Source organism: Erythrobacter epiphyticus (assembly GCF_034653295.1).
Taxonomy (GTDB): Bacteria; Pseudomonadota; Alphaproteobacteria; order Sphingomonadales; family Sphingomonadaceae; genus Erythrobacter.
The window spans coordinates 228,999-286,669 of sequence record NZ_JAYEEU010000008.1 but is presented as its reverse complement, the minus strand read 5'-3'; the positions used below and the strand labels follow the sequence as shown (position 1 = coordinate 286,669).

The 57,671-nt window shown below is 64.2% G+C and carries 40 protein-coding genes and 1 tRNA gene (2 of these 41 cut by a window edge); 17 read left to right on the top strand and 24 right to left on the bottom strand.

The features are described 5' to 3' along the window. The 4 genes in view from SOQ14_RS10810 to SOQ14_RS10795 are tightly spaced (at most 15 nt apart) and all read right to left on the bottom strand, a layout consistent with a single transcriptional unit that may run on beyond the window. Positions 1 to 369, bottom strand: partial view of a DUF3526 domain-containing protein gene (locus SOQ14_RS10810; RefSeq protein ID WP_322898112.1) — the 5' end (the start) only. Its footprint begins 990 nt before the window's first position; 369 of the gene's 1,359 nt are visible here — the first part of the coding sequence; it begins with the start codon at positions 367 to 369; its stop codon lies beyond the left edge, outside the window. Between the two features lie 4 nt (positions 370 to 373). Further along, positions 374 to 1,780 carry a DUF3526 domain-containing protein gene (locus tag SOQ14_RS10805; RefSeq protein ID WP_322898111.1) on the bottom strand — a complete coding sequence of 469 codons (1,407 nt, stop codon included), beginning with the start codon at positions 1,778 to 1,780 and terminating at the stop codon, positions 374 to 376. Further along, the gene (locus SOQ14_RS10800; protein ID WP_322898110.1) at positions 1,777 to 2,505 is read right to left on the bottom strand and encodes an ABC transporter ATP-binding protein; all 729 of its coding nucleotides are present in this window, start codon (positions 2,503 to 2,505) and stop codon (positions 1,777 to 1,779) included. The genes SOQ14_RS10805 and SOQ14_RS10800 overlap by 4 nt, the downstream gene beginning before the upstream one ends. Before the next feature lie 15 nt (positions 2,506 to 2,520). Next, positions 2,521 to 4,572 (bottom strand): TonB-dependent siderophore receptor, encoded by a 2,052-nt coding sequence (locus SOQ14_RS10795; protein ID WP_322898109.1) that lies wholly within the window; start codon positions 4,570 to 4,572, stop codon positions 2,521 to 2,523. Positions 4,573 to 4,644: 72 nt separating this feature from the next. Here SOQ14_RS10795 and SOQ14_RS10790 point away from each other — a divergent pair, with 72 nt between their 5' ends. Both SOQ14_RS10790 and SOQ14_RS10785 read left to right on the top strand, forming a co-directional pair. Then, positions 4,645 to 5,652 (top strand): PepSY-associated TM helix domain-containing protein, encoded by a 1,008-nt coding sequence (locus SOQ14_RS10790; RefSeq protein WP_322898108.1) that lies wholly within the window; start codon positions 4,645 to 4,647, stop codon positions 5,650 to 5,652. Between the two features lie 409 nt (positions 5,653 to 6,061). Next, on the top strand, positions 6,062 to 8,269 hold the full coding sequence (locus SOQ14_RS10785) for a putative bifunctional diguanylate cyclase/phosphodiesterase (protein ID WP_322898107.1): 2,208 nt from the start codon (positions 6,062 to 6,064) through the stop codon (positions 8,267 to 8,269). Here the strand turns inward: SOQ14_RS10785 and SOQ14_RS10780 are convergent. Both SOQ14_RS10780 and SOQ14_RS10775 read right to left on the bottom strand, forming a co-directional pair. Continuing rightward, on the bottom strand, positions 8,266 to 9,438 hold the full coding sequence (locus SOQ14_RS10780) for a cyanophycinase (RefSeq protein ID WP_322898106.1): 1,173 nt from the start codon (positions 9,436 to 9,438) through the stop codon (positions 8,266 to 8,268). The genes SOQ14_RS10785 and SOQ14_RS10780 overlap by 4 nt on opposite strands. 55 nt (positions 9,439 to 9,493) lie before the next feature. Continuing rightward, positions 9,494 to 9,976, bottom strand: a complete 483-nt coding sequence (locus SOQ14_RS10775; RefSeq protein WP_322898105.1) for a DUF3429 domain-containing protein — start codon at positions 9,974 to 9,976, stop codon at positions 9,494 to 9,496. Positions 9,977 to 10,054: 78 nt separating this feature from the next. On the opposite strand from SOQ14_RS10775, the gene SOQ14_RS10770 reads away from it, so the two are divergent. The 3 genes from SOQ14_RS10770 (at position 10,055) to SOQ14_RS10760 (ending at position 12,909) form a co-directional block, all read left to right on the top strand. Beyond that, positions 10,055 to 10,828, top strand: a complete 774-nt coding sequence (locus tag SOQ14_RS10770; protein WP_322898104.1) for an SDR family NAD(P)-dependent oxidoreductase — start codon at positions 10,055 to 10,057, stop codon at positions 10,826 to 10,828. A 66-nt stretch (positions 10,829 to 10,894) separates the two neighbouring features. Continuing rightward, on the top strand, positions 10,895 to 12,280 hold the full coding sequence (locus SOQ14_RS10765; RefSeq protein WP_416232754.1) for an ABC1 kinase family protein: 1,386 nt from the start codon (positions 10,895 to 10,897) through the stop codon (positions 12,278 to 12,280). A gap of 101 nt (positions 12,281 to 12,381) precedes the next feature. Continuing rightward, positions 12,382 to 12,909, top strand: coding sequence for a low molecular weight protein-tyrosine-phosphatase (locus SOQ14_RS10760; protein ID WP_322898103.1), 528 nt, complete (start codon positions 12,382 to 12,384; stop codon positions 12,907 to 12,909). On the opposite strand, the gene recG is transcribed toward SOQ14_RS10760, so the two are convergent. Beyond that, complete coding sequence (gene recG, locus SOQ14_RS10755) at positions 12,888 to 14,963, bottom strand: ATP-dependent DNA helicase RecG (protein ID WP_322898102.1); 2,076 nt, start codon at positions 14,961 to 14,963, stop codon at positions 12,888 to 12,890. The genes SOQ14_RS10760 and recG overlap by 22 nt on opposite strands. A gap of 72 nt (positions 14,964 to 15,035) precedes the next feature. Between recG and SOQ14_RS10750 the strand changes: the two genes are divergently transcribed. Together SOQ14_RS10750 and mfd are read left to right on the top strand one after the other, a co-directional pair. Continuing rightward, positions 15,036 to 15,326, top strand: coding sequence for an FAD assembly factor SdhE (locus SOQ14_RS10750; protein ID WP_322898101.1), 291 nt, complete (start codon positions 15,036 to 15,038; stop codon positions 15,324 to 15,326). A 53-nt stretch (positions 15,327 to 15,379) separates the two neighbouring features. Continuing rightward, positions 15,380 to 18,880: a transcription-repair coupling factor gene (gene mfd, locus SOQ14_RS10745; protein ID WP_322898136.1), complete on the top strand. Its 3,501-nt coding sequence runs from the start codon at positions 15,380 to 15,382 to the stop codon at positions 18,878 to 18,880. 84 nt (positions 18,881 to 18,964) lie between these two features. Here the strand turns inward: mfd and SOQ14_RS10740 are convergent, their stop codons facing one another. Next, positions 18,965 to 19,357 carry an energy transducer TonB gene (locus SOQ14_RS10740; RefSeq protein WP_322898100.1) on the bottom strand — a complete coding sequence of 131 codons (393 nt, stop codon included), beginning with the start codon at positions 19,355 to 19,357 and terminating at the stop codon, positions 18,965 to 18,967. Positions 19,358 to 19,754: 397 nt separating this feature from the next. Then, positions 19,755 to 20,591, bottom strand: a complete 837-nt coding sequence (locus SOQ14_RS10735) for an EAL domain-containing protein (RefSeq protein WP_322898099.1) — start codon at positions 20,589 to 20,591, stop codon at positions 19,755 to 19,757. Between the two features lie 148 nt (positions 20,592 to 20,739). Between SOQ14_RS10735 and SOQ14_RS10730 the strand changes: the two genes are divergently transcribed. Both SOQ14_RS10730 and SOQ14_RS10725 read left to right on the top strand, forming a co-directional pair. Then, the gene (locus SOQ14_RS10730; protein WP_322898098.1) at positions 20,740 to 21,546 is read left to right on the top strand and encodes an NAD kinase; all 807 of its coding nucleotides are present in this window, start codon (positions 20,740 to 20,742) and stop codon (positions 21,544 to 21,546) included. A gap of 112 nt (positions 21,547 to 21,658) precedes the next feature. Further along, positions 21,659 to 21,733 (top strand) — tRNA-Asn (locus tag SOQ14_RS10725). A gap of 24 nt (positions 21,734 to 21,757) precedes the next feature. On the opposite strand, the gene SOQ14_RS10720 is transcribed toward SOQ14_RS10725, so the two are convergent. Genes SOQ14_RS10720 through SOQ14_RS10710 form a run of 3 tightly spaced genes read right to left on the bottom strand, consistent with a single transcriptional unit; the run spans position 21,758 to position 26,836 of the window. Next, entirely contained in the window at positions 21,758 to 23,827 is a 2,070-nt protein-coding gene (locus tag SOQ14_RS10720; protein WP_322898097.1) for a glycoside hydrolase family 97 protein, read from the bottom strand. Between the two features lie 34 nt (positions 23,828 to 23,861). Next, positions 23,862 to 25,232, bottom strand: coding sequence for an alpha-amylase family glycosyl hydrolase (locus SOQ14_RS10715; RefSeq protein ID WP_322898096.1), 1,371 nt, complete (start codon positions 25,230 to 25,232; stop codon positions 23,862 to 23,864). Beyond that, positions 25,229 to 26,836 carry an MFS transporter gene (locus SOQ14_RS10710; protein WP_322898095.1) on the bottom strand — a complete coding sequence of 536 codons (1,608 nt, stop codon included), beginning with the start codon at positions 26,834 to 26,836 and terminating at the stop codon, positions 25,229 to 25,231. Before SOQ14_RS10710 ends, SOQ14_RS10715 begins: the two co-directional genes overlap by 4 nt. A gap of 263 nt (positions 26,837 to 27,099) precedes the next feature. Here SOQ14_RS10710 and SOQ14_RS10705 point away from each other — a divergent pair, with 263 nt between their 5' ends. The 4 genes from SOQ14_RS10705 to SOQ14_RS10690 are packed head-to-tail and all read left to right on the top strand — an operon-like array spanning position 27,100 to position 33,174. After that, on the top strand, positions 27,100 to 28,956 hold the full coding sequence (locus SOQ14_RS10705) for an alpha-amylase family glycosyl hydrolase (RefSeq protein WP_322898094.1): 1,857 nt from the start codon (positions 27,100 to 27,102) through the stop codon (positions 28,954 to 28,956). Further along, positions 28,953 to 30,620: an alpha-amylase family glycosyl hydrolase gene (locus SOQ14_RS10700; RefSeq protein ID WP_322898093.1), complete on the top strand. Its 1,668-nt coding sequence runs from the start codon at positions 28,953 to 28,955 to the stop codon at positions 30,618 to 30,620. The genes SOQ14_RS10705 and SOQ14_RS10700 overlap by 4 nt, the downstream gene beginning before the upstream one ends. Positions 30,621 to 30,625: 5 nt before the next feature. Next, positions 30,626 to 31,654 (top strand): LacI family DNA-binding transcriptional regulator, encoded by a 1,029-nt coding sequence (locus SOQ14_RS10695; RefSeq protein ID WP_322898092.1) that lies wholly within the window; start codon positions 30,626 to 30,628, stop codon positions 31,652 to 31,654. A gap of 2 nt (positions 31,655 to 31,656) precedes the next feature. Next, the gene (locus SOQ14_RS10690; RefSeq protein ID WP_416232756.1) at positions 31,657 to 33,174 is read left to right on the top strand and encodes a tryptophan halogenase family protein; all 1,518 of its coding nucleotides are present in this window, start codon (positions 31,657 to 31,659) and stop codon (positions 33,172 to 33,174) included. A 144-nt stretch (positions 33,175 to 33,318) separates the two neighbouring features. On the opposite strand, the gene SOQ14_RS10685 is transcribed toward SOQ14_RS10690, so the two are convergent. Then, a complete protein-coding gene (locus SOQ14_RS10685; RefSeq protein ID WP_322898091.1) occupies positions 33,319 to 36,090 on the bottom strand; it encodes a TonB-dependent receptor in 2,772 nt (923 codons plus the stop codon). A gap of 353 nt (positions 36,091 to 36,443) precedes the next feature. Between SOQ14_RS10685 and SOQ14_RS10680 the strand changes: the two genes are divergently transcribed. Continuing rightward, on the top strand, positions 36,444 to 37,154 hold the full coding sequence (locus tag SOQ14_RS10680) for a DUF6445 family protein (protein WP_322898090.1): 711 nt from the start codon (positions 36,444 to 36,446) through the stop codon (positions 37,152 to 37,154). 30 nt (positions 37,155 to 37,184) lie between these two features. Further along, complete coding sequence (locus SOQ14_RS10675) at positions 37,185 to 38,687, top strand: tryptophan halogenase family protein (protein ID WP_322898089.1); 1,503 nt, start codon at positions 37,185 to 37,187, stop codon at positions 38,685 to 38,687. Here the strand turns inward: SOQ14_RS10675 and SOQ14_RS10670 are convergent. From SOQ14_RS10670 to SOQ14_RS10660, 3 genes are all read right to left on the bottom strand, one after another. After that, positions 38,684 to 39,433 carry a sulfite exporter TauE/SafE family protein gene (locus SOQ14_RS10670; protein ID WP_322898088.1) on the bottom strand — a complete coding sequence of 250 codons (750 nt, stop codon included), beginning with the start codon at positions 39,431 to 39,433 and terminating at the stop codon, positions 38,684 to 38,686. The two genes, SOQ14_RS10675 and SOQ14_RS10670, sit on opposite strands and share 4 nt — an antisense overlap. A 31-nt stretch (positions 39,434 to 39,464) precedes the next feature. Further along, the gene (gene secA, locus SOQ14_RS10665; RefSeq protein WP_322898087.1) at positions 39,465 to 42,227 is read right to left on the bottom strand and encodes a preprotein translocase subunit SecA; all 2,763 of its coding nucleotides are present in this window, start codon (positions 42,225 to 42,227) and stop codon (positions 39,465 to 39,467) included. A 117-nt stretch (positions 42,228 to 42,344) separates the two neighbouring features. Further along, positions 42,345 to 42,629 (bottom strand): hypothetical protein, encoded by a 285-nt coding sequence (locus SOQ14_RS10660; protein WP_322898086.1) that lies wholly within the window; start codon positions 42,627 to 42,629, stop codon positions 42,345 to 42,347. Between the two features lie 89 nt (positions 42,630 to 42,718). Here SOQ14_RS10660 and argJ point away from each other — a divergent pair, with 89 nt between their 5' ends. Further along, positions 42,719 to 43,945 (top strand): bifunctional glutamate N-acetyltransferase/amino-acid acetyltransferase ArgJ, encoded by a 1,227-nt coding sequence (argJ, locus tag SOQ14_RS10655; RefSeq protein ID WP_322898085.1) that lies wholly within the window; start codon positions 42,719 to 42,721, stop codon positions 43,943 to 43,945. Positions 43,946 to 44,010: 65 nt separating this feature from the next. Next, a complete protein-coding gene (locus tag SOQ14_RS10650; RefSeq protein WP_322898134.1) occupies positions 44,011 to 44,748 on the top strand; it encodes an inositol monophosphatase family protein in 738 nt (245 codons plus the stop codon). A 36-nt stretch (positions 44,749 to 44,784) separates the two neighbouring features. Here SOQ14_RS10650 and trxA read toward each other — a convergent pair whose 3' ends face one another. The 8 genes from trxA to ahcY all read right to left on the bottom strand — a co-directional run. Then, on the bottom strand, positions 44,785 to 45,105 hold the full coding sequence (trxA, locus tag SOQ14_RS10645) for a thioredoxin (RefSeq protein WP_322898084.1): 321 nt from the start codon (positions 45,103 to 45,105) through the stop codon (positions 44,785 to 44,787). A 62-nt stretch (positions 45,106 to 45,167) separates the two neighbouring features. Further along, the gene (gene addA / locus SOQ14_RS10640) at positions 45,168 to 48,686 is read right to left on the bottom strand and encodes a double-strand break repair helicase AddA (protein WP_322898083.1); all 3,519 of its coding nucleotides are present in this window, start codon (positions 48,684 to 48,686) and stop codon (positions 45,168 to 45,170) included. Next, the gene (gene addB / locus SOQ14_RS10635; RefSeq protein WP_322898082.1) at positions 48,683 to 51,730 is read right to left on the bottom strand and encodes a double-strand break repair protein AddB; all 3,048 of its coding nucleotides are present in this window, start codon (positions 51,728 to 51,730) and stop codon (positions 48,683 to 48,685) included. The genes addA and addB overlap by 4 nt, the downstream gene beginning before the upstream one ends. Beyond that, entirely contained in the window at positions 51,723 to 52,445 is a 723-nt protein-coding gene (locus SOQ14_RS10630; protein WP_322898081.1) for a nucleotidyltransferase family protein, read from the bottom strand. Before SOQ14_RS10630 ends, addB begins: the two co-directional genes overlap by 8 nt. Next, positions 52,442 to 53,431 (bottom strand): aminoglycoside phosphotransferase family protein, encoded by a 990-nt coding sequence (locus tag SOQ14_RS10625; RefSeq protein WP_322898080.1) that lies wholly within the window; start codon positions 53,429 to 53,431, stop codon positions 52,442 to 52,444. The genes SOQ14_RS10630 and SOQ14_RS10625 overlap by 4 nt, the downstream gene beginning before the upstream one ends. Next, a complete protein-coding gene (gene tsaE, locus SOQ14_RS10620) occupies positions 53,428 to 53,892 on the bottom strand; it encodes a tRNA (adenosine(37)-N6)-threonylcarbamoyltransferase complex ATPase subunit type 1 TsaE (RefSeq protein ID WP_322898079.1) in 465 nt (154 codons plus the stop codon). The genes SOQ14_RS10625 and tsaE overlap by 4 nt, the downstream gene beginning before the upstream one ends. A gap of 8 nt (positions 53,893 to 53,900) precedes the next feature. After that, the gene (locus SOQ14_RS10615; RefSeq protein WP_322898078.1) at positions 53,901 to 56,267 is read right to left on the bottom strand and encodes a PAS domain-containing sensor histidine kinase; all 2,367 of its coding nucleotides are present in this window, start codon (positions 56,265 to 56,267) and stop codon (positions 53,901 to 53,903) included. 107 nt (positions 56,268 to 56,374) lie between these two features. Continuing rightward, positions 56,375 to 57,671, bottom strand: the 3' portion of a protein-coding gene (ahcY, locus tag SOQ14_RS10610; RefSeq protein WP_322898077.1) for an adenosylhomocysteinase. The gene runs 134 nt beyond the window's last position; the window shows 1,297 of its 1,431 coding nt (coding positions 135-1,431); the start codon falls outside the window, past its right edge; the stop codon is at positions 56,375 to 56,377.

Genomic DNA, 57,671 nt, shown 5'->3' with positions numbered 1-57,671 from the left:
GCTGCGCTGGAACAGCGTGTTCCGGCTCGCGCGCATGGTGACAGTGGTTGTGTAAGGATCAACCGGCGCGCGCCCGGCACTGAAATCAGCGAGAACCGGCAGTGGTGCGATCAGGACCTGGCGCAAGCGGTAGGGGCTAAGAATCGCCTCTTCAGGTGGAAGTTCAGCATCGGCAAGCCGCTTGCGCCATTGCTGGACCGCTTCGCTTTGCAGAGTCTTGGCCTCTTCGCGGCCTTCGATCTGGGTCTGCATCAGCGCTGCCCCTGAGAGGCAGGCGAGCGCTAAAGCGCCCACCAGCACCGCCAGCAGCGACAGCGCGGCGCGGTCGCGCAGCACGATCCGCAGTTCGAGCGCGATCAGCCTTAGCACGCCGTTACCCTGCCTCGTTCAGACGCCGCGCCGAGCGGAGCGCGAGCACCATCGCGCCGGCCAGCCAAGCCAGCAGGATCAGCGCATCGGCCCAAAGGCTAGCTAGCGTCTCGCCCAGCGAGGGCGGTTCGAAAGCGAAATCCTCCACTTCGGCCCAGAGCCCCGGCTTGGCGAGATAGTCGAAATCGGCTCCAGCGCCGTTCCGGATCAGGTCGGTATTGAGCTGCGTCACCACGGCGCGGCGGCGGCGCTCGGCTTGTTGCTGGAAGGCGATTTGATGCGGCATGTCGGTGCCGCTCAGCGCCATCGAGATGTTCTGCAAGGCGGGCAGGGGCGAGGCGAGATTGGCCCATCTCAAGGCTGCGCGTTGCTGCTCGTAGATGGCGAAAAGCGCGCTGAACTGCCGGTCATAGACCAGATTGCCGAGCCGCTCGTCCTCTTCGAGTTGCAAGCCACCGAAGCTCACCGGCAGGTCTTCAAGCCGGTTGACGCCATATTGCGCCATCACCTTGGCCCCGAAGGCTTCCATGCCGTCAGCAAAGGGGCTGGGGTATGCGGCTTTTGCAGCAGCGACATCGGCCCAGAACCGTTCAGCTGTGGGCGTTGGCGCAGCCGCCTCCGCCACCGAGGCTGCGGCGCGCGGGGTCAGGACAACGGCAAACAACCAAAGTCCTGCGAGGATCATCAACGCCTGTCCTGATGATCGTGCGCGCAGCGACACGGCCACGGCGACAGCGGCCACGACCGACAAAAATCCGCCATATGCCAGCATCCAGAGGCCGAGGCGCACCGGATCGAACGGCCCGGCGCCTGCCGCAGCCACCGCGCCGATCACGCTTACGGCGCCTCCGAGCGCCAGCGTCACCACGCCAACCGAGGCGAGCTTGGCCTTCACAAGCGCTTCCGACCTTGCCCCGCTCGCCAGCATCAGCCGCAGCGTTCCCCTCTCCCGCTCGCGCGCCACCGAACTTGCAGCAATCACCGCAACGAGCAGGGGCATCAGCACTTGCAGCACCCAGGCGAGGCTGAAATCGCCGCTCGGCAAAATCACCGTCTGATCGTCGATGGGACGTGCGACTGCCGGGTTGCGGTTGTGCGCCTCCATCCACACCGCGCTGCCGGCAAAGGCGGTGATGCCGGGATCGAGCACGGCTTGCGCCGTCAGCGGCTTGAACGCCCATTTGGAAAAATGCGCAGCGCTGTGCGGGTTGCGTTCGCCCTGACCTTCCCATGTCACGCGGTCGGCGACGATGGTGGCGGCGCGGTCGGCTTCATAGGCGCTGATGCGGGCATAGGCGGTCACAAGTGCGGTCAAGGCCAGGGCAAGCACCAGCAATGCCATGACAACGACCCGCCGATCCCGCCGCAGCTCGCGCAGATCCTTGGCAATGATCGCAGCGGTGATGCTCATACCGCGCGCTCAGCCATGTGGGTGAGGTAGATCGCCTCCAACTCGCTAGCAGAAAGGGTCGCGGGGTCGATCATCGCGAGAAGCCGGCCGTGCCGCATGATGCCAATGCGGGTGGAGACGTCCTTGGCGCGGAAGATATCGTGGGTGGAGATCAGCAGCGCGGTCCCGCCTGCCGCCGTCTCGCGCAGCACCGCGACCAAATCATTAGCGGCTGCCGGATCGAGGCCGGACAGCGGCTCGTCGAGCAGGATCGCCTTGGCCTGCTTCATCAGCGCGATGGCAAGCCCGAGCTTCTGGCGCATTCCCTTGGAATAGGTGCCCGCTGGCTTGTCGATCGCACGTTCGGGGAACCGCAGCCTCGTCAGAATCGCGTCACGGGACGCGACGTCGACACGTTCGCTCGCAAGCTGCGCGAAGAAATCGAGGTTTTCTGCTCCGGTCAAGGTGGGGTAGAGCGCAACGACCTCCGCCACATAGCCGAGTTTGCGCCGTGCGGCGGCCGGGTCGCGGGCCACTTCCACCCCGTCGACCAGCGCAGCCCCAGCCGACGGTTCCAGAAAGCCGAGGAACAGGTTGATGGTTGTTGTCTTGCCCGCCCCGTTGGCCCCCAGAAGGCACACAGTCTCCCCCGGCGCGACCTCAAGATCGAGGCTATCGAGCGCCACTGCTGCGCCGAACCGCTTGGTGAGCCCTGTGGTCTGGAGCACGGGAGGTTGTGTGTTCATGATCCTGTAACTCGCTCAGAAGCCTGCGCGCAAGGTCAGCTGCACTTGACGCCGCTCACCAAAGAAGACCGCGCGGAAATCGCCCCCGGTAAAATAGGTCTCGTTAAACAGGTTCTTCACATTGAGCGCGGCTTCGAAAGGCCCGAAATCATGGCGCACCGCCGCGTCGAACACGGTGAAGGCGGGGAGGATGTCGAGCGCATCATTTGCGCGGCGCTCGCCGACATGGCGCACCCCGATGCTGCCTTCGCTGCCTACCAGCCCCACGGCATCGCCCAGCAGCGTCACAAACATGCTCGGCGAATTTTCGGGCACATTGAGCGAGGTCAGGCCGACATCGCCATTGTTGCTGGCCCGCACCTTGGCATCGAGATAGGTGTAGCCCGCCTGCAGGATCAGCGCCTCGCCGATCCGGCCGCTAAGCTCGATCTCCGCCCCTTTGTGCCGCTGCGCGCCGATCAGCACGCTGAAGCCGGGATTGGCGGGATCGCCATTGACGATGTTGGTTTGGTCGATCTGGAAGATGGCTGCCTGCGCCGACAGCCGCTGATCGGGCGATTGCCAGCGCAGACCTGCCTCGATCTGCTCGCCCTGTGAAGGCGGCGGGGTCTCGCCGCTGGTGAGCGGATCGAACCCGAACTGCGGCTCGAACGACTGGCTGTAGCTGAGATAAGGCGAGAACCCCGCGTCGCTGACATACATCACCGCCGCGTTGAAGCTGGTATCGCTGTCGTCCTGTGTGCGGGTTGTTCCTGGGAGCACATCGGTGCTGCTGGTGTCCGAATCCGATTGCCGCACCCCGGCAACGATGATGAACCGCTCCGCGATCTTAGCCCGATATTGGGCGTAGATACCGACCTGTTCCAGCGCGACGTCAGCCGAGAAGAACGGCCCCAACGGCACGGGAGCGATGCCATAGACGGGCGCGTTAGGGTTGATCGGCGCAAGGGCGAACAATTCGCCCGAATTGCGATCGGTGAAGTCCTGATAGTCGATCCCGATCATCATCCGGTGTTCGATATTGCCAGTGCCAAACACGGCTTCCAGCTGGTTGTCGGTCGAAAGCATCTTGCGATCGCCCGTATAGTCGAACCCGCGCCGGGTAATGCTGGTCGGTGTCGAGCCCCAGCGCGGTGCCTGGACGATCGGGCCTTCAATGTTGAAATTGCTATATCTGAGGCGCGAGCGGAACTGGATCGCATCGCTGAACCGGTGCGAAAACTGATACCCGATCTGAATCTGCTCCGACGTCAGCCGATCAAGATCGGGCTCGCCCAGAAACAGCGAACGCCGGATCGGTCCGGCGGGGCTCGGCTGCAAGGTGCCCAACAGAGGCACACCGATGGTGCGGTCGTAATCATCGCGTTGATAAAGCGCGAGCAGTGTCAGCTTGGTCGCATCGCTCGGCTGCCACGTGACGCTGGGCGCCACGAAGATCCGCTCGGCCCCGACGAAGTCCTGCGTGTCCCCGCGCGAGGCATAGACAATCGGCGCGCGCGCGGACAACGTGCCGCTTTCGTTGAGCGCCCCGCCAATATCAGCTGTGAGGCGATAAAAGTCGTCGGTGCCGATGGTCGCGGTGAAATCGGCGACCCGCTCAGGTGAAGCGACGCGGCTCGTCATGTTGACCACACCGCCCGGCGCAATCTGTCCGAACAGCACGGATGCCGGCCCCTTCACAACCTCGATCGACGCCAGTCCGCCCGGCTCCTGCTGCTGAAGATAGCCCGGATCAAGCCGCAGACCATCGCGGAACTGGTAACGGGACTGATTGAACCCTCGCACGAGGAATTCATCGAAGCCTGATCGTCCCGCAAGCTCGGCTTGGACAGAAGGCACGTAACGCAGGATTTCCTCGACGCTGGTAGCGTTCTGGCGCTCGAAGGCGTCTTGCGTGATGACGGTGATGTTCTGCGGGGTTTCGGCCAGCGGCACGTCCAGCTTGGCGATGGCTGTGGCCGTCACAACGATATCGGCCGCCTTGCCCTCGTCTGCTGCGCCCACTTCCTGGGCTTGCAGCGCGGTCGGCAGCATGGAAATCGCTGCAGCCAAAACAATGTTCTTCATGTCTTTCGAAATGCCCAAATGCGCCCCTAGTTCTTCGGTTGATATGTAACAACATTACATTTAGCAACGCTCATGTTCAGAATCCTGCAGATTCATCGTTGGCTCTCCCTTGTCCTGGGACTGCCCGTCGCTCTTGTCGCGCTCAGCGGCTTGCCGCTGGCGCTGTGGGCGGAGACCGATGCCATTGCCGCGCCCGCGTTTTACCCGACCAAGGGCGCGCATGATAACGCCGCCATCAACCGAGCCATTCTTGCGGTCACAACCCCTCACCCGGATATGTCACTGGACTTTATCTATTTCCCGCGCGCGTCAGCCGTGATGCATGTTGGTGCCACGATGCCGTCTGGCGAGCATATCGAAGTGGCAGTTGATGGAATGGGCGAGCAAATCCTGGGCACGCGAAGTCACCAAGGCAGCGTGATCGGCCAGATCCATGTCTTCCATTCGCGTTTCTTTGCCGGCGATGTCGGCCGATGGTTGATGTTCGCTCTTTCTTGGGCGTTGCTCGTTTCGACTGGCTCGGGTGTTTGGCTGTGGCTGGCGCAGCCCACGCGCAAGTTGAAAACCGCGCCGCGCAAACCGCAAGCGAAAGTCGGTGCTCGGATCCTGCACAATCTGGTCGGCATCTGGTCGTCAGGTCTTCTGTTGACGATGGCACTTACGACAATCGTGCTGACGTGGCCGGGCCGATTGGAAACAGCGATGCATAATCACGCGCACCTTCCCTCAGCCGCGCCGCCTGCCGGAAAGATCGCGCGCATCGTCAAGGCTCATGACGGCACAGCCAAACTGCGCAGCATTTCGCTCGGGGGGCAGCCCGACGAACCCGTCCGCGCCATTGTCGAAAACCAGGCCGGGATGATGCGGATCATCATGATCGATACCAAAGCAGATGCGGTTATCAGCGACAGGTTAGACATCCTGACATCCACAAATGCATTCGCCCGCGGATTGCATGGCGGGTCCGCCATTGGGCACGCAGGGCGCTGGCTTATGGCCGGAGCGAGCCTCATGCCCATGATGATGTGGCTGACCGGCGTTTGGATGTTTACGAGGGCAAGGCGGCAGATCAAGCAATGAAGGCCTAGCGATCGCCGAACTCGGGCTGGATCAGTTCCACGATGACCACTTCGGGGTCGACAACCGAACGGCATGTTTTTTCTTCCGTCGCTTCGTAGCTGCCGGTCTCTTGCTCTCGCTCAGAAAAAAGCAGGCATCAGGCCTCCAATCGCTCCAGCACCCCCGCTTCACCCCTGAAGGATGCCAGCTGCCACCTATCGGGGCCTCGATGTGCCTCTCGTTAAGCCGCTGCGCGATCTCCCCTAAACTACCCCCCCGCCCCCCACGGCGACTAACCTGCGGCATATAGCCACCTCCAAATTTCAATCATTTTTCAACCCTTTGCAGATAATCCCGCAAGCGAACGGATTGATCCGTCCGTTGGGCCGCTGCCGCAAGCGGTGGCCTGGCCGCCGCTGAAGGATACACCATGCCGATCGGTTTTCTGAGATCGAGCCGCAGCCCTGACTCTCGCCCGCACGCGAGCCGCGAGAGCCGTCCTGTCCGCGCGGGCAAGGCCGCGAGCCTGAGTGGCAGCATTCTCGCTGACGTTGAACGGCTCGGCGTGGGCCTGTTCTGGGCCACCGATGCGCAGGACACGCTGATCTTCCTCTCCTCGCGGGCACTACACCATTTCGAGAGCGCGGGGGAAAGCCCGCTCGGGCAGCCACTCACCGCCTTTTTCCACGACACCGAAGCCCTGCCCGGCAGCGGCTCGCAGCGGGCGCTGGGGTTCAAGTGCAGATCGCGCGCGCGGATCGATGATCATGTGGTCGAGGTTCGCATACCCAAGCCCGGCAGCACCGACACCCAATCGCGCTGGTGGCGCCTCGCTGGCCGCCCGCTGCATGACAGCAAGGGCCGGTTTCTCGGCTATCGCGGCAGCGCGGTCGATATCACCGCGCAATATCTTCAGGAGATGGAGGCCGCGCTCCAATCGCAGGTCGATGAATTGACCGGCCTTGCCAACCGCCGCCGGATTGGCGAGCGGCTTGGCACCATTCTCGCCGCCTTCCGGCAGGCACAGCGCAGCTGCGCGCTGATGATGCTTGATCTCGACCGCTTCAAGCAGATCAACGACACGATGGGGCACCACGCCGGGGATGACCTGCTCCAGCAGGTCGCGCGGCGGCTGGTGGCGATCCTTGGGGAACGCTGCGAGATCGGGCGGCTAGGCGGGGATGAATTCCAGATCCTGCTGCCCGATATGGATGATCGCGGCGCCTTGTCCGATCTTGCCCAGCGGATCGTGCACGAATTGTCGCAGCCCTATCAGATCAGCGGCAAGCGCGCGAATATCGGGGCCTCGATCGGAATTGCGATTGCGCCTTATGATGGCCTTGATGCGGGCGAACTCACCCACGCCGCCGATATGGCGCTTTATGCCGCCAAGGAAACGCGCGGCAGTTTCCGCTTCTTCACCAGCGGTCTCAACGCCGCAGCCCGGCAAGCCGCGCAGCTGGTTGCCGACCTGCGGGAAGCGGCCGAAACCGGCAAGATCGAGGTCGTCTATCAGCCGGTGGTTGATCCCGTGACCACCGAGGTCAAGGTGTTCGAGGCGTTGCTGCGCTGGGATCATCCGGAGCATGGCCCGATCTCGCCCGCGATCTTCATTCCGCTGGCCGAAGAGCATGATCTGATCCTGATGCTGGGCGAAATGGCGCTCAATCAGGCCTGCCGCGATGCGCTGCGCTGGCCGGAAAGCATCAGCGTGGCGGTGAATGTGTCGGCCAAGCAATTCATGAAGCCCGATTTCCACCGCAAGGTGGCGACAGCGCTGGAAATCTCGGGCCTGTCACCGCCGCGGCTCGAACTGGAAATCACCGAGAACATCTTTGCCGGCGATCATGGCAACATCACCGGGATGATCGAGGCGCTGCACAAACTGGGCGTGCGGCTGGTGCTTGATGATTTCGGCACCGGCTATTCCTCGCTCGGCTATCTCAAGCATGGCCATTTCGACAAGATCAAGATCGACCAGAGCTTTGTGCATGGCTGCACCGCAAGCGGCGATACCAACCCGGCCATCATCACCGCGATCGTGGCGCTGGCCAAAGCGCTCGGCATCACCACCGTCGCCGAAGGGGTCGAGGCGATGGACGAGTTGGCGCTGGTGCGCGAGCGCGGGGCCGATCTGGTGCAGGGCTTCATTTACGCCAGCGCCATGACCCAAGCCGAGGTGCTCGCGCGGTTTGCCGAGGGCGGCATCCATTGCCCGCCCGCAGGCCCGCCGCGCTATCGCTCGGAACGGATCACCATTTTGCGCAAGGTCGGGCTGATCCATGAGGATCATTACTATGATGTGCTGCTGCGCAATCTTTCCAAAACCGGAGCGCGGATCGCCGGTCTTGCCGGGGTGCCGGTTGGCACCGAAGTGGTGCTGGATCTCGGCCATGGGCAATTGGTGGTGAGCACGGTCGTCAATTCGACTGAAAGCAGCCAGGGGCTGAAGTTTGAAACCCCGCTGATCAGCGATGGTTCAGGCGGGTTCATGACCCGGCACCGGATTTCGCCCTATGCTTTGGCCGAAGCCGGGATTCCGCTGGCAGCGCTTGGCGCGGGCAGCGCGGCTCTCGCCCAGTGGCGCGAAAGCCAGCGCGGTGCGCCCAAATTCGTCCAGCTTGAGCTGGGCAGCTAGCGTTCCGCAGGTTCAAGCCGCACTGTCACCGGGGTGGCGTCGAGCCGCAGCCACGGATCGGATGCATCGGCCGCGCGCGAGAACTTCAGCGCGAGGCCTGCTTGCCCCGCGCTCACCAGACAGGTCGTCTCGCCGCCAGCCGCCAAAGCATCGCTGATGGCGGCGATCAGCTCTGATTGGCTCGCAGGCAGACCGGCAGCGCTTGTCGCCGAGAGGCATGGCGCAGGGGTGGACAGGGGCGCAGGCGTGGGCGCGGCTTGGGCCGAACGTTGCAAGCTAGTGAGATCAAGGCTCTCTCCGTTGCCAAGCAGGCCCACCTTCGTGCCGCGCGCCGCCCATGTCGGCCCGGCGGGATAGGCAGTGGTCCGCGCATCGACGACAGTGACCCGCCCGCGCCCGACAACCCGCGCCGTGCGTTGATCGGGCGCGACCACCAGCGCGGTGTCTTCATCAATCCCCAGCCCGATGCGCCTATCCGCCGCGCGCACCTGCAGCGCGGCAATCAGCCGGATCAGCCGTGCGCGCTCGCCGAAATGTTGATCGACAAGCGCGTGGCGCAGGAAACCCAGCCCTTGCCCGGTCTCGATCGGCTCGCGATCCGGCCCCGCGCCGGGCACAAGGCTTAGCGGGTCGCCCTGCACAAGCATCGGGTCGCTCATGATCGCGGCCCCGGCGCTGGTGCCACCGATCACCGCGCCTGCGGCCAAGCGGCGGCGGATCAGCGCGAGCATCGTGGTGTCTGTTCCATCGGCACGCACCAGCGTGGCCAGAATGCGCGCCTGATCGCCGCCGGTGAACCAGATCGCGCCCACATCGGCGAGCCGCGCGATCTCGCCTGCGTCCTCGCCATGGCCGCGCCACAGGCTCTCATCTTCGGGCGTGTCGGGATCATCCTCAACGGCAAGCCGGATGATGCGGATGCGTTCGGGCGCGACCCCGCGCCGGGTGAGCTGCGCGGCGAAGGCGGCAGCAGACTGGGCGGGTACGCCCGAAGCCGCCGGAATGATCGCAATCAGCGCATCCGGTGCAGGCAAGGCTTCGAGAAACGCCGCGAACACCGTGTCATTATCATCGGCGAGCCCGCCGCCGACGATCACCAGCTGGCCCTGCGCCCGAAGCGGTGCGGCACAGGCCAGCAGTGCCACAAGCATGATCATGATGTATCGCATCGCGTCCCCTTTTCCGCGCGCCAGAGTGGCGGCGGGGGCGCAGCAAGGCAAGCGGTTAGATGATGCTGCCTGCGGTAAAGCCGAGCACGATCGTCAAGCCCCCCAGCCCGAGCGACAAGTGCCAGCGCAGCCGCAGGAAATCAGGCGCGGCAAAGCCCAGCGCCCGGTCAACGAAGGGCGACAGTGCGATAAGCGTGCCGAGATAGAACAGCGCCGGACCCGGCCATTCCCATCCGAAGGTCCACGGCAGGAACAGCGCCACCGCCAGCAGGCTCGGCATGACAGCGAGGAGATAGGCGCCGGTGGTTGCGGGTTGCCCGTCTTTGGCGCTTTGCACCGCCTGCCCCCACCACACGCCGCCCAGAAAGCTGAAGATGGCCGCCGCATAGGCAAAGCCGCCGGCCAGCGCCGAATAGCGCCATTCATGGCCGATCAGCACGAGGCCGAGACAGATGATCTGGGGCAGGAGCCCGGCATAGCCGAGCGCGCGGGCAGCCCCTGACAGCGCAGGGGTCGAAAGCGAGGTGTGTCCGTCCATGAAGCCCCAAAAGCGCGCCTGCGCGGGTGGTTCCCGGATGCCTTGCGGCCAGCGCGCGATTGCGCCACAGATTGCGCCATGGCGTTATTCGACCTTGCGGGCCGCACGGCCCTTATCACGGGCGGCAATGGCGGGCTTGGCCTTGCGATGGCGCGCGGTCTGGCCAAGGCGGGCGCGCATGTCGCGATCCTCGCGCGCAGTGTGGACAAGAACGCCGCCGCGGTCGAGGAATTGCGTGGGCTTGGGGATGGCGATGTCATCGCCCTCACCTGCGATGTGACCGAGGATGATGCTATCGCCGCCGCGATCGAGCGCACGCTTGGCGCGTTCGGGCGGATTGATGCCTGCTTTGCCAATGCCGGGATTTCGGGTGCGGGCACCGCTATTCCCGACATCACGGCGCAAGGCTGGGACCATACCATGGCGGTGAACACGCGGGGCGCGGCGCTGGTTTACAAGCACGTCACCCGTCATATGATCGAACGCGCGGGGCGCGCCGATCCGGGTGGTAAGCTGATCGCGACCTCATCGGGCCAGTCGATCATGGGGGTCAACCGCTCGTCCGATTATGCCGCCTCCAAGGCGGCGCTCAACGGGCTGACGCGCGCCGCCGCCTTTGAACTGGCGCGCTATCAGATCACCGCCAATGCCCTGCTGTTCGGCTTCTACGAAACCGATATCACAGCCAAGGCCGATCCCAAATTCGCGGCATGGATGGCCAAGCGCATCCCGCTGCGGCGTCCGGGGGATCACGCCGGGCTTGAAGGCCTCGCCGTGTTCTTCGCCTCGCCCCATTCCGATTACATCACCGGGCAATGCCTGCCGGTTGATGGCGGCCTGAGCATTTCCTGACCTGCGGAACACCGCCCCGCCCCGACCGTTAGCCCCCTACCCTCCCCAAACCGGAAACCCCGCCCCGTGTCCGACGACGACAGCATTCCCGATTTCGACAAGCTCCCGCATGATCGCAGCCGCCAGCGAGCGGTGCCGGCCGGCCGGATGGCGCGCATCGGCACCTTCGGGCGGCTGGTGGGCGGGGTCGCGGGCGGCATGGTGGCCGAAGGGGCGCGGCGGCTCGCCAGCGGCGAAGGGATTTCGGCGCGCGATCTGATCCTCACCCCCGGCAATGTCCAGCGTCTGACCGATCGCCTCTCGCACCTGCGCGGCGCGGCGATGAAGATGGGGCAGATGATCAGCCTTGATGCCGGCGATTTCCTGCCGGACGAGCTTTCCAGGATCCTTGCGACCTTGCGCGATCAGGCCAATTTCATGCCGACCAAGCAGCTCGATCAGGTGCTCAAATCCGAATGGGGCCCCGATTGGCGCAAGCAGTTCCGCTGGTTCAATCCGCGCCCGATCGCAGCCGCCAGCATTGGCCAGGTGCACAAGGCCCTGACCCGCGATGGCGAAGAGCTGGCGATCAAGGTGCAATATCCCGGCGTGGCCAAAAGCATCGAAAGCGATGTCGATAACGTGATGACCTTGCTCAAGGTGGCGGGCTTTGCCCCGCCCGAGCTGGAGGTCGAAAAGCTGATGGCCGCTGCCAAGAAGCAGCTCCACGAAGAAGCCGATTACCAGCGTGAAGGCGAGCAGATGAAGCTCTACCGCGAACAGCTGGCGGATGTACCGGGCTTTGTCGTCCCGCGCCTCCACGAAGGGCTGACACGCGGCGCGATCCTCGCGATGAGCTTTGAAGAAGGCGTCTCGATCGAAGAGCTCGGCAACGAGCCGCCCGCCCGCCGCGATGAAGTCTTCGCCCGGCTGATCCGCCTGGTGGCGCGCGAATTGTTCGATTTCGGCGTGATGCAGACCGATCCCAACTTCGCCAACTTCCGCTACCGACGGGAGACGGGAGAGATCATCTTGCTCGATTTCGGAGCCTGCCGTCCGGTCGATCCCGATGTCGCCAAGGGCTATCGCCGCATGCTCGAAGCAGGGCTCAAGGGCAATGCCGAGGAAGTGCTGCAAGCCACGCTCGATGCGGGGTTCATGATGCCGATTGTCGCGGAAAAGCACCCCGAACGGGTTGGCCGCATGATCGATATTGTCATCAATGAAATGCGCGCCGATGCGCCCTTCGATTTCGGCGACCGCGCCTTTATCCCGCTGCTGCGCGATGAAGGCTATGCCATCGCGCAGGACAAGGACACCTGGGCCTTCCCGCCGATCGAAACGCTCTTCGTGCAGCGCAAGGTAAGCGGCACCGCGCTGCTGGGTGCGCGGTTGAAAGCCAAGGTCAATATCCGCCGGATCACCGAGGAAGTTCTCGCAAGCACCGCACCGGCCCCCGCATCAGTGGCCTGACAACCGGCGAAAAGGCTGGGCCTTGGGTGAAATTTTGCGCAGAATTCACCTAAACTTCTTCTATTGGACAAGCATTTCCTGCGCTGGTAGTCTTGCTACCCATGCATGGAAGGCCCCAACATCACATGGCAGTCCTGTTTGTCTGCCTTGGGAATATTTGCCGCTCCCCGATGGCCGAGGGTGCATTCCGCGCGGCTGTGGCACGCCATCGGATCGATTGCTTCATCGACTCAGCCGGAACCGCGGCCTATCATATTGGCAATGCACCCGATCCGCGCGCGATCGCCACAGCGGCAGCGCATGGTATTGCCATCGGGGATCAGGTCGCCCGGCAAATCGAAGCCCGGGATTTCCAGCGCTTTTCGCACATCATCGCGCTCGACAGCGCCAATCTGGCCGGGATCAACGCGCGCCGCCCGCGCGATTCCCATGCCGAAGTCATGCTGCTGCTCGATTGGCTCGACGGGCATCAGGGACGCGGTGTGCCCGATCCCTATCACGGCAATGAAGCCGATTTTCTCGCCGCGTGGCAGCTGATTTCGCGGGCGACCGAGGCCATGGCAAGCCGATTGGCCTATCTCGCCAGCGCGAGCGCATCGCCGTTCGATTATCCGCCGCGCAGCAACTGAACGCCCCAGTCGCGTTCGAACAGATAAAGCAGGATGCGTGCCGCCTCGCCGCGCGCGCTGGTCAGCCCGCCATCACGCTCCATCAGCAGCCGGGCATCGGCATGGGCGATCGGCAGCAAGCGCTGCACGTGATCGAGGCTGGCAAGCCGAAACGCCGCGTCGCCCGATTGCCGTGTGCCGAGCAATTCGCCGCCACCGCGCAATTCGAGATCTTCCTCGGCAATGCGGAACCCATCCTGCGTCTCGCGCATCAGCGCCAGCCGGGCGCGTGCCGTTTCCGAAAGCGCCGCGCCGCGCAGCAGCAGGCAGGTCGATTTCTCCGCGCCGCGCCCCACCCGGCCACGCAATTGGTGCAACTGGGCAAGGCCGAAGCGTTCGGCCTGCTCGATCACCATCAGCGTCGCGGCGGGCACATCAACGCCAACTTCGATCACGGTCGTTGCCACCAGCAGCCGCGCCTTGCCACTGGCGAAGTGCTCCATCGCGGCATCCTTGGCCTCGGGGCGAAGCTGCCCGTGCACCAGCACGACCTGATCGCCGAACCGCTCCTTGAGCGCCGCATAGCGCGCCTCGGCTGCCGCAATATCGGCCATGTCGGGCACGCCATCGATCTCGCGCACCATCGGGCAGACCCAATAGGCCTGCTGGCCGGTCGCAAGGTGCCGCTCCAGACCGGCGACGACTTCCTCCATCCGCTCCTGCGGCACGACGCGGGTATCGATCGCCTGCCGACCCGGCGGCAGTTCATCGAGGCGGCTGACATCCATCTCGCCATATTGCGCCAGCGTGAGCGAACGCGGGATCGGGGTCGCGGTCATGGCCAGCGTATGCGGCGCCCGCCTGCCCTTGGCCGCCAGCGCAAGCCGCTGGGCAACCCCGAAGCGATGCTGTTCATCAATCACCACCAGAGCGAGATCGCGATATTGCACCGCGTCCTGAAAGATCGCGTGGGTGCCGACAACCAGTTGGATCGAACCATCGATCAGCCCCATCAGGATGCTTTCGCGCGCACGGCCCTTGTCGCGCCCGGTGAAGAGCGCAATCTCCACGCCGGTGGGCGCGGCCATTTTCCGCAGGGTCTCGAAATGCTGGCGGGCGAGCAATTCGGTCGGTGCGAGCAGCGCCGCCTGTTTGCCCGCTTCGGCCGCGATCAGCATGGCGTTGAGCGCCACCACCGTCTTGCCCGCACCGACATCGCCTTGCAGCAAGCGCAGCATCGGCGCTTCCTGCGCCATGTCGCCGGCAATCTCCCGTATCGAGCGATCCTGCGCCCCTGTCAGCGCAAAGGGCAAGGCCAGCTTGGCGCGCAAGCTCCCATCGCCGACCAGCGCCTGCCCCTTGCGGCGGCGGCCCTCGGCCTTGACCAGCAGCAGCGCCAGCGAGTTTGCCAGCAGTTCATCATAGGCGAGCCGCTCGCGCGCTTCGGGATGTTCGTGATGATGCGCGAGCTGGATCGCGTCGCGCCAACTGGGCCACGAACTGCGCGACAATTGCCCCGGCTCGATCCATTCGGGCAGGTCGGGCAGCCGCGCCAAGGCTTGCGCCACCAATCCGGCGATACGCGGCTGGGTAAGACCTTCGGAAAGGCGATAGACCGGCTCGTTCAGCCGCGCGAGATGCGCAGCGCTTGTTTCCTCGATGTGATCGGGATGCACCATCTGGAGCATGTCGCCATAACGATCGAGCCTGCCCGCAACCCAGCGCGTTTCACCCACGGGCAGCAGCTTTTTGGCGGTGTAGGCCGCCTTGCCGAACCATGTCAGTGCGCAGACATTGCCCTTGGCATCCTGCGCCAGCACCCGATAAGGCCCGCGGCTGCCCGCCCGCGGCGCGCGATGCTCGATCGGGGTGAGCGCAAGGATCACCTGCTCGCCTTCTGCGCCCTCATCGAGATCGGCGAGCGCCCGGCGGCTGACAAAGCGTTCGGGCAGGTGATAGGCGAGATCGCGGATGCGCGTCAGCCCGAGCCGTTCGAGCGGCTTCAGCAGCTTCGGCCCGACACCATCAAGGCTGGCGGTTTCGGCAAACAGCGGGTTGAGGATCTCGGGGCGCATCGCGGCTTCGCTACCATCCCTGTCCGCCTATTGCGAGTTGTGCCTGTGACAAGCTGTGGCTAGGTGGGGCCCATGACTGACACCCTCTCCGCTGGCCCCTCTCTCGAACAACGTCTCGCCCGCGCGAAGTTCCGCGCATGGCACCGCGGCACGCGCGAGGCCGATTACATGATCGGCGGCTTCTTCGATCGCTATGCTGCCACATGGAGCGAGCCGGAACTGGCGTGGTTCGAAGCGCTGCTGGATGCCGATGATGTCGATGTGATGGCCTGGGCGCTTGGCACGCAGCCTGCGCCCGATCATCTCGCCGGCAGCTTGCTCACCGCGATGCAGCGGCTCGATTACGTCGATATTCCCCGTTAGCGAAGATGGCCGCGCGGGAACCCTTTGGCCCCGCGCTGCTTGACTGGAAACCCATGCCCGATCTCGCCCGCATCCTCGCGGCCAAAGCGCCGCTCACCCTGTCCTCGCTGCCCCGTGGCAGCGTGCCGCTGGTGCTGGGCGATCTGGCGCGCGCGGCCAAGCAACGCGCGGTCTTCATCGCGCCCGATGATGCCGCGATGCGCGCGGCGGCTGAAGCCGCGCGGTTCTTCGCACCTGAAATCGAAGTGGTCGAATTTCCGGCATGGGATTGCCTGCCCTACGACCGCGCCAGCCCCGCCTTGTCGATCAGCGCACAGCGCCTCGCAGCGCTGCACCGCCTGCAAAAGCCGGGCGCGGCGCGGCAATTGCTCGTCACCACGGTCAACGCCGTGTTGCAACGTGTGCTCACCCCGTTCCGGGTGCGCGAGAGCGTGCGCGAATTTCGCGCCGGCGTGCAGATCGGGCACGAGAGCCTTGCCGCGCTGCTGACCCGGCAAGGCTATTCGCGCACCGACACCGTGATCGATCACGGCGAATTTGCGGTGCGCGGCTCGATTGTCGATATCTTCCCCTCCTCACTCGATGCCGGGCTGCGGCTCGATTTCTTCGGGGATGAGCTGGAAAGCCTGCGCCTGTTCGATCCCGCCACGCAATTGACGGTCGAGCGGCTGGACTCGCACCTGCTGCTGCCCGCTTCCGAAGCGCTGGTTGACGACGAGAGCATCAAGCGCTTCCGCACCCGTTATCGCGAGCTGTTCGGTGCCAGCGCCACGCAGGACCCGCTTTACGAAGCGGTCTCCGATGGGCGGCGGCTGGCCGGGATGGAACATTGGCTCCCACTGTTCGAAGACAAGCTGGCGAGCCTGTTCGATCACCTCAGCGCCGATGATGTCGTAGTGATTGATCAGGGCGCGCTGGCTGCGGCTGATGAACGGCTCAATGATATTGCCGATTACCACACGCAGCGGCAGCGGATCGCGAGCGAGAAAGCGGGGAGCTACCGCCCGCTTGCGCCCGATGCGCTCTATCTGTCGCGCGGGGAGTTCGAAGCCGCGCTTGCCAAGGCTCCGGCCCACCGCGCCACCGGCTTTGCCGCCGAGAGTGGTAACGGCGTGCTTGATTTCGGCTTCACCTCGGCGCGCGATTTCGCGCCCGAGCGCGGCCGATCAGAAAACATCTACGAAGCCGCCGCCAAGCATTTTGCCGCGCTTGCCAAATCCGGCCGCCGGGCGCTGATGGCCGCCTATTCGCTAGGCTCGGCCAAGCGGATTGCAGCGATTCTGGAAGAAGCGGGCTGCCCCAGCGCGCTGGCGGGTTCGTGGCAGGAAGCGCTCGGCCTGTCCGCCAAGGGCCGCCTCGCGCTGATGGTGCTGCCGCTGGAGACCGGCTTTGCCAATGCCGATCTCGAACTGCTCACCGAAGCCGATGTACTGGGTGATCGGCTTGTCCGCCGCAAGAAAAAACGCAAGGATTCCGATGCTTTCCTTGCTGAACTTCAGGCGCTGTCACGCGGCGATCTGGTGGTGCATGTCGAACACGGCATCGGGCGCTATCTCGGGCTGGAGCCGATTCCGGTCGGCAAGAGTCAGCATGACTGCGTCGCGCTCGAATATGCGGGCGGAGACAAGCTGTTCATCCCGGTCGAGAACCTTGATGTTCTCACCCGCTATGGCTCGTCCGAACAGGCGGTGGCGCTCGACAAGCTCGGCGGTGAAGCCTGGCAGCGCCGCCGTGCGCGGCTGAAGGAACGCATCACCGCGATTGCGGGCGAATTGATGCAAGTCGCTGCAGCGCGCGCCTTGCGGCAGGCACCGGCCCTGCCCGCCGATCCGGCCAGCCTCAACCAGTTCGTCGATCGTTTCCCGTGGTCGGAAACCGAGGATCAGGAACGCGCCATTGCCGATGTGCTCGGCGATCTCGAAAGCGGCCGCCCGATGGATCGCTTGGTGTGCGGTGATGTCGGCTTCGGCAAGACCGAAGTGGCGCTGCGCGCGGCCTTTGTCGCAGCGATGAACGGCCAGCAAGTTGCAGTCGTCGCGCCCACGACCTTGCTTGCGCGCCAGCATTATCAGAACTTTGCCAGCCGTTTTGAAGGCTTCCCCTTGAAAGTCGGTCGCCTGTCGCGGCTGGTCACCGCCAAGGAAGCCGCCGAGACCCGCGAAGGGCTGGAAAGCGGTCAGATCGATCTGGTGGTCGGCACCCATGCGATCCTTTCGAAATCGACCAAGTTCAAGAACCTCGGCCTCGTCATCGTCGACGAAGAACAGCGCTTCGGCGTCACCCACAAGGAGAAGCTGAAGCAGCTGCGCGCCGACGTTCATGTCCTCACCCTTACCGCCACCCCGATCCCGCGCACGCTGCAAATGGCGATGAGCGGTTTGCGCGAACTTTCGACCATCCAGACCCCGCCGGTCGATCGCCTCGCGGTGCGTACCTATGTGATGGAATGGGACGACATGGTGATGCGCGAGGCGCTGCTGCGCGAACATCACCGCGGCGGGCAGAGCTTCATCGTGGTGCCGCGCATTTCCGACATGGCAGACGTGGAGGAATGGCTGCGCGCGCACACCCCGGAGATCAAGGCGGTCTCGGCGCACGGCCAGATGGCACCCGGCGAGATCGAAGAACGCATGGGCGCCTTCTATGATCGCAATTATGATGTGCTGCTGTCGACCACGATTGTCGAAAGCGGTTTGGACATTCCCAGCGCCAATACGATCATCATCCACCGCGCCGATCGTTTTGGCCTGGCCCAGCTTTACCAGCTGCGCGGGCGGGTTGGCCGGGCCAAGCTGCGCGCCTATGCCTATCTGACGCATGAGAAAGACGTGGCGCTGTCGGAAGTCGCACAGAAGCGGCTGAAGGTGCTCGGCGATCTCGACAGCCTCGGCGCCGGGTTCCAGCTGGCCAGCCACGATCTCGACATCCGCGGCGCGGGCAACCTGCTGGGCGACGAGCAATCGGGCCATATCCGCGAAGTCGGGTTCGAGCTGTATCAGGCGATGCTCGAAGAAGCGATCCTTGCCGCCAAGGCGGGCGAGATGGGCCTTGAGCGTGCGCGCGACAAGGTGACGCCGCAGATCACGGTCGATGCGCCGATCATGATCCCGGATGATTACGTGCCTGATCTCGCGGTGCGCATGGCGCTTTATCGCCGTCTCAACCAGGCCGAAGGACAGGCCGAGATCGAAGGTCTCGCAGCCGAAATGATCGACCGCTTCGGCGATCTGCCGCAGGCGACCAAGAACCTCATTCGCCTTATCGAGATCAAGCATCAGGCGATTGCCGCGAATATCGCCAAGATCGATGTCGGCGCGCGCGGCACGCTGGTCGCCTTCCACAAGGATGATTTCCCTGATCCGGCGGGCCTCATCGCCTATGTCGAGCGGCTCAATCAGGGCAAGGCCGACACCGCCAAGCTGCGCCCCGATATGAAGCTGGTGATCAACCGCGCTTGGGGCGATCCGCTCAGTCGCTTGAACGGTTTGTTCCAGCTTACCAAGGGCCTGTCAGCCATTGTGAAGAAAGCGACCAAGGTGAAAAAGGCGGCCTAGCGATCCGTCGCACAAGATTGACGCCGACAACAATCCCCCCGCAGACGGGATCGCGTCGGCGCCAATGCTTTCCACCTCCTGATATCAGGATGCGGAATGCGCCTTGACGGTGAACGCCAGCACCGGGTGCCCGCCTGAACGCGCGGCCTGATTGATCCGGGCCGCTTCCAGCTTGTCGAGCTGCCGGTTCAGCCGGTTCAGATCCCGCTCGCTGGTAGCGAGGATGATATTGGCCTGCATGATCTGATCGTCAGGATAGCCGACCGGCACAGGCCCGAGATTATCAAGACGCCGGACCGCTGCCAGCGCAACGCGATTGACCGTGAAGTCCCCTGACCGATGGTGCAGCTTGACGTCGGTCGCGCGGCCTTGGTCATCAATGCGGAAATGCACCATGGCAAGGCCACTCGCATGGTCCCGCGGTGAGAGGTAGACATGGCCAAGCTCGCGATTGAGATTGCTGGATACCTTTGCCACGAAGGCCTGCTCGCCGCGAGGGCCGGGCGTTACGGTAATATCCTGAGATGCAAGGGGTACTGCCAAGGCAGTGGACAGAACGAGAGCTGCCATGATGGCGATAAGTCTTCTTTGCATGGGATCATCCTTTCAACACAAAAAGATGATCGGCCGACGAGAGTACCGCGTAATATGCGACCCTTATTGTTCCGCGATAACGGTCACTGGTCGATCCGGGCCACGAACGCCTGCGGGCACATGCGAAGTCCGCGTGAAAAGCTACGCCTCTCGATGCGGCTGTCAACGCCAATCACGAAAGGCCTTGTGATTCCGCGAAACTCCCCGGCCCTGGCCCAGTAAGGCGTGCAATCTTACGACAGGCCACGCTTGCAATTGAACCAGCGCGAGGTTGGAAATATCAAACCTTGGCCCGACTCGCCGCACCTGCCTGTGCCAGCGCCATCACCCCATCACTCGGCATCGGCTCGGCGCGCAGGAATCCCTGCCAGTAATTGCCGCCCTCGGCTGCCACGGCTGCGCGCTGCGCCTCGTTCTCGATGCCTTCGGCATAGATCGCGAGATCAAGCGCCTGGCTCAACCGGATGATCGCTTGCAGCACTGCGAGCGCTTTGGGATCATCGGGCACGCCTTCAAGCATTGCGCGGTCGAGCTTGAGCGCGTCGAGCGGCAATTCGCGCAGGTACCGGAAATTGCAGAACCCCGCGCCGAAATCATCAAGTGCGATGCGGAAGCCCAGCGCCCGCAGCGCCTGCAAGGCGGCGGCGGCTTGCGGGAGATTATTGAGCAGCAGATCCTCGGTGATTTCCAGCATCAGCCGCGCCGGTGCCACCGCGGACCGGGCAATCAGCGCGGCGAAATCGGCAGCAAAGCAGGGGTCGCCAAGCTCTTCGGGAGTGATGTTGAGCGAGAGCGTGAGATGATCGGGCCAACGCGCCGCCTCATCCAGCGCGCGCGCCACCACATGGCGCGACAGCGGCGCGACCAGGGCCGCCCCTTCGGCAATCGCGAACAGATCGCGTGCGCCGATTTCGCCAAGCGTCGGATGCCGCCAGCGCGCCAGCGCCTCGGCCCCGGTCATCGCATCGCCGTGGCAGGTGAATTGCGGCTGGAACAGCACCTCGATCTCGCCGCGATGCAGCGCATGGAGCAGATCGGCTTGCAGCACCCCGGCGGGCACGTTTTTCAGATGGCCCAGAGGGGTACGGCGTAGCGACAGGGATAATGATTCGATCAAGGACAGGCTCCTTGCCCTGCCCTATCCGCAAATCGCGGGCCCCGCGCAGACGATTTGCAATCCGCCTTATTTTGGAACATCACCCACGCGCAGTGGCATTGGGCGCAGTCGGCGCATGGCCAGACGCGCGCCGCTGAGGGAGGACATCATGGCCAGCGGGCCAGAACATAATGGCAAGCCCTTCGCGCGCATCGCCCTGATCGCCAGCGATACCAAGCGCGCGCAGGAAGCCTGCGAAGCCCTTGCGGCGCAGGGAGAATTCGTGCCCCTTGCAGACGCCGACGTAGCCGTCGTGCTCGGCGGGGATGGCTTCATGCTGCAAACGCTCCACGCCATGCTCGATAGCGGGCATATCGTCCCGGCTTACGGGATGAACCTCGGGACTGTCGGCTTTTTGATGAACCGCTATGACAAGCGCGGCGCGCTCACCGCGCGGCTCGCGCGGGCGCGGCACTGGACGATCGCACCGCTGCGGGTCGAGGCCATCACCCAGAGCGGCGAGGTGCATCATTTCTGCGCGATCAATGAATTGTCGATCCTGCGCGAAACCCGCCAGACCGCCAAGATCGAGGTCACGGTCGGGGATCGGGTGCGTATCCGCGAGCTGGTGTGCGACGGGGTGCTGGTGGCAACGCCCGCGGGGTCGACCGCCTATAACCTTTCGGCCAATGGCCCGATCCTGCCGCTCGACAGCAAGCTGCTCGCCCTTACCCCGATCAGCCCGTTCCGCCCGCGGCGCTGGCGCGGCGCGATCCTGCCGGACCGGATGAAAATCGGGCTCAAGGTGCTCGATCCGGTCAAGCGTCCGGTGGCCGCCGTGGCCGATCAGAAAGAACTGCGCGACATTGCCGAAGTACGGCTCGAGATTGCCAATGACACCGCGCTGACATTGCTGTTCGATCCCGGCCAGTCGCTTGAAGAGCGGATCGTGGCGGAACAGTTCATTACTGACTAAGCCGCGCCCGTGCGCGGGTGAAGAAGTGGGCCTTGCGTGCAAAAGGCTCTTGCAATGCGTAGTCCTGCCCCATATAGGCGCGCCTCTGCCCCGGGCCTTGGTTCGGGGTTGCTCCCCGATAGCTCAGCGGTAGAGCATTCGACTGTTAATCGAATGGCCGTAGGTTCGAATCCTACTCGGGGAGCCATTTTCCTTCCATCACCGGAACGCTTCACCGCTGCGGTACAAACCGCACCGCGGCGCCGCCTGACGCCGCCAGTTGCAGCGCCAGCGTATCGCCCTTGCGCAGCGGGCGCTGGCTGATGGTAAGGGCATAGGGATTGGTCTCCCAATGCGCATCCGGGCCATCGGCATAGATTTCGGCGGTGTAGGTGACGCCCTCGGCGAGGAAATCGAGCGGCACCGCCACAGTGCGCGCGGTGCCATCGCTCACCGCGCCGAGGAACCAGGTATCGGTTCCCCGCGCCTGCCGCGCCATCACCACGAATTCGCCGATCTCGCCCGCCACGGCGACTGATTCCTCCCAGTCCGCCGCAACATCCTTGATGAACTGGAAGGCGTCCATCCGCGCCGCGTAATTCTCGGGCAAGTCTGCCGCCATCTGGAGCGGCGAATAGAGCACCACATAGAGCGCCAATTGCTTGGCCAGCGTCGTCTGCGGGCGGATCGCCGGATCGCTGCGCGGCATATCGGGGCGCAGCGGCGGGCGGGAATTGGGATGCAGATCGAAAATGCCGGGCGTGAAATCCATCGGCCCTGACAGCATCCGCGTGAAGGCCAAGGTCGCCTCGTGCTCGGGCGGATTGGGCGGCGAGCCCCAGGCGTTGTATTCCATGCCGCGCGCGCCTTCGCGGGTCATCCAGTTGGGATAGGTCCGGCGCAGCCCGGTATCCTTGACGGGTTCATGCGCATTGATCGCGATACGCCGCTTTGCGGCCGCCTTGACCACCCGCAGATGATGCCCGACCATGAATTGGCTGTCGTGCCATTCGCGCCGCAGGATGCCCTTGTCGTCAAAGCGCACGATATCGCCCGCATCGGCGACATAGCCGGTCTTCACCGCAGGCACGCCGTGCTTCTCGTAGAGATCGAACGCCGCCTCCATCTGCGCTTCGTAATTGGCGACATGGCCCGAGGTTTCGTGGTGACCGATCAGGCTGACACCCTTGCGCGCCGCATATTGGCTGAGCATCGGCAGATCGAAATCGGGATAGCTTTCGGTGAAGCGGAACACGTCGCCGTTGTTGAACCAGTCGCCATCCCAGCCGATGTTCCAGCCTTCCACCAGCACCCCGGCAAAGCCATGCTCGGCGGCGAAATCGATATGGCGGATCACATCGGCATTGTTGGCGCCGTGGATGCCATCATTGCCCCAGCTGCGATCGCGGATATGCATTTCCCACCAGACGCCGAGATATTTGCCGGGTTTGACCCAGGACACATCGCCCAGCGCACTGGGTTCGTTGAGATTCAGGATGATGTCCGAATTGATGAGGCCCACCGCATCGGGCGCGATCTGGATGGTGCGCCACGGGGTCTGGAACGGGGTCTGCCCATGGACCTTGATCCCGTCAGCCCCGGCGCGCGGCAGGGCTTCGAAAATGCCGGGACGCAGCGCCAAGAGGGACATGGAGGAATAATCCACCAGCGCTGCCTCGTGGATGCTGAGATGCAGCCCATCGGCCTTGCGGAAGGTGATCGGGGTGTGGGCATCTTCCACATCCCCCGCGCGCCCCTTGCGGTAGAGATATTCGTAGCGGTTGAACTGGCGGCTCGGGATCCACCATGCCTCGGTCTGCTCGCCGACCGCAAACTGGGTCAGCTCCTCGATCAGCTTGAGCGGCCCGGTGAAGGCAGGCTGCGCGGGCAGTTCATAGCGGAAACCCACGCCCGTATCGAACACGCGGAAGCGCACGGTAACCTGCCGCTGCGGGCCTGTGGTGGCGGCGAAGGTTACCGCCAGTTCGTTGTGATGATCGCGCACCAGCCGCCGCTCCCCCCACGGCTGTTCCCAGGTTGCATCATGCGATGTACGGGTCGTGGCGGTGATCGCGAGATCGCGGTCAAACCCGTGGTGATCGAGGAACATCAGCCCCAGCTTGGAAGGCGCAATCGCCTCGCGCCCGGCAAAGCTCGCGGCATAACGCGCGGTGCCGCCGTCATCGCTGACGGTGACCACGATCCGCCCATCGGGCGAAGCGACGCTGACGCTTTCCGCCGCCAGCGGCCCGCATGCCCCGATGAGCGCGGCCAGGCCTGCCAGTCTGCTCCACAAATTCATCGCTTCCCCTCCCCTTGCGCTGGCGTGCAGCGCCTCATGGTATTTGTGTGAAAATCCGGTAGCCCCATGCGGGCAGATCGAGCGTCTCGCCCCCGCTGAAACCGATCGGCGCGCCGCCCGCCATGGCATCGACATAGGTGCCATGGTGGCGGGCAAGCGTGAAAGTGACGTGCCGGGGTTCCGGGCTGAGGTTGAACACCGCAAACACCAGGCTTGCGCCCTGTTGCCGCACAAAGCTCAGCACGGATCGGGGCGCGGAGTTAGGCACATCGACGAGCACGCCGCCATGCCGCCCGTTGTGCAGCGCAGCCTCACGGGTCTTGAGCCCGATCAGTGTGCGGAACAGCGGATCATAACGGCCCTGCTGCCAGACAATCGCGTCTTTCTCGAAGAACGCGAGCTGGTGATCGAGATCCGCTTCCTGCCCATTGTGGATCAACGGCATGCCCGGCCCTGTGAAGCTGAGTGCGATCGCCGCTTCATAGGCCGGGCCATAAATCGCCGACGCCACCCCGTCCCATGCGTTCTGATCGTGGTTATCGGTGTAGACCATGCGATAGGCCGCGCGCGGCCAGGTGACATTCTGCCCCGCGTAATAGCCACGCATGGCACCGGCATCGGCCTCACCCCGCGCGATCCGCTGCATCACCTGCTTCCATTCCCACGCATAGGTCGCATCGAAAGCGCGGGCATGCAGATCGCGCTGCTCCCATTCGGCCAGCATGAAGGCGGGCTTGATTGCATCAAGCTGGCGGCGCGCCGCTTCCCAAAAATCGAGCGGGACATAGCCCGCCACGTCAGCGCGGTAGCCATCAATCCCGAACTCACGCACCCAGTAAGCCAAGCTATCCGCCATATAGGCGCGCAGGGCCGGGTTGGCATAGTCAAAGGCCACGACATCCGACCAGTCCGTGCCTTCGGGCGGCATGAACGTGCCTTCGGGACTGCGCTTATACCAATCGGGATGGCGCGCCGTGAGCGGGTTGTCCCACGCCGAATGATTCGCCACCCAATCGAGGATCACTTTCATCCCCAGCGCATGGGCCTGATCGATAAAGGCGCGCAGCTCCGCCTCGCTCCCCAGATCGGGATTGACCGCGCGATAATCCTTCACGGCGTAAGGGCTGCCGAGCGCGCCCTTGCGATTCACCGCGCCAATCGGATGGATCGGCATCAGCCAGACGATGTCGACCCCCATCGCCGCCAGCCGCGGCAGATGGTCCTGCGCGGCGCGAAAGGTGCCTTCGCGGGTGAATTGGCGGGTGTTGATCTGGTAGATGACCGCATCGCGGGTCCATGCCGCATTCTCAAAGGTGACATAGGGGCGCGGCTCATGGGCCGCTTGGGCCGCTGCACTGGTGGCGAGCATGCCCGCCGCGATCGCCAGGGCGAGCCGCGCGATCATGCCGCCTCTCCCACAGGCGCAGGCATGGCCTTGGCCACGCTGCCAGCATCCTCGACAAACAGGGTCGCCAGCGCCGCCAGTGCAAAGGATGCCCCGCCAATCGCCATCGCATAGATCGGCGCGCCGTCGAAAAACACCGTCAGCATGAAGCCGAGCAAGGTCGCCGCGACAAGCTGCGGCACCACGATGAAGATATTGAAAATCCCCATGTAAATGCCCATCTTGCGCGCCGGGACAGAGCCTGCAAGGATCGCATAGGGCAGTGATACGATCGAGGCCCAGGCAATGCCCAGCCCGATCTGCGGCAGCCACAGCAGCGCCGGATCGCGCACCAGCAGCATCCCGGCAAAGCCCGCCGCGCCCAAAGCGAGGTTGAGCCCGTGCAGCCTACGGCGATCAATCCGCGCCGCGATCACGACAAAGCCGAGCGCCGCGGCAGCGGCGAGCCCGTTTCGCACCGCGCTCATCAGGCCCCACCAGTCACCGGCATCCTGATAGCCGCGCGTTGCGGGATCGCTGGCCCCGAAGTGATAATCGGCAATCGCGGGCACGCCATAGATCCACAGCGCGAACATCGCGAACCAACTGAAGAATTGCACCACCGCCAATTGCCGCATCGTGGCGGGCATGGCGAAGAGATCATTGACGACTTCCATGAAGCCGCTCTCCCCGCGCCCCTTGGCGCGCAGCATGCCTGCGGCCAGTTGCACCGCGCCAAAGCCCGCGATCAGTCCGGCAAGGACATACAGCTCCTGCGCGATGTCGATATCGCCGAGCCAGTCGGGACGCATGGCGCTGCGTCCGACCGCGATCGCCGCCGCAAGGATAGCTCCCGCCAGGACCCAGCCCAGCCCGCCTGCGAAAAACTGCCCGGCCGAACGTTGCACGCTGGCAGCAGCGCGCGGCGCAAGGCCCAGCGCCTTATGCCGCGCAGCCTCGAAGGCGGCGAGCTGCTCGGGGCTGTATTCCTTGGTCGTGAGCACCGTCCACACCACGGCAGACAACAGCGCGGCGCCGCCGATGTAGAACGCCCAGCGCACCGTTTCGGGGATCTCCCCCGCTGGCGCGACATTGCTGAGGCCCAGCCAATTCGTCATCACCCATGGCAGCGCGCCTGCGATCACCGCGCCGATCCCGATGAAGAAGCTTTGCATCGCATAGCCGCGCGTGCGCTGGCGATCGGGGAGGTTATCGCCGACAAAGGCGCGGAACGGCTCCATCGTGATGTTGAGCGAGGCATCCATCACCCACAGCATGCCCGCGGCGACCCACAGCGCGGGCGAATGCGGCATGATGAACAGAGCCAGGCTCGCCAGCAGCGCGCCCGCGAGAAAATAGGGACGCCGGCGGCCGAACCGGCTCCACGTCTTGTCCGAGAGGTGCCCGATAATCGGCTGGATCAGCAGCCCGGTCATCGGGGCGGCGATCCACAGGATCGCGAGCTCGTGAACCTCGGCACCCAAGGTCTGGAAGATCCGGCTGACATTGCCGTTCTGCAATTCGAACCCGATCTGGATGCCGAGAAAGCCGAAGCTCATGTTCCAGATCTGGCCAGCGCTCATCGCAGGCTTGCGCCCGGCCGTGCTGGTATGCGGCCCCTCCATGCCTATCCCCTCGCCTCACGCGCTGCGACGGATAACCCCGCCCGAACGCTTGTGTTCTTGATGCAGCAGTGTGCCGTTTTTGCAAAGTTTTGCAAGATTGGGTGAAATTTTTCGTAGAAAAATCCTGCAGCCCGCCGCATTCACGAGGTCATTTTCCTCATATTTGCTAACTTTTTTGCATCATTCGCTCGCCATTTGCCGCAATACAAAGAATTGCAAAAAGTGATGTTCAATGGCACAAGGCTTCGCGGAGGGGATACTTCATGACACTTTACCGAGCGATCACGCGCGCGGCAATTGGCACCGCTATCAGCGCCCTTGCGTGCAGCGCTGTTGCGACCGCACAGCCCCAGCCGCCGGCCGCGCCCGAATCGCTGCGCGATCGCCCGCCTGAAGACGAAGTGGTCTATTTCGTGCTGCCCGATCGCTTCGCCAATGGCGATCCGCGCAATGATCGCGGCGGCTTGAAGGGCGATCGGCTCACCCACGGGTTTGATCCGACGCACAAGGGCTTCTTCCACGGCGGCGATCTGGCGGGCCTGACCGCCAAGCTCGATTACCTGCAAGGCATGGGCATCACCGCGATCTGGTTTGCTCCGATCTTCCAGAACAAGCCGGTGCAAGGCCCCAAAGGCGATGAAAGCGCAGGCTATCACGGCTACTGGGTGACGGATTTCACCCGGCCCGACAGCCACTTCGGCACCATGGATGAATTCAAGGCCTTCGTCGCCGCTGCCCATGGGCGCGGGATGAAGGTCTATATGGACATCATCACCAATCACACGGCCGATGTGATCCGCTACCGCGAAGGTGACGCGGCGGCCTATGCCTATCGCAGCATCGCTGATTACCCCTATTCGCGCCGCGGCGGGGTGGATGGCGCCCCGATCAATCCGGGCTTTCTTGGCCATGAGGTGCGCACCGAAGAGAACTTCGCGCGGCTTACCGATCCGACCTATGCCTACACGCCCGAAATTCCGCCCGCCGAAGCCAAGGTGAAGGTGCCGGCATGGCTCAATGATCCGATCTATTATCACAACCGCGGCGATACGACCTTCAGCGGCGAGAACAGCCGCCACGGCGATTTTGTCGGGCTGGATGATCTGTTTACCGAACATCCCCGCGTGCTCGCCGGGATGATCGCAATCTATGGCGACTGGATCAGGAACACCGGGATCGACGGCTTCCGGGTGGACACCGCGCGCCATGTGAACCCCGAATTCTGGCAGAGCTTTGTGCCCGCGATGCGCCGGATCGCTGCCGAGCAGGGCATCCCGCATTTCCACATTTTCGGCGAAGTCTACCGCGACACGCCCGATAGCGGTTATATTGCGCAATATACCCGCCGCGATGGCTTTCCGGCGGTGCTTGATTTCGCGTTCCAGATGGCCGTGATGGAAGCGCTGAGCGGCACCAAATCGCCGCAGGTGATCGTCGAAATGTTCGATGGCGATGTGCTCTATGAAGGCGGCGAGGCGGCGGCACGCACCCTGCCGACGTTCCTCGGCAATCATGATATGGGCCGCTTTGCCACCCTGCTGCGCCAGCGCGTTCCGGGCATTTCGCCGGATGATCTGCTGGCGCGGGTCAAGCTTGGTCATGCCATGATGATGAGCCTGCGCGGCAGCCCGGTGGTCTATTACGGCGATGAACAGGGCTTTGTCGGGGATGGCAATGATCAGGACGCGCGCGAGGATATGTTCGCAAGCCAGGTCGCCAGCTATAATGATAACGCGCTGATCGGTACCGATGCCACCACCGCCACCGCCAATTTCGATGTGCGCCATCCGCTCTACCGGCTGATCGGCGAGCTTGCTGCCGTGCGCAAGGATCACCCCGCGCTGCGGCGCGGACTCCAAGTGGTGCGCTCTTATGCCGATACCGCGCCGGGCCTCATCAGCTTTTCGCGCTTTGATCCCGAAACGGGCGCGGAATATCTCCTCGCCTTCAACACTTCCCCCCAAGCGGTGACGGCGCGCTCGGCCATCGGCTACGCAGCACAAGCCCTCAGCCCGCTCCATGGCACCTGCCCTGACCGCGTTGCCGCGCCGGGTAGTGTCACGCTGAGCCTGCCGGCCTTCAGCTGGTGCATCGCGCGCGTTGAAGGGCTCCAGGAATGAACACGACCACGTCGATGCGTATCGTCCCCAATCCGCACACCCGAACCGAAGAAGCCCCATGGTGGCGCGGCGCGGTGATCTACCAGATCTATCCGCGCAGTTTCCGCGACACCAATGGCGATGGGATCGGCGATCTTGCCGGTATCGTTGAAGGTCTTGATTACATTGCCTCGCTCGGGGTGGATGGCATCTGGATTTCGCCCTTCTTCACCTCGCCGATGAAGGATTTCGGCTATGATGTGGCGGACTATTGCGGGATCGATCCGACCTTCGGCACCTTCGCCGATTTCGACGCGATCATCGCCAAGGCGCACCGGCTGGGCCTGAAGGTCATCATCGATCAGGTCTATTCGCACACCTCGGATGAACACGCGTGGTTTCAGGAAAGCCGCGCGGATCGCACGAACCCCAAGGCCGATTGGTATGTCTGGGCTGATCCCAAGCCCGACGGCGCACCGCCTTCGAACTGGCAATCGGTTTTCGGGGGATCGGCGTGGCAATGGGATGGGCCGCGCAAGCAATATTACCTGCACAATTTCCTGATCAGCCAGCCTGATCTCAATGTGCATAACCGCGCGGTGCAGGATGCCCTGCTCGAAGTGACGCGGTTCTGGTTGAACCGGGGCGTCGATGGTTTCCGGCTCGATGCGCTCAATTTCACGATGCATGATCCGCAGTTGCGCGACAATCCGCCCTCGGGCCTGCCGATCGAGCAAGTCACCCGCCCGTTTGACATGCAGATCCGGCGCTACAACCAGTCGCACGCGGATATTCCGGCATTCCTCGAACGGATCCGCAGCGTGATCAATGAATTCCCGGCGCGCTTCACCGTCGCCGAAGTTGGCGGGCCGGAGCCGCTGGCCGAAATGAAGGCCTTTACCCACGACGGCAAACGGCTTGATTCCGCGTATAATTTCGATTTCCTCTATGCACCCAAGCTGACGGCTGATCTGGTGCGCGCCTCGCTGCTGCAATGGGATGGTTCGCCCGAAGAAGGCTGGCCGTCATGGGCCTTTTCCAACCATGATGCGCCGCGCGCGATCACCCGCTGGGCCGATGGCTTTGATCAGGAGCAGATTGCGCGGCTCAACCTCCTCCTGCTGCTGGCGCTGCGCGGCAATCCGATCATCTATCAGGGCGAGGAATTGGGCCTGCCGCAGGGCCATGTCGCCTTTGAGGATCTGCAAGACCCCGAAGCCATCGCCAACTGGCCGCACACGCTGGGCCGCGATGGCGCGCGCACCCCGCTGCCCTGGGCCCACAACGCCCCGCAAGCGGGCTTTTCCCATGCCAACCGCACCTGGCTCAAGCTCGATGCGGAGCACACCAGCCATGCGATTGACCGGCAGTTGCCCGATCCCGCCTCGCTGGTCAGCTACACCCGCCGCCTGCTGACCACCCGCCGCGCCCAGCCCGCGCTGGTGCAGGGCACGAGCCTTGTGCTCGACACCCCGGCGCAGATCGTCGCCTTCATCCGCGAGGCGGACGGCGCGGAGGTGCTGTGCGCCTTCAACCTTGGCGATCAGGCGATGGCATGGCAGCCCCCTGCCCGCTTTGCCGGGGGGACTGTTCTCGCGGATACCGCCGCGCTAGAGCCTGCACGCACAGTGCCCGAAATTCTCGCCCCACGGTCGGGCTATTGGGTCACAACGGGGGACGGTTAGCGATCATGGGTGCAAGCGAGACGAAAGCCAAACGCAACGCGCGCCTTGAAGACATCGCGCGCGAGGCCGGCGTTTCGATCTCCACCGTCTCGCGCGCCCTGAATGACAGTCCGGCGGTCAAGCGGCGCACCAAGCAGGAAATCTGGAAGATCGCCCGCGCGCATGATTATGATTTCGCGCAGCATATGCCGCAGGGCCCGGTGGGGGCCGAAGCCACCATCGCGGTGATTGTGCCCGCCCCGCAAGCGCGCGAGACGCGGGTGGCAGACCCGTTCTTCCTCGAACTGCTGGCCGGGATTGCCGAGGCCGCGCGCGAACGCAACGCCGATCTGCTGATCAGCCATCTCTATCCGCGTTCAGCCGAAGATCTCGAATTTGCGATGGCGACGAGCCGGGCGACCGGGATGATCTTCATCGGGCAAAGCTCGCTCCACAACGCCTTCAACCAGATGGCGAGCCGCGATGATCGCTTTGTGGTGTGGGGTGCGGAATTGCCTGATGCGGCCTATTGCGCGGTGGGTTCCGACAATATCGCAGGCGGGCGCAAGGCCACCGCTCACCTCGCCCGGCTGGGCCGGCAGCGGGTGCTGTTTCTTGGTGACACCGAAGCGCCCGAGGCCGAGCAGCGCTTTCGCGGCTATCGTCAGGCGCTGGAGGACGCGGGGCTGCCGTGGGACGAAAGCCTGGCTGTCAGTGCGCATTTTGATGTGCATTCGGGTGAAGCGGCCACGCTTGCGGCGATTGATCGCGGCGTGAAATTTGACGCGGTCTTTGCCGCCAGCGACCTGATCGCGATTGGCGCGATCCGCGCGCTCACCCGCTCAGGTCGCAAGGTGCCGGTGGATGTTTCGGTGGTGGGCTATGACAATATTCCCGCCGCGCGGCTCGTCACCCCGCGCCTCACGACGATTGATCAAAGCACGGCGCTTGCCGGACGGATGCTGGTGTCCAAGCTGATTGATTCGCAAGGCGGCAAGGCTGCTTCGGAACGGCTCGAAACCAGCCTGCTGATCCGCGAATCCTGCGGGGGATGATGATGGAACAAACCGGCCCGTTGCAGCACATCGTGATTGTCGGCGGCGGCAGCGCCGGATGGATGACAGCCGCTGCGCTGGCGCAGGCCGTTGGCCCGGCCTGCCGTATCACGCTGATCGAGTCCGAGGTGATCGGAACAGTCGGCGTGGGCGAGGCAACGATTCCCCCGATCCGCAATTTCAACCAGCGGCTTGGCATCGACGAGGCGACCTTCGTGCGCGAGACGCAGGGGAGCTACAAGCTCGGCATCCAGTTCGTCGACTGGCACCACAAGGGCGCGAGCTATTTCCACCCCTTTGGCCAGTATGGCGCGGAGTTCGACAGCGTCCCCTTCTACCATCACTGGATGGCGGGCCATCTCGCGGGCGAGATTGCTGGCCCGATCGATGATTTTTCGATGTGCTGGGCGATGGCCAAGGCAGGCAAGTTTGCCCACCCCTCGCCCGATCGGCGGCTGATCCAGTCGACGTTTGATTACGCCTACCACTTCGATGCCGGGCTCTATGCCGCCTTCCTGCGGCGCTATGCCGAACACCGCGGCGTCACCCGTGTGGAAGGGCGGGTGGTGGATGTTGCGCTGCGCGGCGAGGATGGGTTCATCACCGCCGTCGCTCTTGATGATGGCGCGCAGATCGAAGGCGATTTCTTCGTCGATTGTTCGGGCTTTCGCGGTCTGCTGATCGAGGAGGCCCTGCACGCAGGCTACGACAATTGGCAGCACTGGCTCCCTTGCGACCGCGCTGTTGCCGTGCCCTGCAAACGCGGCACCTTCACGCCTTACACGCGTTCAACCGCGCGCGCAGCCGGGTGGCAGTGGCGCATCCCGCTGCAACACCGCACCGGCAATGGCTATGTCCATTGCAGCCAGTTCATCTCCGAAGACGCAGCCGCCGAGACCTTGCTCGCCAACCTTGATGGCAAGCCGCTCGCCGATCCGCGGCCCTTGCGCTTTGTCACCGGCAAACGCCGCAAGTTCTGGGAGAAGAACTGTGTCGCCATCGGGCTGTCGGCGGGCTTCATGGAGCCGCTCGAATCCACCAGCCTGCACCTGATCCAGTATGGCATCCTGCGGCTGATCGCGCTGCTGCCCGACCAGCGCATGTCCCCGCTGCTGGCACGCGAATACAACGCGCAGACTGCGATCGAATATGAACGCATCCGCGATTTCCTGATCCTGCATTACAAGGCGACGGCGCGCGATGATGGCGAGCTGTGGCGCTACACCGCCGACATGGCGATCCCCGACAGCCTGCAATACAAGATCGATCATTTCCGCGAATACGGGCTGTTGGTGGCCGATGAGCGCGAGCTGTTCGCCAATCCGAGCTGGATCGCGGTCTATTTCGGCCAGGGCATCACCCCGCGCCGGGCGCCCGCGCTTGCTGCGATGCGCAGCTTTGTGCCGGTGGCTGAACGGATGGGCGCCATTGCCCGCGCGATGGATGAAGCCGTCGCTGCCATGCCCAGCCATGGCGATTTCATCGCCCGGCATTGCGCGGCACCGCCTCTCGCCGCCTGATTTCCTCCAGGTTTTTCCCGGCATTCTGCCCTGCTGCGTCTGCGGGCGTGGGACACCCGCCGCGAGCCTTTAGCTACACAAAAAAGGGCCCGCCATTGCTGGCGAGCCCCCTTCCCCCCTTGGGTGCGACCCTCAGGGCAAGCTTCAGAAATTCTTGCGGATCGTGAAGTTGAAGGTGCGGCCATACTGATCGAACTGGCTCGGGAAAGTCCCCACCAGCGCGCCCGCACCATTGAACAGATCATTCTCGGTCACGAACGGCGCGTTGGTAAGGTTAGCCCCCTCGACCAGCACGGTCAGCCCCTTGAGCGGCCCGCTTTGGTTCTGGAAGGTATAGCCGATCTGGGCATCGATCTGCGTTTCGGGCTGCGCCTGCGCGCCAAACAACGAACCGTCAAAGCTTTGCACTTCGGCAAGGAAGCCCGACCGGTAGCGCGCGTTGACGCGGGAGCGCCAGCCGTTCTTTTCATAGAAGACGTCGGCCGACCAGGTGACATCGGAATAGCCCGGAATGTTGATCGTGCCGCCCGGCCGCGTCACCTGCGCATCGACATAGGTGACGCTGAACAGGCCGCCAAAGCCATCAAGCGTGCGCGTAAAGTCCCCGAAATTGGCGCGGACCGTGCCTTCAATGCCGGTAATTTTGCCATCGGCAAAGTTCACTGGCCCGCCAAAGGTCCCGGTCGAAAGCTGCGGGTTGTTGGTCAGTATGCCGCCAAAACCCGCATTGTTGATCGGCTGGGTGAGGTCGCGCACCTCGTTGAAATCGATGATCCAGTCGTCCAGCTGTTTGTGGAAACCGGCGATGATGATCGCCGAAGCCGGGCCGAAATATTTCTCGAAGCTGATATCGAACGACGTCGAGATGTAAGGCTGCAAGAACGGGTTGCCACCGCCAAGGGTGAAGCACACCAGCTGCGGCGGATTGAACCCGACGACCGTGTCCGGGCGCTGATCGCCATTGGTATCGACACAGCTTTGCGGATTGAACCCGATATTCTGGTTCGCGGCCATCTGATCAAGCCGGGCGCGGGTCACCGTCTGCGCAGCGGCGATGCGGATGAAGGTGTCGGGTGCGACCTCGAAAGCGAGGTTCGCACTCGGCAGCCAGTTGCCATAGCTAAAATCAACCGTGTTCACCCCGCCGGCAATCGTCCCGGTCGAGCTTTGGCTGGTATCGGCATAGCGCAGGCCGATATTGCCGCGCACCGGCACCGAGCCAAGATCACCATCGATGTTGGCTTGCAGATAGAAATTGTGGATCTGCTCACTGACCACCCATTGGGTGTCAAAAGTGCCTTTCTCCACCAGATAGGTCCCATCGGTGAGAAAGCTCGAAGGATCATAGGCGAGGATGTTCTGGCCAAGCGAACGGGTATTGGTGCGCCCGATGATCGCGCTCGCCGGGATCGCCAGCGAACCATTCACGAAGCGGTTCGAGGGGCGCAGGAAGCTTTCGTTGGAGTCGAAGGACTTGGTGCGGTCGGTGTAAAGCCAGCCAGCCCGGATATCCTTGAGGATGCCGCCATCAAATTCCCAGCGGGCTTCGGCCCGCAGCTGATGGAGCTCATCTTCGATCTGCGGCTGCTTGATGAAGCCGACCTGGCCCCAGCCACCCGGATCGGTCAGCAGCACATTGGCCGGATTGGTGTAATCGAGCTGCCCAGCAATCGAATACTCACCGCTGCGGGGCATGGTGAAGGTCAGGCGATCTTGCGCGCCCGACCGCGCACGGCCGGTGCCGGCATAGGATTCATAATCAATGTCGTCGCGATTCAGGGTCGAATAGCCATAATCGACCATGAAACCGAGATTGTCAGTCACCATGAAATCGAGATTGGATCCGATCGCGAAAATCTGCGATTCGGTGCCCTCGGTATCGGTGCGCAGGATCGGCACCACGCCCGAATAGGTAGCAGTATCCGCAAAGGGGCCAGCCCCGGTCGCGCCTTCGAACTGCGCGCCGCTCCACGACGCGATCGGGGTTTCCGTGCCGCGGAACACGCCCGAATCCTTGGTGTCGGTGTAGAAGGCATCGATGTTGAGCGCGACCTTGTCGCTCGGCTCGAACTGGAGCGCCCCTGCCACCGAGAGGCGCTGGAAATCACGGCTCACCGCACCCTGACGGGGATTGTCTGCCGGATAGATCAGACCGGCGGGCGTGCGCGCGGTCTGGAACTGGTTGGATTTCAATTCGCGGGTGACAAACTGTGTCGGGTTGGATTGCAGTGTCGCCCCGAGCGACCAGCCGAGCGTGCCATCCTTGTTCTGGTCGATGTAGGACGCGAAGAAGCGATAGCCATCAGCCGGGAAATCGGGATTGAGCGTGCCCTGATCATTGCGCGAATAGGTCGCCGAAACGCTGATCTGGCGATCCTTGTAATCCAGCGGCTTGACGGTGCGCAGATCAACTGCCCCGGCAATCCCGATCGAGGCCAATTGGGCATCGCCGGTCTTGTAGACAATCGCCGAGCCGACCAATTCAGAGGGGAACTGGTCAAATTCGATCCCGCGGTTGTTACCCGCCGAGACCACTTCGCGGCCATTCAAGAGCGCGAGGCTGAAATCCGGGCCGAGCCCGCGGATCGAGATCTGCTGCGAGCGGCCACGCACGCGCTGCGCGGTTACCCCCGGCAGGCGGGCAAGCGAGTCAGCAATCGAGAGATCGGGCAGCAGGCCGAGATCTTCCGACGCGATCACTTCAACAATGCTGGTCGCGTTGCGCTTGGCACCAAGGGCTGATTCGATCGAGCTGCGGATCCCGGTGACAGTGATGTCAGTACCCTGCTCGTCGACCTGCGCTTCCGGCTCGCTCGTGCTTTGCGCCGCAGCGGGCATCGCCGATGCCATCAGCGCGATCCCGGTGGCGGCACCGCACAGCAGGCGCGCGTTGGCGGAAATTGCCCTCAAACCCATCACTACTCTCCCCCTTCTCGCCACTCTTGGCGAGTGTCTTTTCATTTTTTTTCATAGCTCACTTCACGCGCCGCGTAAATGTCGAATTTTTGACCGTGCGGAAACGAGGGAAAATCGCCGTTTTCTCTCATAAATTCCGATTTTTGCGGAAAAGAAGCGCAATCGAAACCCAATAATATCCACAACCCGAGGCGCGCCGAACCAGCTGCGACCGATCCAATAGAGCCATCACCCTCCCTGGAGGACCGATGCCAATTGATGCGTGTCTTATCACCCTCATTTCAGGCGATTCTTCTGAGAGATTGGCAATCCGTGCGCAGTTTGATAGCCTTTGTTTCGGAGAGAGGCAGAACATGGCAAGCGCGACAATCGGGCCGGACTGGGCAATTTCGCTGGCGCAACTCTCCCGCGAGCAGTTTTCGCCTTCCAATCATGATCTTGTGGCCGTGGACAGCTTTCTCGCGGAGCCGGAAATCATCCGCGAGCACGCAAATTTGCAAAAATTTGCAAAAATCACACCACAATATCCCGGCATCCGTGCCGCGCTTGATTCTCACGTATGTGAGGCCTGGCTTACCCAGCTTGCACCATTGCTCAGTGCCCACTTCGGCCCACCGGACAGCCGCTGGACGATGCAGGCCTGGTATTCACTCGTCACGACACCGCCCGGCCACTTGCTGCCGATCCAGTGCTTCCCGCATGTTGATGGCACTGATCCGGCGCAGATCGCGATGATGCTGTACCTGCATGACAGCCCGCATGGCGGCACAGCCTTCTTCCGCCACCGGTCTTCGGGTCTCAGCGCGCTGACTGATGCGACCTTCCCCGCCTATCGCTCCGCGCTTGAGGCCGACGTCGCCCGCACCGGCCTGCCGAAACCCGCCTATCCCACCGATGGCGCCCCGCATTTCGAGCGGCTGCACGCCACCACCGGCACGTTCAATTCCGCGGTGTTCTACCGCGGCAATATTCTTCATTCCGGGGTGATTGATAACACCGCCCCGCTCTCCGCCGATCCGCGCACCGGGCGGCTGACGATCAACGCCTTCTTCCGTCCCATCTGAGCGCGCCCCACGCCCGTAACTGAGACCGCCATGACCGACACACCAAAGCGCAAACTCGTTATCGTAGGCGGCGGCACAGCCGGCTGGATCACGGCCGCAGCCTTTGTCCGCCTGCTCGGGCGCAGCCTCGACATCACACTGGTGGAATCCGAAGCCATCGGCACGGTGGGGGTCGGCGAAGCAACGATCCCGCAGATCATCCGTCTCAATGCGATCCTCGGGCTCGACGAGATGGAATTCGTGCGCGAGACCAAGGGCACCTTCAAGCTCGGGATCGAATTTGTCGATTGGGGACGCAAGGGCACAAGCTATCTCCACACCTTCGGCGATGCCGGTTTGAGCCTCGCCGGAGCCGCCTTCCACCACTACTGGCGCCGTGCCGCCGCCAGCGGCCACACATCCGATCTGTGGCACTATTCGCTGCACCGGCTCGCTGCCGATCACGCGCGCTTTGGCAAGCTTGACCGGGTCGGCAACACAGCGATGACCGGCCTTGCCTATGCCTATCACTTCGATGCCGGGCTCTACGCGGCCTACCTGCGGCGCTATGCCGAAGGCCAGGGCGTCGTCCGCCACGAAGGCATTGTCCAGCACGTCACCCGCGACGGCGAAAACGGCGACATCACTGCCATCACGCTCGACAAGGGCACGCGGGTCGAAGGCGATTTCTTCATCGATTGCACCGGCTTTCGCGCCATGCTGCTCGGTGAGGAACTGGGCGTGGGCTATGAAGACTGGTCGCGCTGGCTGCCGTGTGATCGCGCGCTCGCCGTGCCGAGCGAGCGCCTGCCGACCCTCGTGCCCTATACCCGTGCAACGGCCAAGCAGGCGGGCTGGCAGTGGCGCATCCCGCTGCAACACCGCACCGGCAATGGCCATGTCTATTCGAGCGGCTTCATCTCGGATCAGGACGCAGCGGATACCTTGCTGGCCGGGCTTGATACCAAGGCGCTCGGCGATCCGCGCCCCCTGCGTTTCACCACCGGGCGGCGCGAAGCCTTCTGGGCGCATAATTGCGCGGCAATCGGGCTTTCGAGCGGGTTTCTCGAGCCGCTCGAATCAACCTCGATTCACCTCATCCAGTCGCATGTGAACCGGCTGATCCAGCTCTTCCCGGCGCAGGGTGACGGAGCGGCGGAGCGCGCCGAGTATAACCGGCGCTGCGCGGCCGAGTTCGAGCAGATCCGCGATTTCCTGATCTTGCATTACAAGCAGACGGCGCGCGATGATTCCGCGTTCTGGAATTATTGCCGCACCATGGCCGTGCCCGATAGCCTTGCCCACAAGCAGGCGCTCTTCGCCTCGTCAGGCCGGATCGGGCGCGATATCGATGATCTGTTCCGCGAAGCAAGCTGGGTGCAGGTGATGCTGGGACAAGGCGTCACGCCGCAAGCTCATGATCCGATGGCCGATGCCTTGTCCGATGCGCAGTTGGGTGAGTTTCTCGGCAATGTGCGCACCCTGATCGAACGCGCGGTGAGCGGGTTGCCGACGCATGAAGACTTCATCGCGCGGCACTGCGCGGCGGGCTAGATCAGCAGCCTGACGCCCACCACCAGCACCAGCAGCGCGGTCAGCCAGCGGATCCATTGCACCGGCAGGATACGCAGCGCGAGCAGGCTGCCGATCTGTCCGCCGATCACCACCGCGATCAGCAAGGGCAGGCTTGCGCTGATCGCCGCGCCGAAGGCAGCGGGGCCGTTCTTTACCAACTGCCCCGCCAACCCGAACAGCGAATTGACGAGAATGAACAGGCTCGCCGTCGCCGCGATCTGCCGGGCGCCATGCCAGCGCGTGAGGTGGAGAAACGGCGCGAGGAATATCCCCCCGCCAATCCCCACCAGTCCGGCGAGATAGCCGAGCGGTGCGGCAAGCAGCGGCATGGCCTTGGCAAACCGCCCCGCTCCCCCTTCATGCGCCTCGCGCACCGGGATCAGCATCGCGCAGCTGGTCAGCACCAGACTGATGCCGAGCAGCGTGAGAAAGGTGGTCTCCTTGATCGGGGTCAGCCCGCCAAGAAAAGCCGCAGGTGCCCCCAGCCCCACCTGCCACGCCGCCCGCCGCCACGGGGTGATGCCAGCGCGGGCAAAGCGGATGCTCCCGCCCGCCACCACCACGATATTGCAGGCGAGCGCCACCAACGGCAGCAAGCGATAGTCGAGGCCCGACAGCGCGAGCAGCGCGGCATAGGTCGATCCACCGCCAAAGCCGACGCTGGCATAAAGCAGCGCGGTGAGCAGGAACGCGAGCGCGAGGCCGGCCGGAACCGCTCCGATCATCGCCCTCGCCCTGCTCTGCCGCGCGTGCCGATCAGGTCAGCGAACGCGCCGCAACCGCGCCATGGCAATGCTTGTACTTGTTGCCGCTCCCGCAGGGGCACGGCGCATTGCGGCTGATGTCGAGATTGGCGAAGGGGTTTTCGGGGTTCACGCCGCCCGGCCCGAAGGCCGCACGCGGGCTGCCCGCCAGCGAACCGAACAGTTCGGGCCGCAGTTCCGAACCATCACCATCGCCCGAATTCTCAAGCCCGGTCAGCGGATCAATATGCCCGGTGAGGAAATCGGGCAGTTCGGGAAGCGCCTGCGGCTCGGGCGGCGCCATCCGCAATTCGGCGCGGAACAGGATCTTGGTGACTTCCTCGCGCAGGGTATCGAGCATCGTCTCGAACAGACCGAAGGCTTCCTGCTTGTATTCGTTGATCGGCTGCTTTTGCGCGATGCCGCGCATCCAGATCACCTGCCGCAGCGCATCAAGCGTGGCGAGGTGTTCCTTCCAGTGGAAATCGAGCTGGCGCAGCAGCACGTCCTTTTCGACCATGCGCCAGATCGCGGGATCGCTGGCCGCGACCTTGTCCGCAACCATCCGATCGGTCATCTCGCGCAGGCGCTCCTCGATGATATCGGGTTCGACCTGATCTTCCTGCAACCATTCATCAATCGGCGGGGTGAGCCCGAAGACCTCTTCAAGCTTGGTCTTGAGACCGGCAATGTCCCACTGTTCGGGATAGGAATCAGGCGGACAGGCCGTGCCGACAATCACGTTGAGCGTGTCGTGCCGCATGTTTTCGACGACATCATCCACCGTTTCGGAATCCATGATCTCGGCGCGCTGTTCGTAGATCACCTTGCGCTGATCATTCATCACGTCATCATATTGCACGACCTGCTTGCGCATGTCGTAATTGCGCGCCTCGACCTTTTTCTGTGCGGTCTCGATGGCTTTCGAAAGCCACTTCGAACCAATCGCCTCGCCATCGGCGAGGTTCGATTTCATCATCTTGGAAAACAGGGTGTCGGGGCCGAAGATGCGCAGGAGATCATCTTCGAGGCACAGGTAGAAGCGCGACAGGCCGGGATCGCCCTGACGGCCCGAACGGCCGCGCAGCTGGTTATCGATACGGCGGCTTTCGTGGCGTTCGGTGCCGAGCACGAACAACCCGCCGGCCGCCTTCACCTTTTCCTTTTCCTCGGCGACTTCGGCCTTGATCCGGGCAATCGCGGCATCGCGCTCGGGCCCTTCGGGCATGTCGGCCAATTCGTCATGGATGCGGAATTCGACATTGCCGCCAAGCTGGATGTCGGTGCCGCGCCCAGCCATGTTGGTGGCGATGGTCACCGCACCAAGACGGCCCGCCTGCGCGACGATCCCGGCTTCCTGTTCGTGGAAGCGCGCGTTCAGGACGCTGTGCTTGACCCCTTCCTTGTCGAGGAACTGGCTCAGCAATTCGGACTTCTCGATCGACACCGTGCCCACGAGCACCGGCTGGCCGATCTCGTTCTTTTCCTTGATCGCCTTGGCAATGGCCGAGAATTTATCGAGCGTGTTCTTGTAGAACTCGTCTTCCTCGTCGATCCGCTGGACCGGCAGATTGGTCGGGATTTCGACCACCCCGACCTTGTAGATATCCCAGAATTCCGCCGCTTCGGTGGCGGCCGTCCCGGTCATGCCCGAAAGCTTGGGATACATGCGGAAGTAATTCTGGAAGGTAATCGAGGCCATCGTCTGGTTTTCGGGCTCGATCTTGACGCCTTCCTTGGCCTCGACCGCCTGGTGCAACCCGTTCGACCAGCGGCGGCCATCCATCATGCGCCCGGTGAATTCATCGATGATGATGACCTTGTCATCCTTGACGATGTAATCGGTGTCGCGCTTGCGGGTGAAATTGGCTGCCAGCGCCTGATCGAGGTGGTGGACGACCTGCGTGTTTTCGACATCGTAGAGATTGGTGGTCGCGAGCAGACCCTTTTCGATCAGCAATTGCTCGACCTGCTCCAGCCCGTCTTCGGTCAGCTGGACGCGCTTCACCTTTTCATCAATGTCGAGCCATTCGAGCGGGATCTCGCGTGCGATGGCATCCAGCGACACGTAAAGATCGGACTTGTCCTCGGTCGGCCCGGAAATGATCAGCGGAGTGCGCGCCTCGTCGATGAGAATCGAGTCCACTTCGTCGACAATCGCGAAATTGAACGGACGCTGCACCATCTGGGTGCGCTCGTGCTTCATGTTGTCGCGCAGGTAATCAAAGCCGAATTCGTTGTTGGTGCCGTAGGTGATGTCAGCGTTGTAGCTGTCGCGCTTGGTGTATTCATCCATGCCGGGCACGACGACGCCCACCGTCAGGCCGAGCCATTGGTAGAGCCGCCCCATCTCCACCGCATCGCGACGGGCAAGGTAATCATTGACGGTCACAACGTGAACGCCCTTGCCTTCGATCGCGTTGAGATAGACCGCGAGCGTTGCCATCAGGGTCTTGCCCTCGCCGGTGCGCATTTCCGCGATCTCGCCGCGGTGGAGCACGATGCCGCCGATAAGCTGTACATCGAAATGCCGCATGCCGAGCACGCGCTTGGATGCCTCGCGCACCGTGGCGAAGGCTTCGGGCAGGATATCATCAAGGCTCTTGCCGTCATCAACCAGGCCGCGCAGCTTGGCAGTCTGCGCTTGCAGCTCTTCGTCCGAAAGGGCGCTGATCTGCGGCTCCAGCGCGTTGATTTGATTGACAATCTTGCCAAGCGATTTGACATAGCGATCGTTCGAAGAACCGAACACGGACTTCAGGAGAGCATCAAACATGGGTGTACCTTTGATCAGGTGCGGCCCGGAATGGGGGGCCTTGAATTCGGGAAATCATGCGCGCGATGCCGCAAGGGCTGCGCAGGGAGCAAGCGGGGCAAGAATGGCGCAGGCGGCCTATTCGTAGGCGCGCTCGATCCCCATCAGGACTGGCAGGCGCAGGCTGGCAGGAGCCGCCGGAACGCTGGGCGCAGGCTTGCTTGCGCGGGCCGCGCGGGCATTGGCAGACAGGCTTTCGCCCAAGGCAAAATGCCCAGTCTCGCTCCGCGCCGCCTGGTCAGCCGTGCTGGCCGCAATGCTCGCATCGCAGGCCAGCGCCTCGGCAAGAGATGCCTGCGCGGGGCTGCCAAAGGCGGCAAGCCCGGTCAGCAAAGCCAGCAATGCGAAAAAATGCCGCGTCATGGTCTCGCCCAGATAGTGCCTGAAGCCGCCCGCGTCCACTCACTTTGCCTGATTTACTGTGCGCGCCTGCGCGCCTAAAGGCCTCGCCCATGGATCTGAAGCCCTCGCCCCTTGCCCGCCCCTTCCCGCACATGCCCGCCATTGCCGGGTTGACGCTGCGTGTCGCGCGCGCCGGTTACAAGGCGTGGGAACGCTGCGATCTCACATATGTCGAGCTGGCTGAGGGCACCGCTGCAGCCGGCGTGTTCACGCAAAGCGCTTGCGCATCCTCCGAAGTCGAACTGGGCCGCGCCAATATCGCGCGGGGCGCGGCGCGCGCGCTGATTGTCAATGCGGGCAATTCCAACGCCTTTACCGGCTATCGCGGGCGCGAGGCGGTGGAGCAGATCATGGATCAGGTCGCCGCGCACCTCGGCTGCGCGCGCGAGGACGTGTTTGTCTCGTCCACCGGGGTCATCGGCGTGCCCTTGCCCAAGGACAAGGCGCGCGCAGGCGTCGCCGCTGCGCTGGTGGCAGCGCCCTGCACGTGGGAGGATGCCGCGCGCGCCATCGGCACCACCGACACCTTTACCAAAGGCGCGCATGCCAGCGCCATGGTAGGCGATGTGCGGGTGGAGATCGCAGGCTTCATCAAAGGCAGCGGCATGATCGCGCCCGATATGGCCACCATGCTCGGCTATATCTTCACCGATGCCAAAGTCGCCCCTGCCTTCCTGCAAGACCTGCTGGCCGCTGCCAATGATGCCACCTTCTCGTGCATCACGGTTGATGGCGATACCTCGACGAGCGACACCGTGCTGGCCTTTGCCACAGGCAGGGCCGACCATCCGCCCGTCACCGGTTGGGACAGCCCCGGCGCCGATGCCTTTGCCGCTGCGTTCACCGCCGTCTGCCACGAATTGGCGCAACTTGTGGTGCGCGACGGCGAAGGCGCGCAGAAATTCATCACCATCCGGGTGGAGGGCGCGGTGAGCAATGCCAGCGCGCGCCGGGTTGGCCTCGCCATTGCCAATTCGCCGCTGGTGAAGACGGCGATCGCAGGCGAGGATGCCAATTGGGGCCGCGTTGTCATGGCCGTCGGCAAGGCGGGCGAACCGGCTGACCGCGACAGGCTTTCGATTGCCTTTGGCGGGGTATGGGCCGCGCGCGATGGCCTGCCGGTGGCGGATTACGACGAAGCGCCGGTGGCCGCACACCTCAAGGGCGATGCCATCGATATTCTGGTCGATCTCGGCATCGGCGAGGGCCGAGCCACCGTATGGACGTGCGATCTCACCCACGGCTACATTGCGATCAACGCGGATTATCGCTCGTGAGCGGCGAGCTCGGCGCGCTCGACGCGGAAATCCGCGATCTGCTGCGCTTTGCGGCGCGCCGATCCATGCTGCCGCGTTTCCGCGCGCTCGCCGAAGGCGATATCGCGATGAAAGGCACGGATGATCCCGTCACCATCGTTGATCGCGAGGTCGAAGCCTTCCTCAGCGAAGCGCTGACCAAGCTTGCACCGGGCGTTGCCATTGTCGGCGAGGAAGCCGCCCATGCCGATCCCGCCGTGCTCGATCATCTCTCGGGCCAGTGCTGGATCATCGATCCGCTCGACGGGACAGCCAATTTCACCGAAGGCAAGGAGCCGTTCGGCATCATCATCGCGCTCGCCGATGCGGGAGAGGCGGTGGCGGGGTGGCTTTATGATCCGCTCAAGGACCGGCTGTGCCATGCGCGGCGCGGCGAAGGTGCCTTCGTCAACGGAGAGCGGATCACGGCGCGCACCACCGGGCAAAGCCCGCCCGTGACGGCGGTGAGCCGGATGTTCCTCACGCCTGACCAGGCCGCGCATGTCGATGCGCGGATTGCTCCGCATTACACGCTGGTCGACATTCCGCGCTGCGCGGCGGAGCAATATCCCCGCCTCGCGCTCGGGCAGAATGATATCTCCAGCTTCCAGCGCACGCTGGCGTGGGATCACGCCGCAGGCATCCTGTGGCTCAACGAGGCTGGCGGCAAGGCCGCGCGGCTCGATGGCCGTGCCTACCGCGTCGATGAGCAGAACAAGCCGGGCCTGATCGGCGCATCAAGCCCGGCGCTGTGGGACGAATTTGTTGCGCGGGTGCTGGTTTAAGGCATCATCCCGGCAAAGGCCGGGACGACAGGACGCTTAAAGCTCGCCTTCGAGCCACGCCTTGAGCTGGCCCTTGGGGGCCGCGCCGAGCTTCTGTGCGACCGGCTTGCCGTCCTTGAACAGCACCATCAGCGGGATCGACTGCACCCCCATCTGCGAGGGGACATCGGTGTTCTCCATGATGTCCATCTTGGCGATGGTGACTTGCCCGGCCAATTCGTCGCTGATTTCCTCAAGCGCCGGGGCAATCATCTTGCACGGGCCACACCAGTCGGCCCAGAAATCGACGAGGACCGGCTTGTCGCTGCCCAGCACATCGCTGGCAAAGCTGGCGTCGGTGACATTGATGGTGGCCATTGGTGATTCTCCTGCATGGCGCGGTGCGCCGGTGTTGCTGCCTATGTAGCGTGCCGCGCGGCTCACTCAATATCCGGCGGCAAATAGGATTGCTGCGCTGTGTCCAAGCCCTGCTTGTGCGCGGCGATGGTCTCGGGATCGAGCACGAACAGCGCAGGCGCATGGGTGTAGAGCACACCCGCCTGCACCGCGCGGCCGGGATAAATCGCCTCGAGCGCGGCGACATAGGCCGCCATCTGGCGCTGGGTGGCAAGCGGAATGTCACGTGCCGAAGCCGGGGGCCGCCGCGTGGTCTTGAAGTCAACCACCAGCACCGCCTGTTCGGTCACCAGCAGGCGGTCTGCCGTCCCGGCAACGACGATCCCGCCGACTGTCGCCGCGAGCGGCACTTCGGCAAGCGCATCGCTGGCAAAGATCGGGGCGAATTCGGGATGATCCAGCACGGCGAGCGCGCTGGCCAGCATCTCCGCACGCAAATCGGCGGGCAGATCCCCTGCCTGCCGCTCAAGCCAAGCATGGGCGGCATCCGCGCGCGCGGCCTCGGGCAATTCGGGCAGGCGTTCGAGCAGTTTGTGGATCAGGCTGCCGCGCCGCGCGGCACTGCACGCAGCTTCGGGTGGCGGGGGTGGATCGGCCGCCATGTCCTCCCCGGCTGCTGACGGCGCAAGTGGGCGCGGCGGGCGCGGTTCGGGGCCAATCGGGGTGGTCACCCAAGGCGGCAAGGGCGCATCTTCTGAAGCCGCAACGTCTGCGGCGATCGGCGCACCCGGCGGTGCGCGCGTGCCCCATTCCTGCCGCCCGCCCCACAGCGGATCAGCCAGCGCATCGCCATCGAACAACACCGCCAGCCGGGCATACCAGCTGTCTTCATGCGGGCCTTTCTCGATCCGCTTCGGGCCGAGCGAGCCGCCAATGAACAGCGCTTCTTCCGCCCGCGTCATGGCGACATACATCAGCCGCCAATGTTCCTGCATCTGCGCGATCCGCGCCGCATCGGCCGCGGGCGCAATCGGCCCGTTGAGATCGCGCTTGGTGAGCGGGGGCAGCGGCACCATGTGCACCCGCTCATCCGGTGCGGCCTGACCGAGCGGATCATCAGCCAGCGCAAGATCATGCGGATCGCCCGGCTCGCCCGTGGCATCGGCGAGGATCACGATCGGCGCCTGCAACCCCTTGGAGCCATGCGCGGTCAGCACCCGCACCTGCCCCGCACCGCCATCGGAGTCGCGCTTCAATTCGCCCTCGCCCGCATCGAACCATTGCAGGAACCCGGCCAGCGAGGGCACGTATTCGCTTTCATAGGCAAAGGCCGCGTTGAGCAATTCATCCAGCGGATCATTGACTTGGGCGCCGAGCCGCTCGACCAGCCGGGCCCGTCCTTGCCATGGGCCGTTAAGCAGCCATGCTATCAGTGCCTGCGGGGTTTCATAATCTGCCCGGCGCAGGAGATCGCGCAGGCGTGCGGCGGTTTCCACAACCGGTTCAGGCGCATCATCCCGCCGCAGATGCTCCCACAGCCGCACGTCCTTGTCGCGCGGGACATGGGCCAGCAAATCATCCTGCGTCCAGCCGATCAGCGGCGAGGCAAGCAGATTCGCAAGGCTGAGATCATCGAGCGGCTGCGCGGCAAAGCGCAGCGCCGCCAGCACATCCTTGATCGCCAGCGGCGCCCCCAGCCTCAGGCGATCCACCCCCGCCACGGGCACCCGGCGCGCTTGCAATTTGGCGACGATCTGGCTTGCCAGTTCCTTGCGGCGGCGCACCAGCACCATGATATCGCCCGGCCCGGCATGACGCGGCGTGCCACCTTTGGCGAGCACGAAGGGCTCTGTCCCCTTGACCCAGCGCTCGATCTGTTCGGCAATCCGGCCGGCGAGCAGCGTATCGTGATGCGGCAGCCAATCCTTGGCGGGTTCCTCGCTCGGCTCGTCCTCATCGTCCTCGGCACTCGTGGCGACGACAGGCTGCCACAAGGTGACGAGCCCCGGCCCGCCATAGCCGATATGCGGGCGCGGCGGGATGTCGAGCCCGAACTCCACGTGCCCCAAGGTATCAATCGCCGCGTTGACGAAATCGAGCACCGGCTGGGCGGTGCGGAATGACTGATCGAGTTCGAGCGCGCGCCAGTTGGGCGCTTTCTGGCCCACCCTGCCCGCTTCGATCTGCGCCCGGGCGGCAAGGATCTGCCCTTCAACAGCGCCGCGCGCGCGGGCAAAGTTTTCCGGGCTGGTGCCCTGAAACCCGAAGATCGCCTGCTTGTAATCCCCCACGGTGAAGAGCGTGCGGGTGCGGTCTGCGCGCGCGCCTTGGCCGCTGAAGAAATCATCGATCAGCGCGAAAATGATGTCCCACTGCGCCTGATTGGTATCCTGCGCTTCATCGATCAGGATATGATCGAAATGGCGATCCAGCTTGTAGCGGATCCACGCCGAGGCATCCTCCCGCCCGAGCAGCCGCGCTGCCTTGCGGATCAGGTCGGAGAAATCGAGCAGGCCTTCACGCGCTTTGGCCTTGGCCCATTGCAAGGCGAAGGCACGCCCGATTTCAAAGGCGTCGACAAGATAGGCGGCGGTGGCCAGTAGCGCCCGGCGGGTTTCAACGGCGGCGAGCGCTTCGGCGATCTCTTGCTGGCGTGCCGGAAAATGAGGGTCGAGTTTTTCCGGCGTCTGCATCCGGCGTGGCGCGCCGTCCTTGGTCAGCAGCGTTGCGTAAAATTGCCCCATTGTTGCGGCGCGCTCGGCCAAAGGCATCACAAGCCACGCCGCAATCAAAGCGCTGCTCTTTTCCCCTGTCTGCGATTTCCATGCCTGCAAAGTCGGCAGCATAATCCGCAAGGTCTCGTCCGGGAACACACCAGGCGCGAGGCCTTCGCAAGCCCATGCCTCGTCCGCATCGGTGGGGATCCGGAGCAAGCGGTGCACCCTGCCATCGACCGGCGAAGGCCATGCGGCGGGCCCATCCCACAGTTCCTCGGCCTCGGCACAGGTCATCAGCCAGGCTTGCAAGGCGCCCGGATCCTTGCGCCGGGTAAAGCGCTGCACTGCGCCAAGCAGCCGGGCATTGCCCGCGGCTTCCGCCTCCCCCAGCACATCGGCAAGCACGGTCCGCGCGAGCAGCGTGCGGGTGCGATCCTCCATCGCGCGGGTACCGGGCACGAGGCCAGCCTCTTCCGGAAAACTGGCAAGCAGCCACTGCGAAAAGGCGTGGATCGTGTCGATCCGGAGCCCTCCGCCCGGGCAATCAAGCACGCTCGCAAACAGGCTGCGCGCGCGCGCTTGCGTTTCGGGGCCGATATCCGCGCCGAGATGCCCCAGTTCGGTTGCCAGCGCGGTAGCGGGCAAGCGCACCCAGCGCGCCAGCACCGCGTTGATGCGGTTCGCCATTTCCGCCGCGCCCGCCTTGGTAAAGGTGAGGCACAGGATCTGCGACGGATCGACCGCGCTTTCGAGCAGCAGGCGCAGCACCCGCGCGGAAAGCACCTGTGTCTTGCCTGTGCCCGCCGAAGCCGACAGCCAGACATTATCAGCCGGCATGGCCGCGGCGCGCTGTTCGCCCTTCAGCTCGAACACCCGCCCGCTCATGTGCTGTCTCCACCCGCATCGGTGAGACGGATCACCCATTCTTCCAGCCGCATAAGCTGGTCATAATCATTATAGCCCTTGTAATCGGGGTTCTCGCGCGCGGTGAACGGCTCGGTGCCGAGAATGAAGCGGGCAATCGCCTCGCGCAGCTTGGTTTCGTGATGCGGCAGAAAGTCGTGGGGCTCGACGCCTTTTTTCTTCCCTGCTGTCTTCATCGGGACATCGATATAGCCGAAGCGCTCTTCACCCTTCTTGCGGCCGAAAGACCAGTATTCGAAGCCCGCAGCTTCTCCCTTTACGAACTGTCCGCTCTGCTTGTCCTCGAACTGTCCGTCGCGCGCGATCAACCCGAGCAGGCCGAGTTGCAGTGCAAAGCCCTTTTCGACCTGTTTTGCGCTGGGCGGGCGGCCGGTCTTGTAATCGATGATGGCAAGGCTGCCATCGGGAAGGCGATCAATCCGATCCGCGCGGCCGTGAACCTGCACCCCGGCGACATCCATCGCGCCCGAAATCTCGGTCGCAAGCGTGACGCGCCCCTGCGCCTCGTGTTCGGCGATCAGCGCCTCGAAGGTTTCAAGCGCGGCAATCAGGCGCGGCTGCCACAGGGCACGGAACAGCGGGTGGACTTGCTCTTCGGCCAGCGCTTGCTCGGCGAAGGGAACCAGCGGGACAGGCCCGACACCCGCTGCCCGCGCGCGGTGCCAGCGATCAAGGATCGCATGCATCAGCGTGCCGCGCAGCGCCGGATCGCTGAAGGGATCAGCGCCGAGCGGATCAAGCTTGCTCAGGCCAAGGATCGCCTTGGCGTAGAACTGGTAGGGATCGCCCAACAGCCGGTCGAGCGCGGTCGCGCTGATTGGCACCTGGCGCTGCGCAGGCGCGGGATCGGGCGCAGGGCGCGGATAATCCGCTGTCACCGAGCGCAGGCGATCGATCCGCTGCGCCAGCGCCGGAATGGTCGCCTCGCGGTGATCCTTGGCGAGATCCTCGCCAAGCAGCGCTTCGACCCGCAGCAGGAAGCGCGAGGGCAAGGTCGGCCCTTCGGCATCGCGCAATGCCCGGCTCAGCACCACCTCGGGCGCGCCGAGGCATCCGGCAAGGTCATGCGCGGCAAGGCCGATCCGGAACTCCGCCCCCGGAACGCCCAGCGCGCGCAGGATATCGGGCGCAAGCAGCGCATCCACTGCCGGAGTGCCCGGCCACGACCCTTCGTTCAGCCCTGCGCAGATCACCAGATCAGCCCGCGCCATGCGCGCTTCGAGCAAGCCGTAAATGGCCACGCGGGGGTGCGAACCATAAGGCGGGCGCACCGCGATTTCGTCCATGCAATCGCGCAGCACGCCGGCCACATCGCGCGGATCGATCCGCGTGTCGCACGCTCGCGCCTGCATCCGCAGCGCTTCGATCATGGTGCCGAGCGCGCGGCCATCCTCGCGCGCCCAGACACTCTCCCCCGCGAGGCTTTCCGCAACGCTCGCCAGCACCTCCAGAGCCTCGGCCAGCGGGTATTCGCCGTCCGCGCGCAGCAGGGGCGTGAGCAGCGCCTCCACCTCGTCCCACCATGCGGCAACCTTGGCCTCAGCGGCGATGTGGCGCAGCGGCGCAAACCCGGCAGGCGGCGCAGGCCCGCGCAGCGCGCGATCAAACGCGCGCAAGGATCGCAGCCACAGCCGCCGGGCTTCGGCATCGCCTGCACGCACCAGCGGATGCGCCAGCGCACCGATCAATGCCTGCGGGGTGATCCCGTCCGCCATGATCTCAGCGAGCAGGCCGAGGAACCGCCCTGCTGCCGTCAATGCCAGCGGGCGCCCGGCGCTGTCGTCCGCCGCGATATGCCAGCGCGCCAGATGTTGCACCACCCGGCGCGCCAGCCCGCGATCCGCCGTCACCACCGCAACGCGCTTCTCGGGCTGTTCGAGCGCCTCGCGCACCATCAGCGCAATCGCCTGCGCTTCTTCCTCGATGTTGGCGCTCGTCATCAGCCGCACGCCTTTGAGACGGCGCTGGTCCGCGGGCAGATCGACCCATGAACGGCTTGCCTCGGGCGGCAGGAACAGCGCGGAAATCGCCCGCGCGCGGGCCGATTCGGCGGCCCCGATGCCGCTGCGATGCCACGGCCGCACCTCTTCCCGCGCCACGCCCATGCGCCCGAGCAAGAGCTTGAGATGATATTGCGGATGCGTCAGCGCATCGCGGGCGGTGAAGATGTCGCCACGCGGCTCGGGCGCAGCGCCCGCCCGGCCGAGTTCATCCCACGCCGCGTCGCTCATCTGCAAATCCAGATCGGGCAGGATCACCGCGCCGTTGGGCAGATCGGCAATCACCCGCAGCAACCGCGCAAGCGCTGGCGATGCGCTGGTGACACCCGCGGCCACGATGGGCGTTGCAGGCGGCGTGGCCCGCCAGCGCTTGGCCGCACGATCAAACAGCAGGTTGCGGCGGGTCGCGGCGTCAACCTCGCCGGTTTCCGCCAGCCTTGCGACCCAGCGCGCCTGAACCCGCGCGAACAGCCGGATCGCGCGCTGCCAATGCTCCGAAAGATTGCCCAGCCGATCGAGCACGGCATCGCCCAGCAGATCATCCGGGGTCTTTTCCTCGACCAGCAGCCGATCCATCGTGCGCGCCATTTCCCGGGCAAGATGCAGCCGTGCCCGGCCCGGCAGCGGTGTATCCCCGGCCTCGGCCATGTCCTGCGCGATCAGCGCGGCGAGTTCGAGCCAGCGCCGCCCCGGATCGACCGCCGGGGGAATGTCGCTCGCCCCCAGCGGATCGAGCAGGTTGCCGAGCGCTTCATCGAGATCAAGATCGCCCACCGTCACCATGCGCGGCATCAGCAGGCCTTGCAGGCCCGCCGCGCCGGCATGGCGGATGAAGGCTTCAGAGATCGTGCGCGCCGCTCGGGATGACGGCACCAGCAGTGTCAGCCGCGCAAGACCAAGATCACCCTCGCGGTAGCGCGGCACCAACCCCGCCACCAGCGCATCGGCAAAGCCGCGATGCGCGGCGATGGTGTAGAGGGCTGGCCCGGCGGTGCGCTCAACCACGCCGCAGCGCTTCCTCGGTCGGCGCGATCGCCGCAGGCGTGCCCACCTCGAACCATTGCCCGGTGAAGGCAAGGCCATAAAGGCGATCTTCAGCAATGGCCCGGTTCCACAGGATGTTGGTGGAGAACGGCCCTTCGGGCGCATCACGCAGCAGGCGGTGCGACACCAGTTGGATCCCGGAGTAGATGAAGGGGGCGATCCGGCCCGGCTTGCGCCGCGACAGCCGGCCGAGCGCATCCATATGGAAATCACCCGGCCCATCGAAGTTATGCGCCCGCGCATGCGGCACCACCAGCAGCAGCGCGTCCATGATCGCCGGGTTCCACGCTGCCGAAAGATCGGCAAAGGCATTGCGCGGCCCGTCGAGCCAGATGTTGTCCGAATTGAGCGCAAAGAATGGATCGGGCAGCAGCGCCTGTGCCTTGATCATGCCGCCGCCGGTTTCGAGCAGCAGCGCGCGTTCATCCGACAGTGTCACCTTGGGCACGGCGCGCGCGCTGACATGGGCATCGAGCGCATCGGCAAGGTAGTGGACATTGACGACCGCCTTGGCGATCCCCGCATCAGCCAGCCGATCCAGCGCATGATCAATCAGCGCCTTGCCCGCCACCCGCACCAGCGGCTTGGGCTGGCTGGCGGTGAGCGGGCGCATCCGCTTGCCCAGCCCGGCGGCCAGCACCATCGCGGTATCGCTGGCAAGCGGCCAAGCGGTCATGCCGGCAGGGCACCTTGGGCGTGACGGATCGCCGCGGGGATATTGGCATCGAACCAGCGCGCCACCGGGGCCAGCGCGGGATGGGCGAGATCGCGTTCGAGCGCATCCCACACCCGCGAGATCAGGCCGAGATATTTCGGCTTGCCATCGCGCTTGTCGAGCCGGGTGAAAATGCCCACGATCTTGGCGTTGCGCTGCGCGCCGAGCAGCGCATAATCGGCTGCGAAATCGTCTCCGGTGATATCCATCGCCGCGCGGTAGCGATCGAGCATGACAGCTTCGAGTTCGCGCGGCACATCGCGCCGCGCATCCTGTAGCAGCGAGACCAGATCATAGGCGGGATGGCCAACCAGCGCGTCCTGAAAGTCGATCAGGCCCTGCGGCGCACCCGCCTGCCCGCCGATCAGCATGATGTTTTCCGCATGGTAATCGCGCAGCACTGTGACGCCGGGGCTCTGCCGCCCAAGCAGCGGCGCAAGCGCCTCGTGCCAGGCCGCGTCATATCCCGCTGCATCCACCGCAAGGCCGATGGCCGGGCAATACCATTCGGTGAACAGCGCCGCCTCACGCGCATAGACCGCCATATCATAAGGCGCGAAGGGACCGGCGGGCACGCGGTGAAGTGCAGCCAGCGCGTCAACCGCGGCGGCATAGGCCGTGGTTTCATCGCCGGGGTGCAGATCGAGCCAATCGCGCATCCGGTCATTGCCGAAATCCTCGGTCAGCACCCAGCCAGCAGGCGCATCTGTCGCAAGGATCTGCGGTGCGCGCAGGCCATTTGCCGTCAGCCACGCCGCAACATGCAGGAAGGGCGCGGGATCTTCATGCGGTCGCGGCGCGTGCATCAGCATCGCGGTATCGCCATCTGCCCGCGTCAGACGGAAATAGCGCCGGAACGAGGCATCCCCGGGCAAGGGCGCGACGATCGCTCCGTCCCAGCCCGCACGCGCGACAAATGCTTCAAGACCATCAGGCAGACCGCTCATGGCATCCGCCCTAGCCAATCCGCCCCGCCCCGCGCAATCGCGATCCGCCCGGTTTCATCCGGTTTTTCAGCCGCTGTGAGATGGATCGCCAAGCAGCCCGCCTCATGCTCAAAGCCGCCCGCATGATCGGGCCATTCGGCGAGCAGCACTCCGCCTTCGCGGTAATCCTCCAGCCCCAACTCCTGCACCTCTTCCGGGCTTTCCAGCCGGTAGAAATCCGCATGCACCACCGGCAGACGCAAGGGCGGCGCATCGTAAGTCTCGATGATGGTGAAGGTCGGCGATGGCACCTCGCCCGCATGGCCAAGGCTGGCAAGGATCGCGCGCGCCAGCGTGGTCTTGCCCGCGCCCAACCCGCCCGATAGCGCCACCACATCACCCGCCCGCAACCGGGCGCCAATCCGCGCCCCATAAACAGCGACCGCCGCTAGATCAGGCAGGGCGACGCGCGTCTCGATCATGCCCGAACTCATGGCAGGCGGATCACCGCCGTGGTGCCCGCGCCCTTGCGGCTGACGAGATCCAGCTCGCCATCATGCGCCTCGATCAGCTGGCGGGCGAGCGGAATGCCCAGCCCGCTGCGGCGCTGCGGCGTGCCATCCTTGCCGATCACCACCCCGCTCTGGGCGGCTTGCTGCAATTCCTCGGCGCTCATGCCGCGGCCATTATCGGCAATCCCGATTTCGACCTTCCAGCGCGCCTGATCCGTCGGACGGCGAAACTCGATCACGATCCGGCCGCCTTCAGGGGTGCCGGTGATCGCGTTGTCGAGCAGATTGCCGAGCGCACGCCCGAATTGGCGCGGATCGATCTCGACCATCCGCCCGCGCCGCCCCTTGAGATCGAGATTGAGCCCGCCCGCCAGAATCGCCGCTTCGCGCTCGCGCACCAATTTGGTCAGGAACGTCAGCAGATCGACGCGTTCCTTGCTGATCGGCAGCAGCCCCGCTTCGCTCTGCGAGAGATCGAGCACATTCTCGACCTGCTCGGTCAGCCGCTCGACCGCAGCGAGGATCGCATCGACATATTCGACAACCTCGTCGCGGTTTTCGCCCGCAACCTGCGTCTTGAGAAGCTCGGCATAGCCGCCGATCGTCGTGAGCGGGGTGCGGAATTCATAGGACATGTTGGCGAGAAACCGCGCCTTGACCGCATCGGCTTCTTCGAGCGCCAGGGCCCGTTCGCGCAGCGCCTTTTCGGCTTTCTGCGAATCCGTGATGTCGAGCACGGTCAGCAGCCCGTTGCCATCGGGCAGCGGCACTCCGGCAAAGCGCAGCGTGCGGCCATCGGCAAGCTCGACCAGCCCCCCCTTCTCGCGCCGGTCGAGCGTGGCGGCGCGCACCACGGCACCGATCTGCTCGGCATCTTCAGGGTGGACAAGATTGCGGCCGATCGCGGTCAGCAAGCCATCGGCGCTGGGATGGGTATCGAGGAATTCGCTGGAAAGGCCCCAGGTCCCGGCAAAGCTGCGGTTCCACAATTGCACCGAGCCATCGGGCGCGAAAATCGCCAGCGCTTCGAACAGGCTGTCGAGCGTGGCGGTGCGGGTGCGCAGCAAGGTATCGCGCACCGCCGAGAGCGCGAGGCTTTCGGTGCGGTCTTCCGCCAGCATGACCAGCCCGCCATCGGGGAGCGGCTGGACGACGACGCGCAAGTGCGTGCCGCCGGGCAGCGGCCAGGCCTCTTCCTGCATGTCGCTGAGCGCAAACCACTGCACCCGTTCGCGGCGCCATTCGGGGAAATCGCGCACTTCCGGCGTGCGCCCCTGTTCGCGCGCATCGGCGAGAAAGCGTTCAAACGTGGTGCCTTCCGCGAAGCGATCCTTGCCCAACTCGAACAGGCGGCGAAACGGGCGGTTGGCAAAGGCAAGCTTTTCATCGGCATCGAACTGCGCAACGCCAACCGAAAGCTGATCGAGGATCGCACGCTGCGCATCACGGAAGGCGCGGAAATCGCGCTTTACCTGCTGCTGTTCCTCGATGTCGATGGCGTAGCCTGCCACGCCTTCGTTCCCGATCGGCAGATCGCTCACCCGCAGAGTGCGGCGCGCACCGTGGATGGTGGCCGCGACAATCCGTTCCTGCTTGCCCTGCGCCTCCAGCGCGCGGCGGGCAATATCGGCGGGCGAACGGCCATTTTCGGCTTCGAGCAATTCGATCTGGCTTGCCACGGCATCAACCGCGCTCGCCGCCCCGACGGCATCGACATAGGCCTGGTTGACCAGTTGCAGCCGCATATCGCTGCCACGGAACCACATCGGGACGGGCGCAGCCTCGATCAGCCCGACCAGCGCGCCAAAATCACTCTCGGCGCGGCGGGTGGCGGCGCGCAGCCGGGCCATTTCCTCGTGGCTCTGGGTAAAATCGAACACCCACACCAGTGCAGCGCCCGAAGGCGAGACCTGCGGATCGGCCAGCATGCCATGCAGCGCGAGCGAGCGTTTCGAACGCGGCGGGGTCAGCGTGATGCGGAATGGCGCTGCGCTTTTCTGGGTCGCCTGGATCTTGGCGGTGAGCAGCGCGATCTGATCGCTCGAAAAGGCACCGCTTGCCGGATCATTATCGCCAATGGCCAGTTCGGAGAGATATTTCGGCATCCGTTCGAGCCCGAGCAGGCGGGCAAGCTTGTCGGGCGCTTCGATCCGGCCATCGACCCGCACCAGCAGCGGCAAGGCCGGGGCGACATCAAGCAGGTGCTGCAACCGCGCCTGCGTGCTCCTGAGCGCACGGGTGCGCCGCATTGTTGCACTGGCGCGCAGCATCACCACCGCAGCGGCCAGCGTCCAGCCAGCCAGCAGCAGCGCAATCCCGATCAGCGCGAGCGCAGAAATTTCCATATCATGCAGCTATGCGGGCCATCGCCCGGATGCAATGGGGCTTGCGAGCGCACCCCCAATCGGATGCGCTGGCAAGCCCCGAAATCACGCATGAAAGCGCGTGTGGATCAGTAACGGTAATGATCCGGCTTGAACGGCCCGGCCTGCGGCACACCGATGTAATCGGCCTGCTTGCTGCTCAACTGGGTCAGTTGCACACCAAGCTTGGCAAGATGCAGCGCCGCGACCTTTTCATCGAGGTGCTTGGGCAGGACGTAAACATCGTTCTGATATTCATCCGCTTTGGTGAACAATTCGATCTGGGCGAGCGTCTGGTTGGTGAAGCTTGCGCTCATCACAAAGCTCGGGTGGCCGGTGGCACAGCCGAGGTTCACCAGACGACCCTTGGCGAGGATGATGATCGACTTGCCATCGGGGAAGGTGACAAGATCGGTGCCCGCCTTGATTTCCTTCCACTGGTAGTTCGACAGCGCCGAGATCTGGATTTCGCTGTCGAAGTGGCCGATGTTGCACACGATCGACATCGGCTTCATGTTCATCATGTGCTCGGCAGTGATGACGTCTTCGTTGCCGGTCGCGGTCACGAAGATATCAGCCCGCTTGACCGCTTCTTCCATGGTGACAACTTCAAAGCCGTCCATCGCGGCTTGCAGCGCGCAGATCGGATCGATTTCAGTCACCATCACGCGTGCGCCGCCATCGCGCAGCGAAGCGGCCGAGCCCTTGCCGACATCGCCGTAGCCAGCGACGCAAGCAACCTTGCCGGCGAGCATCACGTCGGTCGCGCGGCGGATCGCATCAACCAGCGATTCCTTGCAGCCGTAGAGATTGTCGAACTTCGACTTGGTGACGCTGTCGTTCACGTTGATCGCCGGGAACGGCAGCTTGCCCTGCTTGGCAATCTGGTAAAGGCGCATCACGCCGGTGGTGGTTTCTTCCGAAACACCCTTGATCGCCTTGACAGTCTTGGTGAGGTAGCCGGGCTTGGCGGCGACAAACGCCTTGAGCGCGCGCTGGAATTCGATTTCCTCGGCGTTGGTCGGTGCGCCCATTTCCTCGCCCGCTTCGATGCGTGCGCCCCACAGCGCGAACATGGTGGCATCGCCGCCATCATCGAGGATCATGTTGCAGGTGAGATCCGGGTCGGCTTCCGAAGCCCAGTCAAAGATGCGGCCGACATAATCCCAATATTCGCCAAGCGTTTCGCCCTTCACCGCAAACACCGGGATCCCGGCAGCGGCAATGGCGGCGGCCGCGTGATCCTGGGTCGAGAAGATGTTGCAGGTCGCCCAGCGCACTTCGGCGCCCAGCGCCACCAGCGTTTCGATCAGCACCGCGGTCTGGATGGTCATGTGGAGCGAGCCGGTGATGCGCGCGCCCTTGAGCGGCTGCGAAGCACCATAT

What these genes read in the sequence shown, in the direction of transcription:
- SOQ14_RS10805 (WP_322898111.1), bottom strand. Translation starts at nt 1,780, where the DNA reads ATGAGCATCACCGCTGCGATCATTGCCAAGGATCTGCGCGAGCTGCGG.
- SOQ14_RS10800 (WP_322898110.1), bottom strand. Translation starts at nt 2,505, where the DNA reads ATGAACACACAACCTCCCGTGCTCCAGACCACAGGGCTCACCAAGCGG.
- SOQ14_RS10795 (WP_322898109.1), bottom strand. Translation starts at nt 4,572, where the DNA reads ATGAAGAACATTGTTTTGGCTGCAGCGATTTCCATGCTGCCGACCGCG.
- SOQ14_RS10790 (WP_322898108.1), top strand. Translation starts at nt 4,645, where the DNA reads ATGTTCAGAATCCTGCAGATTCATCGTTGGCTCTCCCTTGTCCTGGGA.
- SOQ14_RS10785 (WP_322898107.1), top strand. Translation starts at nt 6,062, where the DNA reads ATGCCGATCGGTTTTCTGAGATCGAGCCGCAGCCCTGACTCTCGCCCG.
- SOQ14_RS10780 (WP_322898106.1), bottom strand. Translation starts at nt 9,438, where the DNA reads ATGCGATACATCATGATCATGCTTGTGGCACTGCTGGCCTGTGCCGCA.
- SOQ14_RS10775 (WP_322898105.1), bottom strand. Translation starts at nt 9,976, where the DNA reads ATGGACGGACACACCTCGCTTTCGACCCCTGCGCTGTCAGGGGCTGCC.
- SOQ14_RS10770 (WP_322898104.1), top strand. Translation starts at nt 10,055, where the DNA reads ATGGCGTTATTCGACCTTGCGGGCCGCACGGCCCTTATCACGGGCGGC.
- SOQ14_RS10760 (WP_322898103.1), top strand. Translation starts at nt 12,382, where the DNA reads ATGCATGGAAGGCCCCAACATCACATGGCAGTCCTGTTTGTCTGCCTT.
- recG (WP_322898102.1), bottom strand. Translation starts at nt 14,963, where the DNA reads ATGCGCCCCGAGATCCTCAACCCGCTGTTTGCCGAAACCGCCAGCCTT.
- SOQ14_RS10750 (WP_322898101.1), top strand. Translation starts at nt 15,036, where the DNA reads ATGACTGACACCCTCTCCGCTGGCCCCTCTCTCGAACAACGTCTCGCC.
- mfd (WP_322898136.1), top strand. Translation starts at nt 15,380, where the DNA reads ATGCCCGATCTCGCCCGCATCCTCGCGGCCAAAGCGCCGCTCACCCTG.
- SOQ14_RS10730 (WP_322898098.1), top strand. Translation starts at nt 20,740, where the DNA reads ATGGCCAGCGGGCCAGAACATAATGGCAAGCCCTTCGCGCGCATCGCC.
- SOQ14_RS10720 (WP_322898097.1), bottom strand. Translation starts at nt 23,827, where the DNA reads ATGAATTTGTGGAGCAGACTGGCAGGCCTGGCCGCGCTCATCGGGGCA.
- SOQ14_RS10715 (WP_322898096.1), bottom strand. Translation starts at nt 25,232, where the DNA reads ATGATCGCGCGGCTCGCCCTGGCGATCGCGGCGGGCATGCTCGCCACC.
- SOQ14_RS10710 (WP_322898095.1), bottom strand. Translation starts at nt 26,836, where the DNA reads ATGGAGGGGCCGCATACCAGCACGGCCGGGCGCAAGCCTGCGATGAGC.
- SOQ14_RS10705 (WP_322898094.1), top strand. Translation starts at nt 27,100, where the DNA reads ATGACACTTTACCGAGCGATCACGCGCGCGGCAATTGGCACCGCTATC.
- SOQ14_RS10700 (WP_322898093.1), top strand. Translation starts at nt 28,953, where the DNA reads ATGAACACGACCACGTCGATGCGTATCGTCCCCAATCCGCACACCCGA.
- SOQ14_RS10695 (WP_322898092.1), top strand. Translation starts at nt 30,626, where the DNA reads ATGGGTGCAAGCGAGACGAAAGCCAAACGCAACGCGCGCCTTGAAGAC.
- SOQ14_RS10690 (WP_416232756.1), top strand. Translation starts at nt 31,657, where the DNA reads ATGGAACAAACCGGCCCGTTGCAGCACATCGTGATTGTCGGCGGCGGC.
- SOQ14_RS10685 (WP_322898091.1), bottom strand. Translation starts at nt 36,090, where the DNA reads ATGGGTTTGAGGGCAATTTCCGCCAACGCGCGCCTGCTGTGCGGTGCC.
- SOQ14_RS10680 (WP_322898090.1), top strand. Translation starts at nt 36,444, where the DNA reads ATGGCAAGCGCGACAATCGGGCCGGACTGGGCAATTTCGCTGGCGCAA.
- SOQ14_RS10675 (WP_322898089.1), top strand. Translation starts at nt 37,185, where the DNA reads ATGACCGACACACCAAAGCGCAAACTCGTTATCGTAGGCGGCGGCACA.
- SOQ14_RS10670 (WP_322898088.1), bottom strand. Translation starts at nt 39,433, where the DNA reads ATGATCGGAGCGGTTCCGGCCGGCCTCGCGCTCGCGTTCCTGCTCACC.
- secA (WP_322898087.1), bottom strand. Translation starts at nt 42,227, where the DNA reads ATGTTTGATGCTCTCCTGAAGTCCGTGTTCGGTTCTTCGAACGATCGC.
- SOQ14_RS10660 (WP_322898086.1), bottom strand. Translation starts at nt 42,629, where the DNA reads ATGACGCGGCATTTTTTCGCATTGCTGGCTTTGCTGACCGGGCTTGCC.
- argJ (WP_322898085.1), top strand. Translation starts at nt 42,719, where the DNA reads ATGGATCTGAAGCCCTCGCCCCTTGCCCGCCCCTTCCCGCACATGCCC.
- SOQ14_RS10650 (WP_322898134.1), top strand. Translation starts at nt 44,011, where the DNA reads ATGCTGCCGCGTTTCCGCGCGCTCGCCGAAGGCGATATCGCGATGAAA.
- trxA (WP_322898084.1), bottom strand. Translation starts at nt 45,105, where the DNA reads ATGGCCACCATCAATGTCACCGACGCCAGCTTTGCCAGCGATGTGCTG.
- addA (WP_322898083.1), bottom strand. Translation starts at nt 48,686, where the DNA reads ATGAGCGGGCGGGTGTTCGAGCTGAAGGGCGAACAGCGCGCCGCGGCC.
- SOQ14_RS10630 (WP_322898081.1), bottom strand. Translation starts at nt 52,445, where the DNA reads ATGACCGCTTGGCCGCTTGCCAGCGATACCGCGATGGTGCTGGCCGCC.
- SOQ14_RS10625 (WP_322898080.1), bottom strand. Translation starts at nt 53,431, where the DNA reads ATGAGCGGTCTGCCTGATGGTCTTGAAGCATTTGTCGCGCGTGCGGGC.
- tsaE (WP_322898079.1), bottom strand. Translation starts at nt 53,892, where the DNA reads ATGATCGAGACGCGCGTCGCCCTGCCTGATCTAGCGGCGGTCGCTGTT.
- SOQ14_RS10615 (WP_322898078.1), bottom strand. Translation starts at nt 56,267, where the DNA reads ATGGAAATTTCTGCGCTCGCGCTGATCGGGATTGCGCTGCTGCTGGCT.